The organism is Nodosilinea sp. P-1105 (genome assembly GCF_012911975.1).
Classification (GTDB): domain Bacteria; phylum Cyanobacteriota; class Cyanobacteriia; order Phormidesmidales; family Phormidesmidaceae; genus Nodosilinea.
The window spans coordinates 114,191-163,955 of the sequence record NZ_SMDQ01000004.1; the positions used below are offsets into that span (position 1 = coordinate 114,191).

Sequence of the window (49,765 nt, forward strand, 5' to 3'; positions counted from 1 at the left end):
ATCCCCTGCGCGGCTATGCTGTTCCCCTAGACAACGGCGAGGTAGGGGTGTTTCTCGAAAACCGTCAGGAGGAGGCACTATTGGTGCAACAGCGCGATCGCTGGACCTCTGATGTTGCCCACGAACTGAAAACTCCCCTCACCTCGATTCGACTGGTGGCTGAAACCCTACAGCCTCGCATTGATCCCAGTCTTCGTAGCTGGCTCGATCGCCTAGTCAACGAAACTATCCGGCTTAGCAATCTGGTGGAGGATCTGCTGAATCTCAGTCGCCTCCAAGGGGATCAAGCCCAAGGGCTGAACCGCCAGCCTGTGGATTTACCCCAACTGGTCTATCGGGCCTGGCAAAGTTTGGAACCCCTGGCCCAGGTGAAACACCTCACCCTCGACTATGACGGTCCTGACCGTTACCTCACCCAGTTGGATGAGACCCTCTTTCATCGAGTGCTGCTGAACTTGATCGATAATGCGATTAAACATAGTCCGTCTAAAGCAGCGATCTATGTGCGCTTACAACCCGGCACCGAAGGCTCAACGGCTCAGGCCTTGCCCTTGGCAGCAACCCAGGACCGCCTCTGCCTAGAGGTGATTGACTTAGGGCCAGGGTTCGATCCCAAAGACCTGCCGTATATTTTCGATCGCTTCTACCGGGCCGATCCATCCCGCCATCGAGAGGCCGCCCCATTTAACCCTGATACGGCACTCACCTCCCCTGGGGGAAGTCGGGGCAGTGGACTGGGTCTGGCCATTGTCAGCCAAATTGTTGAAGCCCATGGCGGCACCATTGAGGCCACCAATCATCCCGAGGTGGGGGGAGCCTGGCTACGGCTTTACCTACCTCAAGCAGAGCTATCTTAAGAACTTATACTTAGTGTTCTGCCATAACTTCAGCTCAGACCTGCCATAATGGAGTATTCAGAGGGTCCTTAGACCTTAAGGATTCAGCTAGATGGCTCACTAAGCCAGTACTGCTCACTAGGCCAGCATCGCTAACTATGACCGAGACCGAGCGACTCCAAAAAATCTTGTCCCAATATGGGATCGCCTCTCGCCGCAAGGCCGAGCAGTTGATTGAGGCTGGCCGGGTGGCGGTGAATGGTGAGGTGGCCCACCTGGGACAAAAGGCTAATCCTGACAGCGATCGCATTACCGTTGACAATCAACCCCTGCGGCCAGACCAGCGGCCCCAGGGCCACTACCTGCTGCTGCACAAGCCCCTGGGGATGGTCTCCACCTGTGCCGACCCCGACGGTAGGCCCACCGTCTTAGACATTTTGCCAACGGCTCTACAACCAGTAGGCATTCACCCGGTAGGGCGGCTCGACGCCTACTCCTCTGGGGCTCTACTGCTGACCAACGATGGAGACTTTACCTATCGGCTAACCCATCCCAAGCACGATGTCGCCAAAACCTACCAGGTGCGGATCGAAGGCCAAATCGCCAATCAGACCCTTGATCTATGGCGCCAGGGCATTGATTTAGATGGCTACCAAACCCGACCAGCCCAGGTGCGACGGCTAGGATCATCATCCCCAGAAAGCACCTTACTGGAGGTGGTGTTATGGGAAGGACGTAACCGCCAAATCCGGCGTGTGGCAGAGGCTCTGGGCCATCGGGTTATAAGTTTACATCGCACTGCGATCGGGCCTGTTTCTGTGGGAATTTTAAAAAGTGGGGCTTACCGCTCTTTATCATCGAGCGAAATTAAGGCATTATTAGCTGAGTCAGAGGCAAAGTCTGCCACTTTCCACAACCGGTTCCCAGCATCTACTGGCGTTTCTCAGTCTTGTTAATGCTCCCTGTATGAAAACAAAAGCATTGGTTGATCCAAATTCCGTTTACCGAGAGCAGCTGCTAGAGTTGGGCACGCTGCTACAAACCGCCCGCGAGCAGCAAGGTCATAATCTCGAGGCCATGGCCGGCCAAATCTTGATTCGCCCTAGTTTACTCGCCGCGATCGAGCAGGGAGACTTAGACAACCTGCCAGAACCGGTCTACATTCGCGGATTAATTCGTCGATACGGTGACGCCTTGGGGCTGGATGGCGAAACCTTAGCCAGTCAGTTCTTTACCCCACCGCGTATTCAGCGTTCTTCCTGGAAAGATTCTCCAGCGGCCCAGCTACGGCCTTTACACCTGTATGGGGCCTATTTTGTGGTGTTGATGATGGCCATTGGTGGCCTGTCTTACTTACTTCGGCAAACCGCTCCGGAAACCACTATTTTGCCTCCCCTTGAGCCGCTGAATCAGGTGGAAACGGAAACGGCTACCCCTCGGGATGACGATCCCCCAGAGGTGCCAGTGGCTGAAAACGACCTACCCGAGTCTGACGCTCCAATCAAGGTCACCACAACGTTGACAGCCCAGTCCTGGCTACGGATTACCGCCGACGGTAGCACTGAATTTGAAGGCATTCTACAGCCGGGGGATAGTCGTCTGTGGACGGCTGACCAAGCACTCACCATTCGAGCTGGCAATGCTGGCGGGGTGATTATCAGCGTCAATGACAGCCAGTCAGAAACCTTGGGCCAACCAGGCACTGTCAGAGAGGTCACCTACTCTCCCGATCGCATGGTCAGCCTGATTCAATAGGGGCAAGCTTTGGCCTCGGCAAAATATAACGTGAAGCCGAGTTTCTTGTGGCTATCGATCACCGTGTTCGGTGTATGCGACAGCAGCGAGGAAACCCGGCTTCTATCTACCCCCTAGCTGGCCTTAGATAGGGCCCCGTCTGCTGGGTCATCCTGCTCCACCTGGTCTAGGTTCAAGATAAACGGTAAACTCCCCTGACCCTGACCCATGACCAGTACCCTGGGCACCTGGGCACCGCCTTCTTTCCAGGCCTCGATCGCTTCTTTTTGCAGCACCAGCCTACCCCCCTGAGCCTTCAAGGTTTCGGCAATTAGGCGCTGGGACTCGGCTCGACCTTTGGCTCGGTTAATTTCGGCCTGGGCAGATTGTTCAGCTTCCTGAGCAACATAGACCGCTCGCCGGGCTCGCTGCTCGGCAATTTGCTTATCTTCTACTGCCTTGGCAAACTCGGGGGAGAAGTTCAAATCAACCACGCTGGTGTCTAGGACCAAAATGCCGTACTTGTCTAAACGAGAGGTGAGGGCATCGTCAAAGTCCTTTTTCAAATCAGCCCGCTGGGTAATCGCCTCTTCGACCGTGCGCAAGGCGGCAGCAATTTTGAATGACTCCTGGGTTTGGGGAGCCACAATTTTAGAAACCAGGTTTTCTAATGTGCCCTGGGTGCGGCGAATATTGACGACTTCAGTGGGATCGAGGCGAAAGTTAATGGCAAACCGACCGGACAAATCTTGCAGATCCTTGGTGGAACTTTGGGCGGGTACCTCAAACTTCTGCACTGTAACGTCGTAGACGTCTACATTGGACACTAACGGAGGCTTAAAGTGAATACCCTCTAACAAAGCACCATCTTGGGACTTGCCTAAAATACTGAGTACCCCAGCCTGGCCAGGGTTAACAATGACGAAACTACTGGTCAGCAGTGCCAAGCCGATGATGGCGAGAAAGCTTAGCACCACTGGCTGCCAGTTGAGAGACGAAGATTTCAAAAGAATTGCCTACACTATCTGCTCTTCTAAGGTATCGGTTTTAAAGGTTGTTTGGAAAGCCAAAGAGCGTCTCAGGCTATCCCTGTGGAGTAGGCCCATGTCCTCAAGCTTTAGCAGTTTTACGGCCTCTTGGCGGCAAACTATACCTAGCAATAGTCCGAATACTGTTCTGGGCAAGGGCTGAAACTACAGATTTCTCGTTGACCAAGTCATTGGGTAAGAGGTCTGAAACCCTAGTTCTACCGATGGTCATCCAAAACAGTCTAGAGTGTTGTCTGGGATGACCTTTTTCAAGCAACCTCCTGGGCCGAGGTCGGGGGAATTTTTATAGATTTTACAACCCTAAGATCTGGCCAGAGCCCTCGACCACCTCACCAATGGCATAGGCGGCTATCTGACGCTGTTGAAACCAACGTAAAGTCTGGTTGACCTGGTCTGCGGGCACCACTAGGGCAAAACCAATGCCCATATTAAAGGTGTTATACATATCGACCAGAGGTACTGCCCCAGCTTCGGCCAACCAGGCGAAGCTGGAGGGAACCGGCCAGGCTGCTGGATTTAACCGCAGACTTTGCCCCGCACCAAGACAACGGGGCAGGTTTTCGGGTAAACCACCGCCGGTAATATGGGCCATGCCGTGAAGGGCCAACCCTTCACGGCGGGCGCTGAGCACTGGATCAACGTAAATCCGAGTAGGCGTTAAAAATATCTCCCCTAGGCTGGCGGTGCCAACCGCTGCCACTGACTCCGACCAGGTGTAACCCACGCTGCCATCGGGACGCTGTGCCTGGTCCACAATTTTGCGCACCAGGCTAAGACCGTTGCTGTGAATGCCGCTGCTGGCTAGCCCAATGACGCGATCGCCCACCTGAACCTGGCTACCGTCTAAGATGTGCGCCTTTTCCACAACACCGACACAAAACCCCGCCAGGTCATACTCCCCAGGACCATAAAAACCAGGCATTTCAGCGGTTTCCCCTCCCAGTAGGGCGCAGCCAGCTTGCCGACAGCCCTGGGTAATCCCCTCTACCACCTGGGCCAGGGTGGTAGGTTCTAGCTTGCCAGTAGCCAGATAGTCAAGGAAAAACAGGGGCTCGGCCCCACTGGTAAGAATGTCGTTGACACACATGGCCACCAGGTCAATGCCAACGGTGCTATGGCGATTTGTGACCTGGGCAATCTTTAGCTTCGTCCCAACGCCATCAGTCCCTGAGACCAGCACTGGCTGTTGATAACCAGCGGGGATTTCACAGAGACCGCTAAAGCCGCCCAGAGCCCCCAAAACTTCAGGGCGACGGGTGCTGTCCACCATTGACCGAATCCGCTGCACAAAGTCACGTCCGGCCTCTACATCTACACCTGCATCCCGGTAGTCCATGGGGTCTGAATCCTGAATTAAATGGGCCAATCCTTTACCTTAAAATATTCCAGCTCCAAAATACCTTTGGGATTGTGGCTGGCTTCTAACGCCTGACGCCTGAATTCCTCCCACTCAATATCGTGGCCAATATTACTCCAGCTGACCTTGATGCTCAGCTCCAGGCCAGTTCGGATCCAAAATCACTCTTTTTACTGGTCAGGAGCGATCGCAGACTCGCCTCGCAGCGTGTAGTTTTTTTAAATTTTGAGATGCATTTTTCTGGGCGATCGCCCCTCAGTCTTTGACGAAAGTTCCCCCAAACCCGAGTCAGACTGATTATTTTTTTGCAGCATTGTTGGCTCGACTCATAAAGAAAGCTAAACATTTTATTGGGTTGGACGGTGGCAACAACCCTAGTTATGTCAGTTGGTTGCGCCATTGCTGGCAAGGGTGACCCAACTTTATTTTTTCCACAGATTTTAAGCCAAGGGAATTTCCCCGGATTCGCAACCCAGCCTCTTCGTGTTAGGTTACATTTCGACAAAAAACCGAGAGCAAATTTTTAATGGGTATGAGATTTAAGACCGCCAACTCGCAGTCTGTTCTGAACCAACTGATGGTTTCAGGATCGATCTCAGCCCCTCCTGTTGATTTCTTTTGGTGTACATGAAACATCGCGTAATAGGCGGGCTGACTGTTGCAGTCGCCATGTCCGTCTTAGGAGCACCGTTGCCCAGCCAAGCCCAGGATTCTGGCGAAAGCCGCCTGGATACTCAAACTCAACACAATCTCGATATTCTCTCCCTTTCTGATTCTGAAATTTCTGAAACAGGTTTGTCAGCTATCTCTGACGCCTCATCCATTGAGCCAGCCGACCCTGAATCAGCGACCCTAGCAACGTCGCCAGTCCAAGAATTTGAATCCGCCACTGTGTTTGCCCATGCCCTCGATGCCCGGCAGGCAGCCACCATCTATATCCGCTCTATTCCCGTCGTCACCTTGATTGGTGGGGAATTAGAGACCCTCAGCAGCACTAAGTCTGACGCCGATTTGCAGGCTACCACTGGCACCGATGTTGCAGATGCTGGTCCTGTGGCTCAAGCAAATCTGATTCTGGCCCGGCTGGAAGGCTTAGCGGCGGATAGCGAGGTGGAAGCGATTAAAGCTCGGTGGGACGATGATGACGAGGCTTTTGTCGTCAGCTGGCAAGACGAGGATCTGCTGACGGTCAATAGTCGAATCATTCTGCCCGATACTACGGAAGATCCGGCGGAAGATGCCCTACACATTGCCAATCGGTTGCGACGTCTACTGGGGGATGCCCCACCGCTGGAACAGGTGGAAGGCATGCCTGAACCGCCCCAACCTCAAGAGGTAGCTGTGGTCGCGTCCACCCTCACGGGTATGGCGTCCTGGTATGGTCCTGGTTTCCATGGTCGACGTAGCGCCAGTGGCGAGGTATTTGACCAAAACGCCCTAACGGCAGCCCATCGTACGCTACCATTTGGCACCCAGGTGCGCGTCACTAATCTCAATAATGGGCGTCAAGTGGTGGTCCGGATTAACGATCGCGGCCCCTTCAGTGGCGGTCGAGTGATTGACCTCTCGGCGGCGGCGGCCTCTAGCATTGGTCTGCGATCCAGTGGGGTTGGTCGGGTGCGGTTAGAGGTTCTGTCAGCTCCCTAGTACTGCCTGGCAAGGGTATTACCAGTGCTGTTGAAGGTGTCAGGTGCTAGGTGTCAGGTATTAGGCATGGTTGGCCGACTTATGCTGGACCATGCTAGGGCGCGCCATCACGGCCACCTGATTACGCCTGAATCATGAGGTCTAACCATAACTAAGCTGTGGCCTTTCCACTAATGCTCAGTCAAGCCAGAAGTGACAGGTCAACAGGGTCTGCAGTGCAAGGTTTTCAGCCTGTCATCTTTAACTTGATAGACCAACTAGCCTCTCAGCCAAAATTCGATTCTGGACTTGTACCTTCCCAATGGCTTCGTTGGGGAGGTATTTTTGTAAAAGGGGTTACATTCAGGTATCGGTAGCCGTCTTGGTGGGGCCACCACGGGCGTCAGGGATGACTCTCAAAATAAAGTACCTGTTAGAGCCGTTACCCCATAGTGGGCTCCCGCCTGCAAAAGAATGACGTTGGGACTTGATTAACTGGCAATTCCCTTAGTTGAATCTTGATGGTACCTCCAGAAAAACAAACCTCCTGTTAATGAGATTAGTTTAGGCCTCGACTAGCGTAGAAAAATAATCAGGCATTGAGCTGACTGTTCGTATCCATAAGGGCACTGGTAGGTAGGGTGCTGCCGCAGGAAGTAGCCTGCTAGTGATCGATTCACCACAACACGATTGAGTGCCAGTTTAATCTGGTAGGGTAGTAACTTTGGAAACCGAGGGCCGGAATTTCAGCTGTCACAAGCGGTCACGCAGCAAAGGTAGGGGATTGTGCGAGTACTTAAGACGGTTGAAGGATTAAAGCGTTATTTGGCGCAACAGCGGGGACAGGCGACTGACCAGGGGCAGCCGCCTCAGGTGGGGTTGGTGCCAACCATGGGGGGGCTACATCGGGGACATCTTAGTCTGATCCAGCGGGCTCGGCGGGAAAATGAGGTCGTGGTCGTCAGTATGTTTCTGAATTCCCTACAATTTGGTCCAGGGGAGGACTTGGCCACCTACCCCCAGACCCATAGCCAAGATCTGCAGCTGTGTGCCCAGGCGGCTGTGGATATCGTCTTTATGCCGACTCCCCAGACCCTATATGGCACGTCAAATCCCATTGCCGGGAATTTGACCCAGGTGATTCCGCCCAAGGATATGATGGCAGTTCTATGTGGCCCCTACCGGCCGGGTCACTTTGAGGGAGTCGCCACCGTGGTCACAAAGCTACTGAGCCTTGTGGCCCCCGATCGCGCCTACTTTGGCCGCAAAGATGCCCAGCAACTGGCGATTATTAAACGGCTAAGCCAGGATCTAAACTTGCCAGGGCAGCTGATTGGGTGCCCCACCGTCCGGGAGCCGAGTGGTTTGGCCCTCAGTTCTCGCAATACTTACCTCAGCCCAGTGGAGCGCCAGCAGGCGACTATTCTCCATGATGGATTGATGGCAGCTAAAACCTTGTTTCGATCTGGTGAGCGCTCTAGCTCGGCCCTGATTGAAGCGGTGCGGCAGCCTATTGCCCAGGTGACTGCGGTCGATTTGCAGTATGTGGAGCTAGTGCACCCAGACACGCTGGAGCCCCTGGAAACGTTGACATCTATAGGCCTGTTGGCCTTGGCGGCCCATCTGGGTACAACCCGCTTGATTGACAACCTACTGCTGCGCCACCGTCAACCGATTGTGGCCATTGATGGCCCAGCAGGGGCGGGTAAGTCGACGGTAGCTCGGCAGGTGGCTGAGCGGTTACATTTACTCTACCTGGATAGTGGGGCCATGTACCGGGCTGTTACCTGGTTGGCCCTAGAACAAGGGGTGGATCTCCAGGATGAGGTGGCCCTGGCAGAGTTATTACCCGACTGTGACCTGCAGCTAGCCCCGTCTGGGGATGACCCAAAGTTTGCCGCTTACCCCAGCCGCATTTGGTTGAGTGGGCGAGAGGTGACGGCCTTAATTCGCAGTCCAGAGGTAACGGCGCAAGTGTCAGTAGTGGCTGCCCAGCCTGCGGTGCGGGAAACCCTACTGCGCCAGCAGCAGCAGTACGGCATTAGCGGCGGCGTAGTGATGGAAGGTCGCGATATTGGCACCCAGGTGTTTCCCCAGGCGGAACTAAAAATTTTCTTGACTGCCTCTGTAGCTGAACGAGCCCGCCGCCGCCAGCGAGACCTGGCAGCGCAGCAGCAGCCCAATGCCAGCCTGGAAGACCTAGAGCGGGCAATTGACGATCGCGATCGCAAAGACAGTACACGCCGGGTGGCTCCGCTCAGGAAGGCCGATGATGCGATCGAGCTGAATACCGATGGCCTATCTATCGAAGATGTGGTGGAGAGGATTGTGGGGTTGTTTGAGCAACGGGTGAGGTAGGGGAATGAAGAGGTGGGGAAGATGAGGAAGGTGGGGGAGGTGGGGAGGTAGGGGCGGACCCATGGGTTCGTTCTGGGGGGAATATCAAACAAAATGATGGACAAGGCGATGGTGATTACGGGTAAAACTAAACTCCTAGGGGTCATCGGTGACCCGGTGGTGCATTCACTGTCGCCGGTGATGCACAATGCGGCTCTGGAGGCCCTGGGGGTTGACTATGTATATGTGGCACTGCCAGTAAAAACAGGGGATTTGGCCAGGGCGATCGCTGGCTTTACCGCCATTGGCTTGCAAGGGTTCAACCTCACTATTCCCCACAAGCAAGCCATCTTGCCGCTACTCACGGATATCACTGCCGAAGCCCAGGCGGTGGGGGCGGTGAATACCGTATGGCGCACTGATCAGGGCTGGAGCGGGACAAACACTGACGTGGCTGGGTTCATCGCTCCCCTTCAGGCATTACAGGATTGGCGTCAAAGGACTGTTGTGGTGCTGGGCAACGGCGGGGCCGCCCGAGCCGTAGTGGCAGGCTGCGGGCAGCTGGGGTTTGGGCAGATCTACGTGGTGGGCCGTAACTCGCAAAAGCTGGCCGCCTTTCAGACCAGCTGGGTAGACTCTCCCCTAAAGCCGCCGCTGATCGTGCAACCATGGGAAGCTTTGCCGACCCTATTACCGGAGGCCGACCTGATTGTGAATACGACCCCGGTGGGCATGCATACCACCGCTGACCAAACTCCCTTAGACGCGATCGCCCTGGCCCTGGCTCCCTCCAGCGCTGTGGTGTATGACCTGATTTACACGCCGCGGCCCACCCAATTACTCACCCTAGCGGCCCAGCGGGGGCTGGTCACCCTAGACGGCCTGGAGATGCTAGTGCAGCAGGGGGCGGCAGCCCTGGAACTTTGGCTGCAGCAGCCCGCCCCTGTGGACACCATGCGAGTTGCCCTAGACACCTGGCTAGCGCCAACTTCCTAGCCATGCCCCCGACTCACCCCATGGCCAAACCACGATAAACTGAGACAGACAACTATCAGCTGCCCCGAGGAGACCCATGATACGGCGTGGACTAATAACCGGCATCTTAGTGGCTATTTTGTGGTTGGTCAGTGGTCTACAGCTAACGGCTCAGGCACTGACGCCCATCGAGCTAACGGATCTGAGCTATCAGGCTTGCCCCGCCGAAATGGCCGATGGCATGGTAGTGTCTGGCTCCATCCAAGAGGCTAATTGCTATCTAATTACCGGCAAAGCCATCAACCGCTCGGGTAAACCGGTGGTCAATGCTGATATTTTTGGCCGCATCTACGATGCCAATGCCAACCCTGTGATGCAAAACCGGACTCGCTTGGGCTCCATTGATCAAGTACCCCCTGGGGAAAGCGATTTTCAGCTGCGGGTCTCCGTGGCCGCCAACCAGCCAGAACCCCTCAGGCTTGAGCAATTTAAGGCCTCTGGTTTTTCGGGCAAGGTGCGCCGATAGGTGTAGTCTCTGGCGATCATGCCGATGGTGGGCACCCCCCCTTTTCATAGACCCCATGGTTCAATGGATAGCTGAGATTAGCGAGGGGCATAGTAGGTGCCGCGAATGCCTGTGGGAGAGAGAAGAATCTGCCACAGTTGGTTTTTACGGGCTCTGAACCCACCGGCACAACTGAGTAGGTAATACTTCCATAACCGATAAAACGACTCATCGTAAATTTGCTTTAATTCAGGCCAGTGCCGATTGAAGTTATAGAACCAGGCCATTAAAGTTTTGTCGTAGTCGGGCCCGAAACTATGCCAGTCTTCAAGGATAAACAGGTCCTCAATTGCAGCTGTAATTTGTTTGGCCGACGGCAGCATGGAATTTGGGAAAATATAGGTTTCAATCCAGGGTTCTGTTCGCACCTGGCTCTGGTTAGAGCCGATAGTGTGTAACAGGAACCGACCTGTATCTTTTAGGCAACGGCGCACTGTTTCAAGGTAGGTGCGGTAATTTTTCTGGCCTACATGTTCAAACATACCGACCGAGAAAATTCGATCAAAGGATTCTCTGATGTCCCGATAATCTTGCAGGCGAATGTCCACTGGCAAAGCTCGACAGCGCTCACGAGCCAGTTCAGCTTGCTGCTTTGACACCGTGAGCCCAACGACTTCCACCCCATAATGTTCGGCAATATACTGGGCCATACCGCCCCAGCCGCAGCCAATATCTAAGATTCGCATACCTGGCTGAATATCAAGTTTGCGGCAAATGAGCTCAATTTTGGCCTGCTGGGCTGCGTCTAAATCGGGAGCATTTTTCCAGTAAGCACAACTATAAATCATCCGCTGGTCGAGCATCGCCTGATACAGTTGGTTGCCGCGATCGTAGTGAACCTGGCCCACTTCAAAACCATAGGTAACACTCCCTAATGTCGTGGAACCTGGACACTTATTTGTATTTGACGGGCTTGTTTAATTGATACCGCTACCTGTAAAAATCCTGAGGGACTTGTGAAACCCTATAGGGTGGGTGTGACGCCTGCACAGGTAAGATGTCCGCCTTAATGGCATGAGTCAATTTGGATTGCTATATATGCCATTACTAACTCAGTATGGGGCAGGGTGCCTCCGACCCGGGAGAACTGAATAAGGTTTGTATATTTTTGCAAATAAAACTGTATGGATAGGCTATCAACCACAAGGATCATGGCTTAGTAAAAAGCTGATGGGTGAGCAGGTCCACAGATGAGTAGCCCCTTCACTACCTCAGTAAGGGCGCTAAATCGAGGTGTTCCCCTACAGATTCAGCCAGGGAATTGAGTAAGGCTTCTCGCTGCTCCCGATAGTTGGGAATACCTGTTGGTAATGATCCCAAGCCTCGCTGTTGACGCAGGCGGTTCAGCCAAGCTCGCCGCCAGGGGCCATTATCAAAGATGCCGTGCAGGTAGGTGCCCCAGAGGGACTGGGTGCTGTCGACAACCCCAAGACTGCGATCTTCGAATAAGAATTCAAATTGGGTGCCGCGTTGGTCTTTCCCTTCTGAAAGAATAAGTTGGGCACGGCCCTGGTGCAGTTCGTAGCCAGAGACGGGTAGCCCTTCCTGGGGATAACGGGAGCTAACCGTGCGCTGGCGAGCAATTTTTTGCTGGGTAATCACTGTACGCAGGGGAAACAAATCCAGCCCTGGAAAGCGACCTTCATGGCCTTCGATGCCCTCTGGGTCGGCCAAAAACTGACCCATCATTTGAAAGCCACCGCAAATACCCATGACGGTGCCCCCAGCGGCCACATAGTTTTGAATCTCTTCTGCCATGCCGCTGCGCTGGAGCGTGAGCAGATCGGCGATAGTGGTTTTGGTGCCGGGAATAATTACGGCGTCGGGATAGCTGAGGCGTTCTTTAGGGCTGAGATAAATCACCCGCACGTTTGGTTCCGCCTCTAGGGGATCAAAATCGGTGAAGTTAGCAATGCGGGGCAGCCGCACGACGGCAATGGTAATGTCGGCCTGCTTTTTATGGCCAGGGGTGCGATCGAGTAAACTGAGGGAATCGTCGGCGGGGACAGCCTGATCTAGCCACGGTATGACCCCCAAGATGGGGATGCCGGTACGATCGCGCAGCCATTGCAGCCCCGGCTCTAGAATCTCTGGCTGACCGCGAAATTTATTAATAATGATGCCTTTGACCAACTCCCGCTCCTCGGGGGCCATGAGCTCTAGGGTGCCGATGATGTGGGCAAAGGTGCCGCCGCGATCGCTATCGGCCACCAATACCGTAGGCGCCTGCAAATGCTTGGCGATGCGCATGTTAGCCAGGTCGCGATCGCCCAAATTCACCTCGACGGGGCTACCTGAGCCTTCACACACGAGAAAGTCGTAATCTTGACTGAGACGCCCCAGACTCTCTTGGATGGCCTGCCAGCCTTGCTCAAGAAAGGTGTCGTAATACTGGGATAGGGTTGTGCGCCCCACAGGACGCCCCTTCAGCATGATCTTACAGGTTTGGTCCCCCTGGGGTTTAAGCAAAATCGGGTTCATATCAATTTGGGGGGGAACCCCAGCCGCCCAGGCCTGCACCGCCTGAGCATAGCCCATCTCTCCGCCAGTGGCCGTAACATAGGAGTTGAGCACCTGGTTTTGCCCTTTAAACGGAGCAACCCGCCATCCCCGCCGACTTAGAAGTCGACACAATGCCGTGGTAACCAGCGATTTACCTACGTGAGAGGCTGTTCCCACCACCATGATTGCCCGCATGGAGCATCTCCAAACTTGAATAGGTCTTAGGGCCTGGCTAGCGTCAGGAAAAATTCTTGTAAGTTAGCCATGGCCTGTGAAAATCTCTTCGGGACGATAAACGTACTTTCAGGAACAAACGTGTTTTCAGGAACAATCGAGGATATCAGGACAATTAAGCCAGTTTAGCCCTGCAACCAACTGGGCAAACGCAACCACCGGCACCATGCATTATATAGATGATCCCTTAATGTGGGGCGGTATTGGGCTGGGGATAACCGGCTGAGGGTAGCCCACACCTGGCGTCCAAGGGGGGTGAGGCGAAAGCTATCCGTTAATCCCTGACCATCCACTTCCCGCCGCAGTAAGCCCACAGCAATCAGCCACATCAGTTCATTTTCGGCCCTGAGTTCGGTCAAAGGGCGGCGGCTGTACTGGTTTTTGATCCCCTGCTGTTCGCTCACTTGGCGGATGGAAATACTTTGCGATCGCATATCCCCCAGCAGTTCTAACCGCAAGGGCGAACATCGGAATGCTCGCTCGGCCCGCTGCTGCGATCGTCGAGGGTAGCGAATTCTAATGTCTGGATCAGACTCCACAAGGGACATGGTATTTGGGATAACAACTGTTTCAATTGTAAATTTAATCTAGCCATAACCCAGCTAAAGATCAAAAAAACACCTCATTGGTAGCGGAGACTACTTTCTCAAGTGTTTGCCCTTGTTATTTCTACTAAAAGCTAACAAGCATCACGGCATTAACGTCGGTTAAACATGCCGGTTGAATATAACTAATGGTTTCTAGGGTTCCGGCCTGTTGCATTGGCAAAGGTGACTGGTCCAAGAGAAGCCGCCAGGGGTTGCGTTTGATTTCTGGTACACGGCGGGATAAAAGCCCGGGAGGATAGCGAAGGTAATCTTCGTGTTTCTTCCGGGCTTTTGCGTAGTGCTGCCGTACGTTGGCTGCTGACTATGACGCAACTTTTTTTCAGGAGACCAGGCCCTCTATGACTGATAATCCGATCTTTCAAAGCCCTAGCGGTGATAGCCGATCTGAGGCTGAACAAGCCTTAGAACGAGAGTCGCAGCTACCCCTAACGGGCTGGCAGCAAGAGGTGGACCAGGGGTTAACCTATGGTCTAGACGCCGCCGATAGCATTCGCGATCGCACCATTCCCACCTTTTCCCGGGGCGAACTGCCCCACTACGCGGGCATCAACACCTTCCTTAAGGCCCCCTACCTGGAAGATGTGCGCCAGGTGGGCAATTACGATGTGGCCATTGTTGGTATCCCCCACGACAGCGGCACCACCTACCGCCCTGGCACCCGGTTTGGCCCCCAGGGCATCCGCCGGATCTCGGCCCTATATACCCCCTACAACTTCGAGTTGGGGGTAGATCTACGGGAAAGCATTACCCTGTGCGACGTGGGGGATATTTTCACGATTCCGGCCAATAACGAAAAATCCTTTGACCAAATTTCCAAAGGGGTGGCCCATGTGTTTGCCTCTGGCGCTTTCCCCATCCTGCTGGGGGGCGACCATTCCATTGGCTTCCCTACGGTGCGGGGCATCTGTCGCCACCTGGGGGACAAAAAAGTGGGCATTATCCACTTCGATCGCCATGTGGATACCCAGGAAACCGACCTGGATGAGCGCATGCACACCTGTCCCTGGTTCCATGCCACTAACATGGCCAACGCCCCGGCTAAAAACCTGGTGCAGCTCGGCATTGGCGGTTGGCAGGTGCCCCGCCAGGGGGTCAAGGTTTGCCGGGAACGAGCCACCAACATCCTCACCGTGACTGACATTACCGAAATGGGCCTGGATGATGCCGCCGACTTTGCCATTCAGCGGGCCACCGACGGCACCGACTGTGTGTGGATTAGCTTTGACATCGACTGCATCGATGCCGGGTTTGTCCCCGGCACCGGCTGGCCCGAACCTGGTGGGCTGCTGCCCCGGGAAGCCCTGTATTTGCTTAAGCGCATCATCCAAGAAACCCCCGTCTGCGGCATCGAAGTGGTGGAGGTCTCCCCCCCCTACGACATCAGTGACATGACCTCCCTCATGGCCACCCGGGTGATTTGCGACACCATGGCCCACCTGGTGGTTTCCGGGCAGCTGCCCCGGCGGGAAAAACCGGCCTATATCCATGCCGAAGCCAATATGAACGTAGATGAGGTCTGGCGCTAACCATGCATGAAACCGACATGACCAAAGCGCTGATTATGACCGTGCGCGACTGGTGGGAGAGCCAGCCCGGACAACCTGCGATCGAAAAGGTGCACCTGACCGTGGGTCAGTTTACCTGCGTTGAACCAGTGAGCCTGCAATTCGCCTTCGACGTGCAGACCAAAGGCACCTTCCTAGACAAAGCCGAACTGGTGATTCGCGAAACCCCACTGATCGCCTTTTGTCACCCCTGCCAAACCGAGTACCGCCCAGAAATCGGTTGCCAATACGCCTGTCCCCATTGCCAAGCCCCCCTAGAAGATATCCGCTCTGGCCGAGAACTAAAAATCGATCGGGTGGAGTATGCCGAGGTGCCCCAACCCCTCGCCACGGCAGACCCATAACCCGGACAGACCCATAACCCGGACAGACACACAGCCTGGGCAGACACACAGGTCTGCCCCTACGTTTAACCCCATCCTCCCCACCTCCCCACCATCCCCATCTCCCCACCTCCCCATCCTCCCCACCTCTTCACCTCCACCATGCACCAAACCTTCGACGCCGCCCTCGGCATTAACCTACTCCACGCTAACCAGGATGAGGCCGACCACAACCGGACCCATCTAGACGCTTGGCGCATCACCTGCTTCAACCTAATGAGCAGCCCCGGAGCCGGTAAGACAGCCCTGCTGGAAAAAACCCTGGCCGCCCTCAGCCCTGACTTGCAGATCGCCGTGATTGAAGGGGACATGACCACCGAGCTCGATGCCGATCGCCTGCGTCAGTCCGGGGTACCCGTCATTGCAATTAACACGGGCCGGTCCTGCCATCTGGATGCCCGCATGGTGGCGGGGGGCTTGCACCAATTGGCCGAACACCACAATCCCCACGCCCTGGACCTGGTGCTGGTGGAAAACGTGGGTAACTTGGTTTGCCCTGCCGAATTTGAAGTGGGGGAGCACGCCAAGGTAGCGCTACTCAGCATTACCGAAGGGGAAGACAAGCCCCTAAAGTACCCGGTGATGTTCCGGGAGGCGGATGTATTACTGGTTACAAAACTCGATCTCGCCCCCTACTTAGATATAGATGTTGCCCAGATAGAGGCCAATATCCGCCAGATCAACCCAGATGTGACTGTCATTCCGGTATCTGCCAAAACCGGCGAGGGGTTAGAGCGCTGGTACGACTGGGTGCGCAATGCGGTCAGGGAGCATCAGAGCCATTTTGAATTGATAGCCCAGATCTAGTGTGATTTGGGATTAGGCCACGTCAGGTGGCTGCTTTCGGTTTGTAGTATTCCCAGTGAAGTCATGAAACGACGTACCTTTTTACCGACCGTCATTGCCTTTTTGTGTAGTGTGTTGCTGACCATTGCCTGTGCCCCCGATACCCCCCAGGCGGATGCCCCAGCCGATGACGTGGGTCAGCCCCCGGTGACTGAGGTTGATGGCCCCCCGGTGCGCATGGGCTATAGCAGTTGGGCTGGCTGGTGGCCCTGGGCGATCGCCGAAGAAGAGGGCCTATTTGCAGCCAACGGCGCCAATGTCGAGCTGATTTGGTTTGATGGCTACTTGGAATCGATGCAGGCCCTGGCGGGGGGACAGTTGGATGCCAACAGCCAAACCCTGAATGACACCATCTCCTTTGTGGACGATGCGGTCAACGGCATGGTGGTGGTGCTAGTCAACGATAACTCTGCCGGGAACGACAAGGTGATTGCTGCCGAGGACATCGATGCCGTTGCCGAGCTGCAAGGCCGGACCGTCGCCCTGGAGGAAGGGGTGGTGGGTGACTTTATGCTCACCCTGGCCCTGGAAGACGCCGGGCTCAGCCGCGAGGACGTTCAAATTCAGAACCTGGAAACCGGGGCCGCTGCCACCGCCTTTGCCGCTGGACAGGTGGATGGCTTTGCGGGTTGGGTACCCTATTGGGAAACCGCCCTCTCCCGGGAGGGCAGCAAAACCCTGATTACCTCGGAAGAATTTCCGGGTGCCATTCCCGACCTGCTGGTGGTGAGCCAGACCCTGATTGACGAACGCCCGGACCAGGTGCAGGCGCTCGTGGATACCTGGTTTGATGTGCTGGCCTTTATGGACGAGAACCCAGACCGCTCAGCGGAGATTATGGCCCGGCGGGCGGATGTCAGTAGTGAAGAATTTGAAATCTACACCGAAGGCACCCGCATTTTCACCCTGGATGACAATCTGGAGGCCTTTGAAGACGGTGGTGAGGACATGCGGTATATGCCCTACGCTGCCCAGGTGATGGCTGACTTTATGGTTGATGTGGGCTTTATCCCCGAGGTGCCTGACCTGGAATCGTTGTTTGATGACCAGTTTGTCCAGGCCTATGCCGACGGACAGTGACGTTTTGCCGCCCCCACGCCGATGCAGGATGCTGGGGGCGTTTGTTTAGGAACTAGTTTGTTTCGGGATTAGTTTGTTTCGGGATTAGTTGAATTTGGAACCGTCCTATGACTCCCGCGCCTTCCTCCGTATCCCCGACCTCCCCAAAGACCCTAAAGCCAACGGTGTTTTGGCGACTGGCGGAGGATATCCCCCGGCCCCTGAACCTGACGTTGATGGTGCTCTCGATCGCGGTTCCCTTTGCCCTATGGTGGCTGGTAGCCGGGTTAGATATTGTCAGCGATCGCTTTTTACCCTCCCCCTGGCAGGTAGCCCAAGCCCTGGGGCGGCTATGGACCAATGGATTTTTGCTCAGCGACACCGCCGCTAGTTTAGGCCGGGTGACCGTGGGCTTTTTGCTGGCGGTGGTGGTGTCGATTCCCCTAGGCATCAGCATGGGGGCCTTTGCCAGTATTCGCGCCCTGTTTGAGCCGATTATTGGCGTGGTGCGCTATATGCCCGCGCCCGCTTTTATTCCCCTGCTGATTATTTACTTGGGCCTAGGAGAAGCGCCGAAAATTACCCTGATATTCGTCGGTACGGTGTTCTTTAACGTGCTGATGATTATGGATGCCGTCAAGTTTGTGCCCAAGGACCTGCTAGAGACCACCTACACCCTAGGGGGCCAGCGCCGTCAAGCCCTGTTCCAGGTGATTACCCCCTACGTGGTGCCCAACATTATCGACACCTTTCGGATTAATATCGCTACTTCCTGGAACCTGGTGGTGGTCGCAGAACTGGTGGCGGCAGAGTCGGGTCTAGGACGGCGGATTGTGCAAGCCCAGCGATTTTTCCGCACCGACGAAATCTTTGCCTGCCTGATTATTCTCGGGGTGATTGGGTTTACCCTCGACCTGTCATTGCGCTATTTGATGAAGATTACCTGTAAATGGGCAGTGGATTGAGGGTGCCAGGGCGGACACACAGGTCCGCCCCTACGCCATCACCCCATCTCCCCACCGTCCCCATCTCCCCCACTCCCCCACTCCCCACTCACCCACAATCCTCCCAAAACCCATGCACTTAGAAATCAACCATCTCACTAAACAGTTTGCGACCCGCCAGGGACCGATCCTGGCGTTACGGGACATTAACCTCCATGTGGAAACGGGGGAATTTGTCTGCGCGGTGGGGGCCTCGGGCTCAGGTAAATCGACCCTGCTACGCCTGGTGGCGGGGCTGGAAACGCCTACTAGCGGGGAAATCATTGTCGATGGCCAGCGGGTGACGGGGCCGGGGGGCGATCGGGGGATGGTGTTTCAGCGCTATACCCTGTATCCCTGGATGACGGTGCAAAAGAATGTGGAATTTGGCCTAAAGCTACAAGGGATGGGGCGACGGGAGCGGCGGGAGCAGGCTTCTTATTATCTGGATGTGGTGGGGCTGACCCAGTTTGCCCAGGCTCTACCCAAGGCCCTGTCCGGCGGGATGAAGCAGCGGGTGGCGATCGCCCGTACCCTGGCTACCCAGCCCAAAATTATGCTGATGGATGAACCCTTTGGGGCCTTGGATGTACAAACCAAGGAAACTATGCAGCAGTTCATGTTGGATCTGTGGCAGCGCACAGGGGTAAGTATTTTGATGATTACCCATGATGTGGACGAGGCGGTGTTTCTGGCCCAGCGGGTCTATGTGTTGACCGCCCACCCCGGCACTGTTCAGCGGGAGATGCAGGTGGAGTTACCCCGCGATCGCGATTACACCATCCGCCGCGATCGCGCCTTCCAGGACTACCGTGACGACATCATGGACCTGCTGCGGGGCAAAGCACCAGCCCTGGCGAGGTGATGGGGTGTAGACGCGATAGCGGCTTTCCAAAGGGTTGGGGTGATGGGGTGATGGGGTGATGGGGTGATGGGGTGATGGGGTGATGGGGTGATGAGGTGTACACGCGAGCCAAGATGGGCATGTTTGAGGTAATGCAAGGGGTTGTGCCGGTAGAAACCCAGGGGTTGCCCGAGCGCTTTTTGCTACCCGCCAACTGGTACACTGATCCCCGATGGCTGGCGATCGAGCAACGGGCCATCTTCCGTCGCACCTGGCTGTATGCTGGCGACAGCGCCCAACTAGACCAACCGGGGATGGTGTGGGCTAAGACAGTGGCGGGGCAGCCGGTGCTGATTTGCCGCGATCGCGATGGCGAGCTACGGGCCTTCCACAACGTGTGTCCCCACCGGGCGGCGCTGTTGCAGCCTGAGGTCGGGGTGCAGTCCTGTCGCCAGCTGGTCTGCCCCTACCATGCCTGGGTGTACGACCTCAGGGGCCAGCTAGTGGGGGTGCCCTCCCAAGTCCAGTTTGCCCCTAGCTTTGATCGCCAAGCCCATGCCCTCCAGCCTATTCGCCTAGAAACCTGGTCTGGATTTATGTTTCTTTGCCTGGATGATCAAGCTCCCCCGCTGCGGGACCATTTGGGCAGCATTGACGCCAACTTGGGCCAGCATCGCACCCCAGCGACTCAGCCCTTGCTGGCCAAGCAGTACACCGTCGCCTGCAACTGGAAGAACTACCACGACAACACCCTGTGCGACTACCATGTGGCGATCGCCCATCGCACCACCCTAAACCAGGTACAAGGCCCCATTCGTCAGTACCAGCACCAGCTAGAGACCTTTGTTAATCTGCTCTATACCCCTACCACCGCCGCCTGGCAAGCAGAAAACCCGATCTTGCCTCAGCTGAAAGGGCACAGCCGCACCGGCTTTTTTACCTATGGCATCTACCCCAACCTGCATCTGCTAGGACTACCCAACGGCCTCTTGGCTTGGATTCAGATTCAGCCTCTCACCGTGGACACCTGCCAGGTCTGCCTAGAGGTCTATGGCACGCCAGAGTTTAGCCCCCCAGCGGAGGCTCTACTGGCGGAATTTGAGGCCTTTATGGCCGAAGACATGGCCCTGACCGAAAGTGTCCAGCGGGGCTATGCCAGCGGAGCCTATACCCCTGGCCCGGTGAATGGCCTGGAAACCCGGATTGTGCACCAGCAGCAGCTGATCTGGCAGGCGGTTACAGCTCAGGTAAAAGTTGACGCATTACCTGAACAAAGCCTTCAGCGTCTTGGATAAGTTTCTCAACCTGATCGGGATCGAAGACAGTGAAAACAAGATAATCGGCAGCTTGACGATTTTCAAAGCTGCGATCAAAGACCTTTCCCCACTTGGCATCTAAATCTCCTGGTTTTACTAAATCTCGGTGAATGGCCCCTCTTAAGCCAGAATGCTTGACAAATTGCTTTCCCCGATGAAGCATGACTGCGCTAGCAGCGTAAAAACAGGCGTAATAGGCTCGGTTAGCCGCAAACTCTAGCCTATCTGCTTGAAATTCTGACCAAGCTGACTCCAAAGCCTGAGATGCTTTGTGCAGTAATGACGTAATCATTTTTCCTGCTTGAGAGTCTTGATTCATCAAACAGGTACACCATAGCGACTAATTTCGCGGTGGATAGGCAGTAGATCGTAGTAGCCTGTAAGCCAATCGTCCTTTGGTACGACCAACGTGCTGATCACGACGTCGTAGGCCAATTCCAGGTCAAATAACGCATCGGTAATGGCATCACGAACCTGCCAGGAGAGAGGTTGTGTCGTGAGAACCAACAGGTCTATATCGGATTCATCAGTGTCCGCACCTGTAGCCTTGGACCCATAGAGAATCACCTGATCCACAGGAAACTCGGCCAGCAGAAGGCTGACAGCCGCCTCAAGGGCCAGACTATCGTTTTTCTTAAGGGGTAAATCAGCTATGGTGTGCACAACCATGGGTCAAGGTGGAGTAATGGCAGGATGAGCCTGATTGAGCAAAAGTATCCTTAATCTAGGGTATACCTAACCACAAGCCCCTCAGTAAGTTAATGGCCCAAAATCCCTTTTATGGCATCTGGCAACGGCAGTTTATTCAGTTTGATTCAGGGGTCAAAGAGACGGGCCAGGGGGTACTGTGGCTGCAGGCGGAAACGAGTTTTGCTGATGTGCGCCAGTGGCCCCCCAGGCTGCTTCAACCCCTGGGGACAGAGTTACTGACTCCAGAGCACTATCGTCGGCTTTCCTGGCGGCAGCGGTTTGACGTTGACCTGCTAGGTTTTGCCGGCACCTTTACCTGGTCAGCGCTGGACGATACCCAGGGCACCTGCACCTGGCATCACCGTCTGGCCATTACTCCCCGGCAGCGACCGGACACCAGCCACTACACCTGGCTAAGCCCCCATGAGTTTTTGGAGCAGGGGGTCTGTGAGGATGAGGTTGGAATGCCCCACAGCTTTGTGGAGCACTGGCAGCGAATCGGCACTGGTCCGTTGCAGGTCTGGCATCCCGCCGCCGGAACCGGGCAGGGGGTAGGTCTGGTGGCTGCCGATTGGGCTGTGGTGGTGGAAGACGGGCGATCGCCCCAGCCTGATCTAGCCACCTTCCATGGCTTTGCTGCCACCGCCTGGCAGCGACAGCAGGACCATTGGCAACCGCAGTTTGGCACCCCTCAACCCTCCCTGGAGCCTGACCAGGTGCTTAGCCAGTGGCAACGGGCAGAACCGTAATCCCTTGCGTTTGCTGCCCAGCGGCTTAGAATACGCTATAGCCGGTTGACCCACCCCGCCCTCCGGGCACCCCTCCAAGGAGGGGAAAGTAGCTCTGACCAGGAGTGAATCAGCGATTTAATTCTGCCTTCTGCCTTCCGCCTTCTGCCTTTAATGCCCCCCTCCCTAGCTTCAGAGTATCGTCGCGATCGCGCCTGGCCGTTTTGGCCGGTGGTTCCCCTCTATCCCTATGGTCAGCGACCTACCCTGCGCATCGAGGTGGTGCCAGATACGGTGTGGACCTTTGACCAATTCCAGGGGATTTTCTATGTGGTGGTGCCGATTCGCATGACGGTGGTGCGCTTAGAGCCCCAGGGGTTGCTGGTGTATGCTCCGGTGGCCCCCACCCCAGAGTGCATCGCCCTGGTGCAAGAGCTAGAGCAAAAGTATGGGCCAGTGACATACATCGTGCTGTCTACGGTGACCGGCATCGAGCATAAGGCCTTTGTTGGCCCCTTTGCCCGGCGGTTTCCCCAGGCCCAGGTGTATGTCACCCCCAACCAGTGGAGCTTTCCGCTGAATTTACCCTTGCCCTGGCTGGGTTTGCCCCGCGATCGCACCCACTTACTCCCCGCCATCAGCGCCCAGGCTCCCTTTGCCGACCAGGTAGACTATGCCACCCTGGCCCCTATTGATCTGGGGCTGGGTCCCTTTGGGGAAACCGCCTGTTTTCACCGAGCCAGCCGCACCCTTTTGGTGACCGACTCCCTGGTTTCCATTCCAGCAGCACCACCAGCGGTGTTGCAGCTCAACCCCTACCCGCTGCTATTCCATGCCAGGGACACCGCCGCCGATCCCATCGTTGACACCCCAGAAAACCGCCGCAAGGGCTGGCAGCGCATTGCCCTGTTTGCCTTTTACTTTCGCCCCAGCACCCTAGAGGTAGCCACCACCGGAGACATGCTGCAAGAGGCTAAAGCCTCCCCCGATCGCTCCCGCCGCAACTACTTTGGCCTGTATCCCTTTCGCTGGCAGCCCGGTTGGCAACAGTCCTTTCAGGCCCTATACAAGGATGGTCAGTTACAGGTTGCCCCCATCTTGCAAACTTTGATCTTTAACCGGGGGCCAGAGGAGGTGATGGCCTGGGCGAAGCACATTGCCACCTGGCAGTTTGAGCGGATTATCCCGGCCCATTTAGAGGCCCCGATTGCCGCTAGGCCCTCGGATTTGCTAGAAGCTTTCCAGGTGCTGCGCTCCCCAGAGGCTGAGGTAACCACAGGGTTTCCTGGGGCCGATTTTGAGCTGCTGCGTCAAATTGAAGCGGCCCTGCTAAAGGCGCGGATTTCCCGCCCCCGAACTAAAAATTAGGATAAGTGATTTGCAAAAGCCTTTGATCTTCAGGGAGGTTGCTTCAACACATCAGAACCTTTTATCCCCTCCCACGGAGGGGTGCCCGGAGGGCGGGGTGGGTTCCTTCGGGCTTGCTTGACCCACCCCTACCCACTTCGACACGCTCAGCGCAGGCCTCCAAAGGAGGGGATTTCGGACCTTGATGCCAACAAATCTCTACATCTGCTAACCCTAAATTCAAGACTTGACGCTGCACTAGAACCATTCCGCTACACTAAAGACAGCCCGTTGGCCTTTGCCTAAACGACTATGGTGACGCCGTTAGCCACAAACCCACCGCCGATTGCCCCTGGGGAAAACCGGGTAGCCCTGCGTGGCATGGACTGGATGGCGTACTGCAAAATGCGATCGCTACTTAACGAACGTACCTGCGCCCGCCTTACCTACGATCGCGGCACCCTTGAAATCACCATGCCCTCTGAAGCCCACGAGTTCTATGCCCGCCTGATCGAGCGGTTCATTATCATTTTGGTTGTTGAGCTAGGGATGCGGGTTAAAACCCTGGGCTCCACCACCCTAGAGCGGGAAGATCTGGACCGGGGGGCTGAACCCGACAATGGCTACTACATCCAAAACCAACCCCAGGTGGCGGGCCGCAGCATCGACCTGGCGGTGGACCCACCCCCAGACCTGGTGGTGGAGGTGGATATTAATCACACTGACATTGACAAAAATGCCCTGTATGCGGCGATGGGAGTGCCAGAGTTCTGGCGGTTTAACGGCAAGGTTTGGCGTATCTATCAGCTGCGGGATGGGCAATATCAAGAATGCGATCGCTCCCCCACGTTTCCCATCGTCTCAAAAGATGACCTCTACCAATTCTTAGGCACTTGCCAAACCGACGAAGTCGCCGCTGAACTCAATATTCGCACCTGGCTGAGAAACCAAATCAACTAGACGGCAGCAGGGGCAAACAGCGCAGCCCACAGCAACAGGGTCAGCAGTACCGCTAGCACCGCGATCAGTAGGTCTCGATATGGGTCAGAAAGTGTCGTGGAGTGTTTCATCAGGCTCACCTCCAGGGGTGTCGAGGCAATGGCCACCTCATCTTCATGGTGGCACTAAAGGCTGCAAGCAGGGCCAAGACGTAATGAAGTGTCATCCCCAGGCAGGGCTTTGCGGTGTTCTTCGCAACCCATGGCAAAACGCTATGCTGTTCCTGACCCCGGCTGATCTGCTGTAGGCTGAAGCAGTCAGTCAAAGTGGAGCTCGGTGACGAGTAAGGGGAGCTATGGCGGCTAACTCTAACGTGCGATCGCTGTTAACCAAAGCCAATCGCCTGCGTCAAACAGAAGAAATTTGGGAGTTCGCCAGCCCCCTGGCACGGGTTTGGATTACCCCAAAGCGGGATGCCGCCTATCGGCCCTATCTGTTCCTGGTGGTTAGTACAGAGGGGCGGGTGGTATTTAGTAAAAATCAACGGCAGCGTCCCGATGCCGATCAAATGTTGGAAGTCCTGCTGCGGACCATGATTCGGCCTGGGCTGATGGCCGGACGACCACGGCGGCCCAAGGCCGTACACCTGGATGATGCTGACGTTGTCTCAGCGTTGACCCCGACGCTGGCTCAGCTAGACATTCGCTGTGAACATCGGGCCAGCTTACCTACCCTAGAGCGGACTCGACAATTTTTAGAGCGGGGATTTACAGAGATAGAGCCTATCCCTGGTCTGCTCACGGTTTCAGGGGTGACACCGCCCCTGGTGCAGCACCTCTACGAACTAGCGGCAGAGTACTATAAAATGGCTCCCTGGCATTGGTTAGGGGATCACGATCCCATGGTGATCGCCTATCCGCCAAAGAGCGATCCCCGCTACGGCATTGTTATGGGTAGTGGCGGAGAAGTCTTTGGCCTATCGGTGTACGATCACGTCGAAGACCTGCGGCTGACATTCCGCCAGAGTTTACCCCAATGGGAACTCATGCAGCGAGCCTCCTGGCTGGTGCTGTTTTTTGAACAGCCCATGGCTATGAGCTTTGATGACCTGGATGCGATTTTGCAATATGACTGGCCGGTGGTCAATGAGCAGGCTTATCCGGTCTTTGGCCGCACAACTTCCGATGGACGGCTGATGCCACCATCCCTGAACGATTTGGTATGGCTGGAAGGTGTCTTGTCTGGGTTGCTAGGTTACCTGCCCCAGTTTTTGCAGGAGGGGTTTGGCGATGACGACCCTGACAATCTGACTTTGCCGGTTCAGACCATCAGCGGTAAGGCCAAGATGCAGTTGCAAATGCCCGAGTTAGACGACCTGCTTTTTCCTGACGATTAGCCCTGGCTGGATGTGTCAACCGGCTATTGGATAGCGCTGCCCTTGGACCAAAGCTCGTATTCACTGAGGTCGATGGTGTCGTTCCACACGAGGGCATAGCCGCCGGGCTCAATGGTGAAGCTTTTGAAGAAGGCTGGCTGGCGCAGGGGTGAAAAGACGGGGTTTTTCAGTAGGGGGGTGATGTCGTAGTCCTTGAGGTCGCCGTTAGTAAAGGAGATTCGCAGGATAGAGTTACCCACCGCCTCTGCTTTCAAAATCCTGGGACACTTAATGGCCATGGTTTTACCTCAGCAGGGAGAGTTTAGTGAGTCGAGGTAGATGCTGCGAATGGTGCAGTTGACGAAGCTGGGGTAGTCGTCGATTGCCAGACATTGAAGAAGTTTTCAATTCTTCGCCAAATAGCGAACATTCCGTAAGCCCTCAAAATCACTATCTTGGGTCCACACTGTGGCTTCAAATTTATACGCAGTAGCAAGAATTATGCTGTCTGCCATGGGCAATTTACCTTCAACAGAAATCTTTGCGGCATTGAGGGCAAGTTCTCTGTCTAAATCAATAACCTGGCCTTGCAGCATCACACCAATAGCCTGCATGGCTTCATCTTCGCTACGCCGAAGCAAAATATGTTTGAAAACTTCGTATAGGCTAATAGCGGGCACGATTAAGCTGCTGACCTCTTCAATGGCGGGTGCGAAGAAGTCTGCACTGGGTTCATCGGCGAAATAGGCAAGCCAACCAGAAGAATCAACCACATTGCTCATAGTCGATCGCCATCTCTGTCCAAATCTGTATCCATTCCCTTGAGAAAGCCCCGCAAGGCTTGTACAGGGCGAAGGGGGATCAGCTCTATGCGATCGTGGTACCGCACTACTTGGAAGCGCTGTCCTTCGGAGAGGCCCAGCGATCGCCCCACCGCAGATGGAATAGTGAGCTGCAAGTCAGCCGATACAATCACCGATGCCATAGCCGCAAAGTCCTGACTCATAATCCCATCCTAAACCTCTCACCCATCTACTCATCCACCTACCCACTCCTCACTCCTTCACCTCTACCCTCCGGGAAGCCACTCCACATCTACCACCCTTCGACAAGCTCAGGGCGGCGCCCATCCACCCCCTTCGACTTCGCTCAGGACAGGCATCCACCCATCTAGCGTAGCCGCAGCCCGTGGCGCACCAGAAAATCGGGGTCGGCGATGTGTTCTTGCAGCAGGCGGTGGATGAACACATAGCTGCCCCCCACCCGCTGCACCAGCAGCCGCTCGGTGGCAAAGTCGAGGAATGCTGCCAAGTTACGTGGCGCAACGCCATTTAGCCACAACACCGTTCGCAGGGCCACGTGCTGCGCTAGGGCCATCCCGCCGCCTAGGAATAAACATATTAACATCATCATGAATGTACTAAGAAGTATGATCCTTAAGATATTCACGGGGAAATAGATATCCAGAAAAGACAGAAGAATTGCGAAAAGTACAGTTAGAATGCATGTCGTCAACAAGAAAACTATCAAACCAAAAAGCAAAGTCGCTGTTTTCCAAACTCTATAGTTGGAGGGGCTGATGTAATTGGGGGAATTAATGCTTTTGCGCACAAAAATGTCGATTTTGCTGGATGAATGGGAAGTTTGAGAAAAGATTAAGATCAAGAAAGTGCTTTGCAGGAATGAAGAAATTAAAACTTCAGATAGACTCAGGCCAAACTGAATACCTGGATAAAGAATGAAGAACATGCATGGAAAGGAAATTAATGACCAACGAGCAGCGTCGCGAATTCTTTCAATTGATATAAGCTGAAGTCTTTCTATCAAGAAAATCTCTTTCCCCTCTAGAAACAGTCCCGCCAAGCCAATTAAAATTCCCGAAACAGTACCTGCCAAAAAACCTGCCAAAAATGCTTTAGCCTGAAAATAAGCTAAACCACTGAAAGCACCTATTACTGCACCAAATAAAAAGCTCAAAAGAAGAGTGTAAAAAACCCTTTCTTGGATTGATGAAAGCCATATTTTTGGTTGTATTTCGTCAATATTGAATACTGTTTCTGAGTCCAATTTCACGGCCAATTGGTACAGCCACTTGATCGTGTTTTTCTTGGTGAATTTGTACGTTTCAGGTCGTTGTTGGAACATGCGATCAGTGTAGGTGTCGAACAGGGCCATCCGCTGCCCCTGCTGGCCTAGGGCGGCAATATCCGTCGCCGTTTTGCCCCGGTAGGCCATGGAGATGATTTCCAAAAACAGGGGTGTTTTCACCAATTGGCGCAGTGAGTCTGGATCTGGGGCTTGCAGGTCGGCATTGGCAGCCAAGGCAGCGCGCACCCCTGCCAGGGGCTCCCCAGCTTTTAATAGGTATTGCTCAATCTGGGCCTCGCTCAGCAGGCGCAGATATATTGTGCCGTGGAACTTAGGGGTGGTCTCCAGCGCCTCAAAGTCGTTTACCCGGCAGCACACCACCAGGGGCGTGCGCCCGTGATCCTGGTAAAACTGCTGAATCGCCTCCAGGCAGCCCAGGCGGTGGCGTTCTTCCACCTCATCCAGACCATCTAGCAGCAGCACAAGTTGCTGTTGCGTCAGCCAATCAGCCCACTGGTCTCTGGGTAACTGGTACCACCTATGCAACTCCTTGACCAACCACTGGCCAAAGAGGTCGTCATTCTTGGATTTGGATTTAGCCCTAAACGTATTCCACGATGACAACTTCAGTACTACCGGAATTCGTGCATCAGGATCATTAGGGTCTGTTCGGTCAATCAGGTCGCTGGCGAGTTCTAACAGCAGGGTGGTTTTGCCGCCCCCCGGTTCCCCCAGCACCAGCAGGGTGCCCCCCGGCGGTAGCTTGTCCACCTGGTCAAGCAATCGGGTGCCCTGGGGCAGGGGCACCGGCTCCTGATCCGGCAGGGCCACCTCCACATGGGGGCGAATGCGGTGGGGCTGGCTCTCCATCTCCAGGGTCAGCCGGGCGTGGCTGTAAAGCGAGCTAGGACGTTTAAGATAGTTGTCAATCCAGTCAAATTTGACCTTTCCCAGCAGGGCTTTGCGGTTTTGGATGTCCTCGCGGCTGAGTTCGGGCCGTTCGGGGAAGTGGGCCGTGCCAAACACCTGGTAGGTGTCGCGCCCGCTGGCAGCCTGCATGGCGGTGCTATTGGCCAGGGTCGAGTCGCTGATGCCTTGGCTTTGGCTGGCAGTGGATGTCTGCTGAGAATGCAGCCACTGGCAACCGACGGAGGCCATTCCTAGCACCAAAACGGCAACCAGATGCCAGCGCCGCTCTGGGGCCAGCAGCATGGCGGGGTTGGGGCTGGGGTCGGTGGTGAGAAAATTGACGGCAATGGTCAGGGCGATCGCGATCGCCGCCGCCGCCAAGGCCAAAGCTATTCTCCGCAGCCATCTGCCCATGCTGGATTATTCTCTCGATGCTGCCACCCAGTTTACCTACAGTAGCGGCGGCGGGCATTCCATAACGGTGGTTTGTCCTCACCCTACAGTCCCGCGATCGTCGCCGCCGTTCCCAACCACCCCGCCAGGGGACGCAACAGGGGCACAATGGTTTGCCACAGGGTTTTGCCCGCCTCGGCACTGTCGCTGGCGGTTTGCAGGGTGTCGCCCATGCGCTTCAGGTTTTTGGCGATCAGGTCCTTGTCGGGTTCGGCTTCTTGGGTTTCTTGCTGGGCCGCACTGAGGTAGGCCAGGGCCTTGGTTTTATCAGCCTCGGGCAAAGGAGCCTGGGCAATGGCCTCGATGACCTGTGCCAGCAGAGCCGCCACCTGGTCGGCGGACAGCCCATCGGTGTGGACAGTGCCCTGGTTATCAGCCTGGGTTTGGCGCAGGTCGTTGCCTGCCTGGCCCATCTGCACCTGGGCATTGGTGAGGTTGACCCCGCTGATGGACTGGGACTGGTCGGGCTTGCGTTTGAACAGCATGGCGTGGCCTCAGCTCGATTGGGTTTGTATCAATTCTGCTCGATTTTCCTTGGGCCGTAGATTCTGAACTTTGTTACATTTTTGACTTGATTCTCAGTGACTCATAGGGTACAGTCTTGCGTTAGAGCTGTGAGCGTGCAGCTTGTTGTCCCAAAAATTTGGCCGGACGCCACTGGCAGGTGTTGCAGCACCCACCAGCGGCTAACCCCCAAGACAGAACAGGGCTGTCTCGGAGGTTAAGCTATTTTAGCCGCCCCGAACTGCACGACGTCTAGGAGCGGCGAATTTTTTGGGATTCCTACCCATCCTTTCATCGGAGGAATCCCGATTATGTTGTGATTTAACCATCCAGATCCCAGGGTTCTTGAAAAACCCTGGGATCTAAGTTCCCGCAAAGACCTCCGAGTTTTTCAAGAACTCGGAGGTCTGAATCCGCTGCCGCTAGCCCTGGGGACCTACTAGAGGCCTTTCAAGTGCTGCGCTCCCCAGAGGCTGAGCCAACCATGGAATTACCGGGGGCCGATTTTGAGCTGCTGCGTCAAATTGAAGCGGCCCTGCTAAAGGCGGGGATTTCCCGCCCCCGGCGGTAATCTGAAAACTAAAACCATTCCGCTACACTAAAAACAGCCCGTTGGCCTTTGCCTAAACGACTATGGTGCCGCCTTTAGCCCCAAACCCACCGCCGATCGCCCCTGGGGAAAACCGGGTAGCCCTACATGGCATGGACTGGGTGGCGTACTGCCAAATGCGATCGCTGCTGAACGAACGTACCCGCGCCCGCCTTACCTACGATCGCGGCACCCTCGAAATTACCACGCCCTCTGAAGCCCACGAGTTCTATGCCCGCCTGATCGAGCGTTTCATTATCATCTTGGTCGTTGAACTGGGGATGCGGGTTAAAACCCTGGGCTCCACCCCCCTCGATCGCGAAGACCTTGACCGAGGGGCTGAGCCCGACAACGGCTGAAGCCGTCAGCCAAAACATGAGTTCTATAGCGAATCAGGGGGGCCAGGGCAGCTAAATTTCAAGTACAGTCGCTTGGGGGGGGAATCCCCCTAAAAAACCCATAAATGTCTTCTTTGAGTGCTTTTAGGAAATATCTCTGCTGTAGGCTCATAATGACTTGGCATGTGCCTCTTAACAGCAGCCTGGATGAAAGATAACCCTCAAAACCAGATGAAACTATCGCAGCTACGAATTTTGGTAGCTGTGGCTGACCAAGACACCTTTAGTGAAGCAGCCCTGCATTTAGAGATGTCTCAGTCGGCAGTGAGCCATAGTATTTCGGCCCTAGAGGAGCATTTGGGCGTAGTGCTATTTTGGCGGGGACGCCATGGGGCCAAGTTAACGCCAGTGGGGGAGCGGATTGTCGATCACGCCCGCATGATGTTGCAGCATGCAGAGGCGATCGCCCAGGAGGCGGACCTGACTCGGGGGCTGAAGGGGGGCCAGGTGCGAGTGGCCTCATTTCGCAGTATTGCGATTCATTTGCTGCCAGATGCGATCGCTCAATTTTCCCAGCGCTATCCAGAAATTGTGGTTAACCTCAGTGAGCACGATAATTATCGTCAGGTCGAAAAGGCGCTACGGGAGGGTCGAGCAGACATTGGCTTCACCATTTTGCCCACTGACAATGACCTGCAAACCTGGCAGATTTTAGACAATGAATATGTGGCTCTGTTTCCCCCCAGCTTTAAGCTACCGGGGCAGCAGCTAACTTGGGCCGATTTGGCTAACCACAGCATGATCATGCCCCCAGCCGATCGAATTATGATGCGAGATGTATACGACCACATCCAATCCTTGGGCCACAAGCTGAATGTGATTTCCGAGGTAGAAACCGATACCACCATCGTGAACCTGGTGGCCCAAGGACTAGGGGCAACGGTCTTACCCCGCCTCGCCGCAGAGCCGATTCCGCCCCAGGTGCAGGTGTTTTCGCTGCCGGTCCCTCTAACACGGGTGATTGGGGTGGCCGTGTTAGCCGACGCCTTACATACCCCCGCCATTTATGCCTTTTTAGATGTGCTGAAGCCTTGAGGCCAGGGTAATTGTTGGTGGGGTATGGCTTCCCGTAGGGAATGGGGGAGAGTTTTACATTCTGCTACGCACGGGCTCTGCCCTACGTTCTGCTGCTTCCTGCCTGTCGCGATCTCCCAATGATCGCCGGATGCTCACAGAGAATCAAAGTCGGGGGGAGGGGTAACCACTGAAAAATAGCCAATTCTGCGCGCGTTCATCACCAAGGCAAGATTGACATGTTCGAAAAATTGCACCACCCAGGCTACCGTATGAATCCGGCTGGTTTCAAAATAGCGGTACAGGTAGCCTAGCTTTTTCTCCAAGTCGAACCGCACCATCGGACAGGCCAGCAAGAGGTTCAACAGCACCTTGGTGATGGCCATGGCCCCTGATTTATCGATGTACTGCTGAAACCGCAGCACATTGGAGGTATTAAAATCTGGCAGAAAAACCGCATCAAGCAGGCGGGTAAATAGGTTGATCACCGTGCTAACCGCCATCACAGCTTGTTCGTCGATAGTGCCCACGGCCCGAAACAAGTCCCGGTGCAGCTTGTCTCTGGTTTGCTGGGGCAGAGGATCAATCAGTGCCCTGAGAAATGTCTGAAGCAAGGGACGACAATGGCTGTATCGGGTCGATGGTTGAATTCGATCGTCTAGGGCTAAGGATTGGCGCCGTTGACGGGGATGGTACTCAATCAGCCCCTGCTCGAACTCGGCTTTGGGCAATCGGGTAGGGTTGACCAGGTTGGTAGCACCCTGTAACCGCAGGCGACGGTACTCCCCCACCGCTCGAAACATATCCTCTAACTTGGTGGCCTGTTTGTACCCCAGACCACTCTGCCGGGGATCGTCATAGGCTCCTTGCTCCAGTTCTTCAATGTCTGGGGTGCGGGTCGTCGAGCAATAAAGGTAGAAATAGTCGGCCAGATAATCGGCCAAGATGTCGCGATCGCCCTGGGGTTGAGCCCGCCGCTGACCGTAGACCCCCAGCCGCATCTGCCGATGCAGACAGTCGCTGTAATCTCCCTGGCTAAACGCTTGCAACTGCCGACGCAGTAAGCGGGTTAATGGATCCTGAGCGGCCGGATCAGGTAAGGTGGTAAGCCGGGCAATTAGTTGCTCCAGGTAAGGCATCATTTCGCTATCTAGATGCCAGGGGTTACAAATGGTATAGAACGAGCGATTCAGGAAGCGTAGTCCCTCGTCCTGCTTAAACCCATCGGAGCGAATAATGTCGTCTAGGCAGGCTATGACATCGGGTCGCCCTACTGCAATCCGCTGACACAGCAAGTCATAAAAGGCATCAAGGGCTTGCTGGGGAGGAACATGACGGGCCAACCCACCGATGTAGTCATAAACGGTGTCTTTGGACTGGTCGAGGTGTTTAATTGTCATACCCAACCCCCTATAGGTGGGATAGAGCTGAATCAATACTCAGACGATCAAGCTTGAATGCAGTTCTATCGACTAGAATAGCAGACTCCATCGAAGTAGTACAAAATTATGTGCTGAGGGTGACTATATCTACTCATGAAGTCGCCTATCTTGCATGCCTTCTCTGATAGCGGCCCCGATTGCCGCATTAAACGGGGTGCTTTTACCCTGACAAACGGCTTAAACGGCCGCGCCATAGTTGCGCCAGTAGGCTTGCTCAGGGGCTGTTAGGCCCTGGCATCCCCCAAGATTAATTGGCTCAGCAGGGTCGGCCCTGGGGGGATGGGCTGTCAGTTCCCAACAAATTTGCTGGGCGTTTACATCCCAAATTCTGGCCGTGTGGGGCTGGTTTGGTCGTTTGGTTCCCAGGGTGAGTAGCCACTGGCCATCATTACTGAGGGCGATGGCGTGAATTAAATCCCTGTCGTTGATCGCCGTACTTTGGTTGAGGGTAGCCATTGCCCTGATTTCGATCGCCTCGGGATTTCGAGTGGCCAGGTAGTCCCCATTAGGGCTGAACTGCAATAGGGTAATCTGCTGCTGGCTGGGGAGGGGTTGGGTCGTACCATCTGCCCAGCGCAGTAGCCATTCACTGCCGACATAGGCAGCGGCTACGGGCTGGCTATATTGCCAGGTGAGGCCAAAGAAAATATAGCGCTCGGGCCGAATTTCCCAAGGTTCTGAGTCAGGGTCACACAGGTTCCATACTAAAATGCGATCGCCATAGCCACGGCTGACCAATTGATCGCTATAGGGCTCTGGGTTGGCCACCACCTCTTGCACCCGACCGGCATGGCGGCGCAGCTCACGGGTTTGATCCGTCAGCTCAGACCACAGGACAATCCCGCCATCTTGTAGCCCCACCGCCACATAGTCATCCCGACAACAAGTGAGGCTAGTCACTGGGGCAGTTACCGTCATCACTGGGACCGGTTGACTCTGGACATCCCCCAGCCACCAGCGGTAGACCTGGTGCCCCACCACAATTGCCACCATGTCGGCTCCCCCAAAGGCCAACTTGGCCACCCTGGGGGCATGGTCTCCCCTGGGCAGTTGAGCAAATCGGTAAAGCTCAAAGCCATGGCCACGGCGCTGCCAGCAGAGTAGCCGCCCGTCTTGATCACCAATGGCCACGGTTTGTCCATCGGGGGCGATCGCCGCCGCCAAAGCCCCATGGAGAGGCAGGGGTAACACGGTATGCTCAAGCTCGCAGTCGGTCAGGTTCATCCCCTGGGGGTTAGCCATTCCCAGATCGGCATGGCTAATGGTTAGCCCCTGTAAGTTAAGGTCAGCTAAGGGCACTTGCAGGGCCGCTGCCATGTTGAGCAACGTGCCGACAGTATAGGGGTGGCCCAGGTGGGGTTGAGCACGAGACTTGGCCAGCATAGCGTTGAGCTTGTCTTTGCGGTATTGGATGGTCCAAGATTGACGATGGATCTCTGCTAGGTGGTCGGCCAAGGGGTAAAGCACATACTGCCATTGTCGTCGCCGTCGCCAAAACGGGGCTTGGGGCAGGACCAAGGGGTGGTTCCCTAAAAGCTGAATGTCTTCGTTATGGAGGGCAATGGCTAGGCGCTTAGAGAGATAGTGCTGTGTCACATGGCACAACCACTCAATGTGAATGAAATAGGCTCCGGCCGCATCCACATCAATGAAGCCCCGGGTCCGCAAGGACTGAATGACCGACCGCCACGATCTCGTCTCTGGACCTGGGGGGCCGGGGGCATGAGACTGCCGACTAATGACTACGTCAGGATAGAGTAGTAGCCACCCCATCAACTGACGTTCAGTCTCGGTAAGGTCCTTCCAAGCATCCATCCAGAGCTGATCATCGGCATCAGCCGTTGCCAGGGGATAGCGCAGAAACTCGGTTAGGCTGCGATCGCCCAAGGTCAAAATTTTGTGGGCGGCCGCCACCAATACCCCAGGGCTATAGCCACAGAACTGGGCCAGTTGGCTCAATTGCGATGGGGGATAATCCCTGAGTCCCCGCTGCTCTAACAAGGCGATCGCAGCCCGAGCTGCTATCCCCTGCAAGGGATAGTGGAATAGCATATCGTGGCTGGTGCGCAAGCATTGGGGGGGGACCCGACAGACTAACAGCACACAACTGCGCCAGCTGTGCCGGTCTAACAAAATGCGCAACCACTGCTCATAGCCCGTGGACTCCGGTTTAAAGCGCCCCCCTAGGGCCTCCGGTTGGTGGAGTACCTCTGTTTTTTCAATCACCAGTAGCAGTTTGCGGGTTTCCAGCAGGTGCATTAAACCAGCGGTGGCCGTGAGGCTGGTTGACGAATGGGCTATTCCCAGATAGTTGATTACCTGCTGGTATAGATCATCAAGGGTGGGCAGGGTGCTGGCATGGCACCAGATCAGGGCTTCAAAGGTTTCCACCGTTTGCAATTGCTGACAAAGGCGACTGACTAGGTAGGTTTTACCAATCCGGGGGGGACCTGACAGACACAGCAGACGACGGCCTTCCACATTGAACGCGTCGAGCAACCGTTGCAGGTCTGATTCACGACCGAATAGCGGATCCTGCTTAAGGGCAATTTCCCGTTCATACCAGTCCCGCACCACCTGTCCACAGGTGGCTTTTTTAACCCGGCGACCCAGGACAGCCTGAACCAGGCCAAACAGTTTAGAACCTGCATCTCGTAAAGAGTTGGCTGTATACCCGTTCTGCGCTGCCATGTCTTTGTATTTGCAACGGGGGTTAAGCAAACAGGCGATCAACACGGCTCTCTGGGAATCGGTTAGTCCCGTCTGACCCTGATTGAGTAAATGTTGGCTAAATCGATTAATAATGTCTTCAATGTCTGGCTCCATAAGGCTCGGGTAGATGCATCTGCCCTAATTTAAAGCCAAGCTGCCTTAAATTTCCTTTCAGGAAACTGACATTGAACTGGCATTGAACAGATACTTATTAGCCAAAAACTGATTTTTGAGACCCTAAACTTGCAAAAACTGACAACCTACGCCAGAAAGTGTATCGCAGACTACACAAAAGTCTATGGAAGATGGCTGATAAATCGGCTACAAGGTACCGGCTAATTCGTGACCATAGGTTCAAAGCTCATCTGATGAGGACGAGCAGATTTTTCTGAAAACGTCTGGAGCGATGCCATGACCCTGTTCACTTCTACCACGAACTCTGGGATCCCGACTAATCATTCAGCCCAGTCTTTAGCTGACGGTTGGCCTTCGTCTACCATGGTCAGCCACGCTGCTTACATTACATGCGATGTGCTACCGGGTAAAGGGGGGCGGTTGCACTACCTTTCCACCGAGTGGGGAGCCTATGCCGTAGACAACAGCTTTATTGCAGCGGGTACTCTGGTCAAGCCAATTTTGCGGCAGGGCAACACCTGGTTAGTGGCCGCCCTCAATCAAACCCCGCCCCAACAAGTCGCTTGAGGGGGAGGTGTAACCGATGAGACGACCCATTTCCCGCTATGACATAGTACTACGACTGTTGGGGGCGATCGCTAAAGGCCTGTTTATCGCCATGTTTAGCTGTACCGTGCTGGTCATCGTCGCAGCTCTTTTGGGGGCTGCGGCCCCAGCTTGGGAGGTATACACCTGGGTTTGGTCAGTCTGCTGGCGCACGGGCCTGATGATTTTGGCGCTGATTGCAGTAGTCACCATGCTGGACAGCTGGCAATGACTGGGGGAGCGTTTACCGCTCGGTGGCTTGATCGCCCTGCTGGGGATGCGATCGCGTCAGCAAATACACCAAGCTATCCACCAGTCGCTCTGGGGCCATTGGCATAATCGCCTGACCATGCATAATGCTCTGGGTCATGATAAAGAAGACGGTTGAGCCCAGCAGTACCCGAGCCGCAGCTTCTGGGTCAGGCAACCCCAGCTCTGAGTGGGCGTTCAGGTAGGCTGTGAGCTGTTCGATCGCCGGTTTGGTTAAATTTTCTACAAACGCCTGGGCCAACTGCGGAAACCGTCCTGACTCTCCAGCCATCAGGCGCAGAAAGTTTTGGTAGTCCATATCTTGGAGTTCAGTTTCAATCGCATTGGTGGCCAGTCGCCGAATCACCTCGGCGGGTTCCCCTTGCCAATTGTGCTGACCCATCACCTGTTGGCACCGGGTTTGGGCCACGTATTTAACCAGGGCCTGAAACAGGCCTTCTTTATCTTGAAAGTAGCTATATACCGTAGGTTTCGAGACCCCCGCCGTAGCCGCCACCCTATCCATGCTGGTACCGGCATACCCATGTTGCAGGAACTCTTGCATCGCCCCTTGCAAAATTTGTGCGGCCTTGTCGTTAATTACCGGTGAACTGTGGGGCACGCGCTGGGGTCTCCTGACAATGGTATTAAATATACTCGCACTCTGCCGCCACGTAGGACTAGGCGAGCTTGGGGGTGGACAGCGGACAGTAATGGGGGCACTGGCAATACCTTACCAAACCGTTTAGTGTAGGTTTGCCCTGTACTAGTGGTTGTCCATCCCATGGCCACCGCTAAATCAGATCCTTCCCAGGGTAAAGTGGATTCTGGAAAATGTCCCCCCCAGGGGTAGACCATGCTTAGCGCCCTAAATCGTGGAGTTGATGAATGGCAGCGGCACATTGGGCCGTCACTCCTTCTAGATCCTGGCGATCGGTCGCCGGGGGCGGTGGAATCGGGGCTCCAATCCGAATTGTCAGGGGCACCGGCCGAGGGATCCACGAACCTGGCTTGAAAATTTGGTGGCTGCCCCAGAGGCTGACAGGCAACAGCGGTACCTGGGCCTTGGCGGCAATCAAGGCGGCCCCAATTTTGGGATCGGGGATGCGCCCATCGGCCGTGCGGGTGCCCTGCAAAAAAATCCCAACGGCCCAGCCTGCATCCAACTGCTTGAGGGCGGCCCGAATAGCGCTGCGATCGGCACTGCCCCGCTTGACCGGATAGGCTCCATAAAGTTGAATTGCCTGGCGCAGCACCGGCACCCCGAACAACTCTTCCTTGGCCATATAGGAAACCGGGCGTCGCACCGCCGCCGACAGCAAGGGGGGATCAAAATCGCTGGCATGGTTGGCCACCACCACCAGTCCTCCCGTTTTGGGCACCTGGTCGGCACCATACACTCGTCCCCGAAAATAGAGCCCCAGCATCGGGCTGACCACCGTCCATTTGAACAGGTGGTACCACAGTAGGTTAATGGGAGGTTCGCGATCGCGGCTCATCTTGGCAATACTATCAAAGGGATATCGATTTAAGGGATATCAACATCCACCTCCCCAGGGCAGGGACAGGGGAGGTGGGCTTAATCGACCAACTGCTGCACCTGGTCCAAGCTGCTCACATTCACCAGGGCCAGATCGCGACAGGTGCGCTTGGCTAATCCCGTCAGCACATTCCCTGGCCCCACTTCCATCAGGGTGTCAATCCCTAGCCCGGGCAGGGCCAGGGTAATTTCGCGCCAGCGCACCGAACCGGTCATTTGCTGGACTAGACGCTGTTTGAGTGTGGCCCCATCGGTGGCTGGGGTGGGGTCAACGTTTGACAACACCGGGACCTGGGCGGTCCCAAAAGTGACCGGCTCTAGCACGGTCTTAAAGGTATTAGCGGCCTTGGCCATTAATGGCGAGTGGAAGGCCCCACTGACATTCAGCTTCACAGCCCGCTTGGCCTTAACCGCGCCGAGCACGGCCTCCACGGCCTCTGGAGTCCCGGAAATGACCACTTGCCCGGGGTTGTTATCGTTGGCCAACACCACCCCCGGCGTGGCCTCAAGCTGAGCTGCCAAATCGTCGGCATCAAACCCCAGCAGGGCGGCCATCATGCCATCCGAGGCCTGGGCCATTAACTCCGCCCGTTGTTTCACCAGGGCCAGTCCGGTAGTAAAGTCAAATACCCCCGCCGCATAAAGCGCCACATACTCGCCTAAACTGTGACCAGCGACCGCCTGGGGCACTAGCCCCTGCTGCTTTAACAGGTCCACCAAAATGCTTTCAATCACGTAGAGACAGGGCTGGGTGTAGCGCGTGTTAGAAACCTGGTCATTGGGGTCCTTCACCACTTCTAACACGGACCAACCCAGTTCTGCCTCAGCCAGGGCAAAGCGCTCTTGGGCCTGGGGCAGGGACGCTAAGTCAGCCCCCATACCGATGGCTTGTGAACCCTGTCCGGGAAACACCCACGCTGTGTTTGTCATACGTCTACCCAACCTCATTGTCTCCCCAGAGGGAAATGCATCAAAATCCTACTGTCTCACAAAATGTTCGCCGCTAACTTACCATGCCAGATCCCTGCCCCAGCAAAAAAGGCGCACTTCACGTGCGCCCTGGGTGTGGTGAGAAAATGTCAATTCCCTGAGCCAGGGGTAGCAGACCAACAGCTGACCACGTCCCCTGGCTCAGGGAGGTGTGGCCCTTAAGGGAGCTGCTTAGCGTCTCCCTTGCCGAACCAGCCCTACTTGTTGGGCTGGGGGGTCATCCGCAGGTAGGGCTTGATTTCCGTAACCCCTTTGGGAAACTTCTTCTTAGCTTCCTCGGTGGGAATGGTCGGTGCCACCACTACATCTTCGCCATCTTTCCAGTCAACCGGGGTGGCTACGCTGTAGTTATCCGTTAACTGTAGAGAATCCAGCACCCGCAGAATTTCTGCAAAGTTGCGCCCAGTGCTGGGGGGATAGGTGATGGTCAGCCGCAGTTGCTTCTTGGGGTCAATGATAAAGACACTGCGCACTGTCACTTTGGCATTGGCCTTGGGGTGAATCATGCCATAGAGGTCAGACACCTTTTTGTCGGCATCGGCGATGATCGGGTAGTTGACCGTAGTGCTCTGGGTTTCGTTAATATCGCTAATCCACCCCTGGTGCGACTCAGCGCTGTCAACGCTGAGGGCAATCACCTTAGCGTTACGCTTTTCAAATTCGCCCTTGAGCTTAGCCACGCTGCCCAATTCGGTGGTGCAAACGGGGGTGTAGTCAGCCGGGTGGGAAAACAGAACTACCCAGCTGTCGCCAGCCCAATCGAAAAAATCAATCTCACCCTCGCTGGTTTGCTGGGTAAAGTTAGGAACCTGATCGCCCAGTTGAAGCGCCATATACATCTCCTTGTAGTCTCAACAAAAGCACCTCAGCAGAATGGGGCAACACATATCGCCCAGCATTAGCTGACGCTAATTGTTATTTTCCCACAAACTCCGGTATTCCGGTCGGAGTTTAGAGGATTCTTTTAAGCATTGTATCGAAGAATCTGCTCTCGGACCTGGTCGAGCAGGGCGTTGTCGGCGATCAGTTGTTCATCGTAGCTGGATTGCCAGACTGGTTGGCCCAACTGGTTGCGCCTGAGGTTAATCCGTTTGGCGGCGGCCGCCTTAAAACTAGCAATAAAGGATGAGAGCAACCAGGGCTTTTGATGGGCTAACCCCTCTGGCTGACGGGTTAAAGCTGGTTGCAAAAAAACAACCCCCCGCAGACCATTGGGGGCTAATGTCCACAGGTCCAGGTCAATGCCCTTGCGGTTTTGGGCTGAGCGCACCCACTCATCTGCCACAATTTGGCCATAGTCGTTGGGGTAAAAGCAGCCTTGACGATAATCACCGAGCAGGGGCTGCTGCTGCTGCATCGAAAGCCGAATCAGATAGGCTTTGGCTTCGGGCCTAATAGTCATGGCAGTTAACCCTGAAGCAACGGTAGTCCTGTAGAAGCTGCACACACCCATTAGCGCTCAATTTGAACATTGCAAGCTAGCTTAGGATGCCCAGCCCTAGAGAAAACCGATCACAACCACCAGGGGGTTATCGCGCTTTTTGCCATAGTTTGATGGTCTTGTCGGCACTGGCGCTAGCCAAGAGTTTGCCGCTGCCATGGATGGCAACGCTGTGCACCGGGTTGATGTGGGCAGACAGGGTCTGCTGTAGGCTACCCTGCTGCAGTTGCCAAATTCGGAGGGTGCCATCGCTGCTACCGCTGAGCAGGGTTTGACCGTCGGGGAAGAAACTAACCGCATTCACCTCTTGGGTGTGGCCCCGAAAAACATGCACCAAATCCCCATTGGTCATATTCCAAAGGCGGACGGTGCGATCTTTGCTAGCGCTAGCCAACCAGCGACCATCGGGGCTGATGGCGACCCGGTTAACCGTGTTGGTATGGCCAGCCAGGACTTTAACAATGGCAGCGGTGTTGATATTCCAAAAATAGATTTTATTATCAAGGCCACCGCTCACTAGCAGTTGATCTTGCTGGGCTAGGGCCACCGTTTTCACCATGCCCGATGTGCCACCCAGGGTTTTAATTAAATTACCTTTGTCCAGACTCCAGAGTTTCAGGGTGCCGTCTTCGCTACCACTGGCCAAGATATAACCCTGCCTACCAATGGCCACAGCCGTTACATCGCGCAAATGCCCTGTTAGGGTGTGCAGGGGCGACCCTTCTAGCATATTCCATACGCGGACCACCGCATCATCGCCACAGCTGGCAAGCACCTGTCCACCGCTGCTAATGGCCACGTCGTTGACCCCGCGCGCATGGCCATGGAGGGAGTAAAGGGTTTGCCCCGTCTGCCAGTTCCATACCCGCACGGTGTCGTCTAGGCTGCCGCTGGCTAATGTCGGCAGGCGGGGATTAAAGGCTACGGCCATCACCCAAGACTGGTGGCCCGTCAGCTCTTTGACCGACTGCCACCCTGTTGATAGCCCTGGTGACTGGGAGCGTGCCCCCCCCGTAGAGGACCGTGCTTTACCCTGGGGGTTGCCCGTAGACCGACGCCCTGACGACCGGCTCCCCTGGGAAGGGGTTGGTGGTGAGGCCGGGGGAGCCCCCTGGGGTGGTTTAGAGGGAGGCGTGCGCGGTGGGGCCGTAGGGGGCAGACTATCCCTGGGGCCACTGATGGGGGGCTGTAAATTGGTAAACAGGCTATCTTGTTTGAGGCTGGAGGACCAGCCCGGCACTGCCCCTTCCAATTTGGGCAGGCGTTGAAGATCACGGATCACATCCTGGGCGGTTTGGTAGCGATCGCTCACCAGATCCTGGGTCATGCGGTTCAGCACCTCAGCTAAACCTTCATTGATTGTGCGCCCGGCCTCCTGCAAGTGCTCTTGCCACATCCAGCGACCCTCCAGGGGGCTATAGAGGTCTTCGGGCTTACAGCCAGTGAGTAAGTGTAGACAGGTGGCCCCCAGACTATACAAATCACTGGAAGGGTAAGCCTGCCCACTGCGCAATTGCTCAATCGGCGAATAGCCTTCGGTGCCAATGCGAGTGCCGGCTTCGTAGGCGATCGCCTCGCCAAATTGCTTGGCAACTCCGAAGTCAATCAGCACCGGCTTTTGGTCCACCTTCTGGCGAATGATATTGGTGGGGGTGATATCCCGATGGATTACCCCTCGGTTGTGGATAAACTGCAGCACCGGCAGCAAGTCCTCCAACAACAGCCGCACGGCATTTTCACTGTAGGGGGACTGGCTGTAGAGCTCCTGGTACAGGGTTTGCCCCTGGATCATTTGCTGCACCAGGTAAAGGTATTTTCCCTGCTCGAAGTAGGCCAAAAGGGTGGGAATTTGCGGGTGTTCTCCCAGTTCGTTTAACCGCAGGGCTTCCTGTTCAAACAGTTGCACCGCCTTGAGGAACGACTTGGTCCCCTGGGCTTGGGGGGCAAACTGCTTGATCACACAGCGATTATTGAGGCGGTCGGTGTCGAGGGCGAAATAGGTACGGCCAAATCCGCCGCGGCCAATCAACTTCACAGGCCGGTAGCGACCCCGTAGCCGTGGCTGTAATGGCTGGCCACAACTGGGACAAGCCGGTGCCTGGGTAGCATGGTTTGGCTGGGGGCAATGGGGATTAAGGCAGCAAATCATCACGGCGGTAGACCGAATGCAGGGAACCACGCGGACTGACCGGAGGGCAATCACACCGGGGCAGCGATCGAAGCAGACACGAACCAGGACCAGGGGCTGAGTCACCTCCTCGGCCTCAGGCCGGTTGTGCTACAAGACAAGGATGCGATCGCCAGTTACCCTTGCCTGAACACACAGGTGCTGCCATCGCCTCAGCCCATGCCTTCAGTTTAGGGGACAGGTAGGCAAAAAACTGATTTTGCCACGGGGGCTTTGGTCTGGGTTAGTAGCATTTCGTAACAATCATGCCCGCAGCCACTCAGGGAAAAAACCTTCTGCGGTATGGTGAGAAACAGTCCTGCTACTACTAGCCTGCCTGCCATGACCCTGGCTCAGCCACCCCATAAAAAAGCCAAGGCTCTGCGTCCTGGAGCCCCCCGCCCCGCCAAAGAACTCTGTAGCGAGTGCGGGTTTTGCGACACCTATTACATCCACTATGTGAAAGAAGCCTGCGCCTTTCTGAATCAGCAGTTTCCCACCCTAGAGCAGCAAACCCACGGCCGCAGCCGCGACCTGGAGCATGATGACGACCTGTACTTTGGGGTGCACCAGGATATGGTAGCGGCCCGCAAGCAGCAGCCCATTGACGGGGCTCAGTGGACGGGTATCGTCAGCACCATCGCCATTGCCATGCTCACCCAGGGCAAAGTCGAAGGGGTGGTCTGTGTGCAAAATTCAGACCAGGATCGATTTCAGCCCCAGCCGATTCTGGCCACTACCCCCGAAGAAATTCTCGCAGCCCGGGTGAATAAGCCCACCCTCTCCCCCAACCTGTCGGTGCTAGAGCAGGTGGAACAATCCGGCATGAAGCGGCTGCTGGTGATTGGGGTGGGTTGCCAAATTCAGGCCCTACGGGCGGTGGAGGATAAATTAGGCCTGGATCAACTCTATGTGTTAGGCACCCCCTGCGTGGACAATGTCACCCGGGCTGGGCTCCAGAAATTTTTGGAGACCACCAGCCGTTCCCCCGACACCGTCGTGCACTATGAATTCATGCAAGACTTTCGGGTGCACTTTAAGCATGAAGACGGCTCCACCGAAACGGTGCCCTTCTTTGGGCTCAAAACTAACCAGCTGAAAGACGTCTTTGCCCCCTCCTGTATGAGCTGCTTTGACTATGTCAATGGCCTGGCCGATCTGGTCGTGGGCTATATGGGAGCCCCCTTCGGTTGGCAGTGGATTGTCGTCCGTAACGATCGCGGTCAGGAGATGCTCGACCTGGTGATGGACCAACTGGATACCCAACCGGTGATGTCCCAGGGCGATCGCCACCAGGCGGTACAGCAGAGCATTCCTGCCTACGATAAAGCGGTCACCCTACCCATGTGGGCCGCCAAACTGATGGGGGTGGTGATCGAACGGATTGGCCCCAAAGGGCTGGAGTATGCCCGGTTTTCCATTGATTCTCACTTCACCCGCAACTATCTCTACGTCAGGCGCAACTTTCCGGAAAAGCTGGCCGCCCATGTGCCAGAGTTTGCGAAGCGAATTGTGGGGCAGTACAAGCTGCCAGACCGCTAGAGCCTTGGTACCGCAGGCCGGGCCTAACCTATCCGCTGCACATAGAAGAACGCCGCCTGAAACAGACCAATCGTAAATCCCAGAATTCCCCCCAGGTTAACGATCGCCTGTAGTTCGTTGCGGACAATGCCCTGAATCGCCATTTCCAGTTCTCGGGGAGAGGTGCTCCGCACCCGGTCAATAATCACCTGATCGATGTCCAAAATCGGAATAATCTGAGCTACTAGAGATTCCAGATCCCGCTCTAGATAGCGCTCTAGAATCAGCGCCAGTTCTTCACTTACAGGATCCAGAGATTGGGTGATTACTGCTGAATTTTGCAATCGGTTGAGCAGTTGGGTGGCCAGCAGTTCCCAGTTCACGGAGTTCCCCAGCCCCCGCACAAACTCAGGGCCTAGGGTCTGAATGTAGCCCTGCACCGACTCCCGCAGGTTTTGCCGAATTTGGCGCACTGTCGCCACCGGCAAATTTTGCAGTGACACCTGCTGCAGCCAGGTTTTTAAGCGCAGCTTGATCTGCAGGGCGGTGATTAACTCGGCAATGCGGGCATTGCTCACCTCTCGTTCATCCAGGCAAAAGGTGCGCAGGCGGCTCAGGGCGTTGCGCACCCCAAACAGGTTGGCCACCACCCAGTAGGTGCCGCTGGTGCGCTCCCGGAAAATGGTGTCGATCACTTGAATGTTGCGATCGCTCAAAAACTCAATCACCAGCTGCCGTACCTTATCTGGGGGAAACACGCCAGTCAACATCCAGGTGGCAATTTGGTCCGCCTGGGCCGGGGTAAAGGTAAAGTCCACCAGCACTTGGTCAAACAGTTGATTCAGCTGAGGCTCTAAAAAGTCATCCCGCCGGGCCCAGACCCGAATCAGCCGGGGCAAGGATTTACCAAACAAATCTTGCAAGATCGCCCCGGCAATATTGGCCGTGCGCTGTTGGGCCCGATGTTGCACCTGCTCTAGAGCCAACTGCAACAACCACTTGATGGCGGCCTGGGTGCGTTCCGTTTGTAGCAGCCGCCGAGCCAGGTTTTGCAGCTCCTCAGGGGTGAGCAACGAGCCCATAATCGTGTCGGAAATTCGCTGGGCTAGCCGTTCCTGGTTGCTGGGAATCAACCCTGGGGTAAACGGCACTCGCTGTTTGCCCAGGTAAATAGGGCGATAGGGACGAAACAGCATCTTGATAGCGATGTCATTGGTGCAGTAGCCAATCACACCACCAATCACAGGCGGAGCCGCCAGTAGGGCCAGGTCAGACCAGTTCATGGCCATGGCTAACCACCAACACCCCCATGAGACCACCGGTAATGGGATAATGCACCGCCTGGGTAAAGCCCGCCTGCCGAGCCAGGGCCACCTGCTCTGGCCCCACCGGGAAGCGATCTAGACTGGGGGCAATGTAGGCATATTCATCGGTCAGGCCCATTTGGCGCGCCATGGGAACCACCACCGTGTCTAAATACCACTGCTGAAACTGCGCTATCCAGCCCTCCTGCGGTCGATGAAAGTCAAGGATAGCCGCTTTGGCCCCAGGCTTGAGCACCCGCCGCAGTTCCGCTAGTCCCTGAGGAATGTCGGTTAGGTTACGTAGGCCATAGCCCATGGTGGCAGCGTCAAAGGTGTGATCGGCAAAGGGCAAGTCCAGGGCGTCCCCTAAGGTCCAGTGGATGGGACAGACGGGTGGCTGCCGTTGACTGCGATCGCGGGCTGCGGCCAGTAACTCTGCCGAAAAATCGACCCCATATACGCGGCCGGTTGGTCCCACCTGCCGGGCCAGCATGATCGCCAAATCACCACTGCCACAGCACAGGTCTAAGCCCGTATCCCCGGCTTTGGCCCCACTCCAGCGCACCGCCATGCGCTTCCACACCTGATGTAGCCCCAGACTCAACTGCTGGTTCAGGTCGTCATAGACCGGCGCAATCCGGTTAAAGATGGCTTGGACCTCAGTCGCCGTTGGGGTAACGGTTGGCGGTGATGGTTGCACAAATCCCACGGTCAGGCATCATAGACAAGTCAGTCTTTACTGTAGCGCCGTCGGGGGACGTCAACCAGGGCAAAGTGTCATGTTCGTTACACAGCACTTTCGTTACACAGCACTGAGCTCGATGATGTTGCCATCGGGGTCTTGGGTGAACAGGGCCGCCCGCCCGGACGCACTGGCCTGCACCGGACACCCGGCTTCTACCAGGGCCGCTTTCGCCATCTCCAGGTCAGCAACCGCCAGGGCGAGGTGACCATTGCGCCCCCATTTGTCCGGATTGTGCATCTGGTACTGGTGGCCCTGGGCCACAATCAGGTGAATTTGAAAATGGCCCAGCTGGTACCAGACCCCCGGAAACCCTAGCGATCGCTCCGCCTGCGGTAACCCCAGCACATCGCCATAGAACCACTGGGCCTGGTCGAGGTCGCTGACGTTGATCGCCACATGTAAAGGTGTTGTTACAATCATGGTCTTAACCCACAACTCACCTTTAAACCATAACGGGGTCGATGACTCGACACTATTAAACCGCTAAAGAGTCCGCCGCTAAGGAGGTTTCCCAGACAGAACCTTCCCGCCTTAAGCTACTGATCATCGCTCCCGTAGATTGGGCATGACTCACCACTGGGGAGAACGTTGCCCAGAAGTTCTCTAAAGCAGCGTATTCCGATAATCCTCAAGCAAAGTCAACACCTGTACCAGCCGACGCTGGTTTTCGGCAGAGGTATCTGCCAGGTAGCTCAGGAGTGCAAGATCTGGTTCAACTTCGATTCGAGCTCGGCGAGCTGCTTGTTCTTGTTCCTCAGCTCTTCGATTTGCTGCTGCTCGCTCTTGAGCCATGCTTCGTTGTTCTTCTTCCTCTCTTCGTTGCTCTTCCTCAGCTCTTCGTTGTACTTCCTCAGTTTGGCGTTGTGATGCTTCAGCCAGGCGGTTTGTTTCTCGATTTCGACGGTCCCACGCTGCGCACGGGCTTCGCCCTACAATGCCGAAATTAGCCATCGCAGCCAGGAGGGCCGCCACAGTGAGTCGGCTACTCCAGACTCGGGGGTTGGCGATGAGGCCGAGGACAGTGAAGTCTTGTGCATCGCCCCTAAACCGTCATAATATCTTTCTCTTTAGCGGCCAGGGCATCGTCTACCTTAGCCGTGTACTGATCCGTCAGCCTTTGAATTTCATCCTGGGCATCCCGGGACTCGTCTTCAGAGATATCGCTGGCTTTCTCTAGCTTTTTCACCGCATCAATGGCGCTGCGGCGATGGTTACGGATGGATACTCGCCCCTCTTCGGCAATTTTGCCAGCGGTTTTGACAAACTCTTTGCGGCGCTCGCTGGTCAGGGGAGGAATGTTCAGGCGCACCACTTTGCCGTCGTTGTTGGGGGTGAGCCCCACGTCAGACATGGAAATCGCCTTTTCGATGTTGGTCAGGCTGCTAGCGTCAAAGGGCTGAATCATCAGCGTGCTGGCATCGGGGGTAGAAATGTTGGCGATGGTTTTCAGCGGAGTGGCGGCCCCATAGTAGTCCACTTCGATGCGATCCAGCAGGGAAGCATTGGCCCGGCCAGTGCGAATCGTATTAAAGTTGCGCTGGGTCGCCTCAATGGACTTCTGCATCTGGTCTTCGGTTTCGAGCAAAATTTCGTCAACTGACATTACAAGCCTCTCCTACAAGGGTGCCGATGGACTCTCCCGTCAGTGCCCGCTTAATGTTTCCGGGCACAGACAGGTCAAATACCATGATAGGGATGTTGTTATCTTTGCACAGGGCGATCGCAGTACTGTCCATTACCTTCAGATCATGCTGGAGCACATGGCCATAGGTAAGGGTGCGATAGCGCTTGGCATCCGGGTTAATTTTAGGATCAGAATCGTAGACGCCGTCAACCTTAGTGGCTTTAAATACCACTTCGGCATTAATTTCGGCGGCCCGCAGGGCAGCGGTGGTATCAGTGGTGAAGAAGGGATTGCCAGAGCCGGCCCCAAAAATAACCACCCGGTTTTTTTCCAGGTGGCGAATGGCGCGGCGGCGAATGTAAGGTTCGGCCACTTCCTGCATGGCGATCGCCGTTTGGACCCGAGTCGGCACCCCTGTACGTTCCAGGCAATCTTGCAGGGTCATGGCGTTCATGACGGTGGCAATCATGCCGATGTAGTCGGCGGTGGCCCGGTCCATACCGCTGGCCGAGCCCTTAATGCCACGAAAAATGTTGCCAGCTCCCACCACAATGGCAATCTCAATACCCGATTGCACTACCTCGGCAATTTCGGTGGCAATGGTTTCCACTACGTTAGGATCAATACCATAGGCCAGGTCGCCCATGAGGGCTTCACCACTTAGCTTAAGAAGTACGCGTTTATAGACGGTATCCATAGGAAACTGGTGTAGTAAGGTCTAAAAGTTCCATCCCACTATACCGAGTTCCCTAGCCATGGTGGCGACTACGCTAACGCAAATTGGATTGGTAATCGCCTGGCTTGGCCTGGTGGGCGGAATCGCAGAAGGGCTCCGGCGTACCACTGCCCTGGGGACTGAAATTACCCGCAAGATTGTTCATATTGGCGCAGGCCAGGTGATTCTTCTGGCCTGGTGGCTTCATACCCCCACCTGGATGGGCATCACCGCCTCAGTAATTTTTAGTGGCGTGGCCTTGCTGTCCTACCGGTTGCCCATTTTGCCAGGAATTAACGGCGTCGGGCGGCACAGCTTAGGAACGTTTTTCTATGCCATCAGTATCGGGGTATTGACGGCTGCTTTTTGGCCTTTAGACCTGCCCCAATACGCCGCCCTAGGCATTCTGGTGATGACCTGGGGGGATGGCCTGGCGGCCCTGGTGGGGCAAAACGTTGGCCGCCATCCCTACAAAATTTTGGGCAGTCAAAAAAGCGTAGAGGGCAGTCTCACCATGGCCCTGGCCAGTTTTATCGTCAGTGCGCTGGTATTGGGATTTGCGGCGGGCTGGACCCCATCGGTAGGGATGACGGCTGTGGTCGTGGCGATCGCGGCTACGCTCCTGGAAACCCTCTCGTTTTATGGCCTGGACAACCTGACGGTGCCTCTGGGCAGTGCGGTGTTGGCCTATGGGTTGATGGGGTGATGGGGTGTAGACGCGGAGCGGCTTCCCGCAGGGTAG

General features: G+C 55.6%; 50 protein-coding genes and 1 riboswitch (1 of these 51 only partly in view). Of the genes, 24 read left to right on the forward strand and 26 right to left on the reverse strand.

Annotated features, from left to right (window positions below):
• The 3 genes from E1H13_RS03280 to E1H13_RS03290 all read left to right on the forward strand — a co-directional run.
• Positions 1 to 857: the 3' portion of a HAMP domain-containing sensor histidine kinase gene (locus E1H13_RS03280; protein WP_169611974.1), read on the forward strand. Its footprint begins 487 nt before the window's first position; only the last 857 of its 1,344 coding nucleotides appear in the window; its start codon lies beyond the left edge, outside the window; it ends in the stop codon at positions 855 to 857.
• Between the two features lie 137 nt (positions 858 to 994).
• A complete protein-coding gene (locus tag E1H13_RS03285; RefSeq protein ID WP_169611975.1) occupies positions 995 to 1,792 on the forward strand; it encodes a pseudouridine synthase in 798 nt (265 codons plus the stop codon).
• 10 nt (positions 1,793 to 1,802) lie between these two features.
• Positions 1,803 to 2,591: a RodZ domain-containing protein gene (locus tag E1H13_RS03290; protein ID WP_169611976.1), complete on the forward strand. Its 789-nt coding sequence runs from the start codon at positions 1,803 to 1,805 to the stop codon at positions 2,589 to 2,591.
• A gap of 113 nt (positions 2,592 to 2,704) precedes the next feature.
• Here E1H13_RS03290 and E1H13_RS03295 read toward each other — a convergent pair whose 3' ends face one another.
• Together E1H13_RS03295 and purM are read right to left on the reverse strand one after the other, a co-directional pair.
• Complete coding sequence (locus tag E1H13_RS03295) at positions 2,705 to 3,544, reverse strand: prohibitin family protein (RefSeq protein WP_347404115.1); 840 nt, start codon at positions 3,542 to 3,544, stop codon at positions 2,705 to 2,707.
• Between the two features lie 367 nt (positions 3,545 to 3,911).
• Positions 3,912 to 4,955 carry a phosphoribosylformylglycinamidine cyclo-ligase gene (purM, locus tag E1H13_RS03300; protein WP_169612019.1) on the reverse strand — a complete coding sequence of 348 codons (1,044 nt, stop codon included), beginning with the start codon at positions 4,953 to 4,955 and terminating at the stop codon, positions 3,912 to 3,914.
• A 648-nt stretch (positions 4,956 to 5,603) separates the two neighbouring features.
• Here purM and E1H13_RS27160 point away from each other — a divergent pair.
• The 4 genes from E1H13_RS27160 (at position 5,604) to E1H13_RS03320 (ending at position 10,440) form a co-directional block, all read left to right on the forward strand.
• A complete protein-coding gene (locus E1H13_RS27160) occupies positions 5,604 to 6,623 on the forward strand; it encodes a septal ring lytic transglycosylase RlpA family protein (protein WP_169611977.1) in 1,020 nt (339 codons plus the stop codon).
• A 765-nt stretch (positions 6,624 to 7,388) separates the two neighbouring features.
• Positions 7,389 to 8,960: a bifunctional pantoate--beta-alanine ligase/(d)CMP kinase gene (locus E1H13_RS03310; protein ID WP_169611978.1), complete on the forward strand. Its 1,572-nt coding sequence runs from the start codon at positions 7,389 to 7,391 to the stop codon at positions 8,958 to 8,960.
• Between the two features lie 96 nt (positions 8,961 to 9,056).
• Entirely contained in the window at positions 9,057 to 9,935 is an 879-nt protein-coding gene (locus tag E1H13_RS03315) for a shikimate dehydrogenase (protein WP_169612020.1), read from the forward strand.
• A gap of 76 nt (positions 9,936 to 10,011) precedes the next feature.
• Complete coding sequence (locus E1H13_RS03320; protein WP_169611979.1) at positions 10,012 to 10,440, forward strand: hypothetical protein; 429 nt, start codon at positions 10,012 to 10,014, stop codon at positions 10,438 to 10,440.
• A gap of 77 nt (positions 10,441 to 10,517) precedes the next feature.
• Here E1H13_RS03320 and cfa read toward each other — a convergent pair whose 3' ends face one another.
• The 3 genes from cfa to E1H13_RS03335 form a co-directional block, all read right to left on the reverse strand.
• On the reverse strand, positions 10,518 to 11,327 hold the full coding sequence (gene cfa / locus E1H13_RS03325) for a cyclopropane fatty acyl phospholipid synthase (RefSeq protein WP_169611980.1): 810 nt from the start codon (positions 11,325 to 11,327) through the stop codon (positions 10,518 to 10,520).
• A gap of 358 nt (positions 11,328 to 11,685) precedes the next feature.
• On the reverse strand, positions 11,686 to 13,176 hold the full coding sequence (gene cobQ / locus E1H13_RS03330) for a cobyric acid synthase CobQ (RefSeq protein WP_169611981.1): 1,491 nt from the start codon (positions 13,174 to 13,176) through the stop codon (positions 11,686 to 11,688).
• 164 nt (positions 13,177 to 13,340) lie between these two features.
• The gene (locus tag E1H13_RS03335) at positions 13,341 to 13,763 is read right to left on the reverse strand and encodes an Npun_F0494 family protein (protein WP_169611982.1); all 423 of its coding nucleotides are present in this window, start codon (positions 13,761 to 13,763) and stop codon (positions 13,341 to 13,343) included.
• A gap of 181 nt (positions 13,764 to 13,944) precedes the next feature.
• A riboswitch (guanidine-I (ykkC/yxkD leader) is annotated at positions 13,945 to 14,059 on the forward strand.
• Positions 14,060 to 14,161: 102 nt separating this feature from the next.
• Between E1H13_RS03335 and E1H13_RS03340 the strand changes: the two genes are divergently transcribed.
• The 7 genes from E1H13_RS03340 to E1H13_RS03370 all read left to right on the forward strand — a co-directional run bounded on the left by E1H13_RS03340 (position 14,162) and on the right by E1H13_RS03370 (position 20,798).
• Positions 14,162 to 15,349, forward strand: a complete 1,188-nt coding sequence (locus E1H13_RS03340) for an agmatinase family protein (protein ID WP_169611983.1) — start codon at positions 14,162 to 14,164, stop codon at positions 15,347 to 15,349.
• 2 nt (positions 15,350 to 15,351) lie between these two features.
• On the forward strand, positions 15,352 to 15,732 hold the full coding sequence (gene hypA, locus E1H13_RS03345) for a hydrogenase maturation nickel metallochaperone HypA (protein ID WP_169611984.1): 381 nt from the start codon (positions 15,352 to 15,354) through the stop codon (positions 15,730 to 15,732).
• A gap of 141 nt (positions 15,733 to 15,873) precedes the next feature.
• Positions 15,874 to 16,578: a hydrogenase nickel incorporation protein HypB gene (gene hypB, locus E1H13_RS03350; RefSeq protein ID WP_169611985.1), complete on the forward strand. Its 705-nt coding sequence runs from the start codon at positions 15,874 to 15,876 to the stop codon at positions 16,576 to 16,578.
• Positions 16,579 to 16,641: 63 nt separating this feature from the next.
• A complete protein-coding gene (locus E1H13_RS03355; RefSeq protein ID WP_169611986.1) occupies positions 16,642 to 17,697 on the forward strand; it encodes an ABC transporter substrate-binding protein in 1,056 nt (351 codons plus the stop codon).
• 107 nt (positions 17,698 to 17,804) lie between these two features.
• On the forward strand, positions 17,805 to 18,641 hold the full coding sequence (locus E1H13_RS03360; RefSeq protein WP_169611987.1) for an ABC transporter permease: 837 nt from the start codon (positions 17,805 to 17,807) through the stop codon (positions 18,639 to 18,641).
• A gap of 112 nt (positions 18,642 to 18,753) precedes the next feature.
• Positions 18,754 to 19,524 (forward strand): ABC transporter ATP-binding protein, encoded by a 771-nt coding sequence (locus E1H13_RS03365; protein ID WP_169611988.1) that lies wholly within the window; start codon positions 18,754 to 18,756, stop codon positions 19,522 to 19,524.
• Positions 19,525 to 19,619: 95 nt separating this feature from the next.
• Positions 19,620 to 20,798, forward strand: coding sequence for an aromatic ring-hydroxylating dioxygenase subunit alpha (locus tag E1H13_RS03370; protein WP_347404110.1), 1,179 nt, complete (start codon positions 19,620 to 19,622; stop codon positions 20,796 to 20,798).
• Here the strand turns inward: E1H13_RS03370 and E1H13_RS03375 are convergent.
• Both E1H13_RS03375 and E1H13_RS03380 read right to left on the reverse strand, forming a co-directional pair.
• A complete protein-coding gene (locus tag E1H13_RS03375) occupies positions 20,740 to 21,138 on the reverse strand; it encodes a HEPN domain-containing protein (RefSeq protein ID WP_169611989.1) in 399 nt (132 codons plus the stop codon). The two genes, E1H13_RS03370 and E1H13_RS03375, sit on opposite strands and share 59 nt — an antisense overlap.
• Positions 21,138 to 21,488 (reverse strand): nucleotidyltransferase domain-containing protein, encoded by a 351-nt coding sequence (locus E1H13_RS03380; RefSeq protein WP_169611990.1) that lies wholly within the window; start codon positions 21,486 to 21,488, stop codon positions 21,138 to 21,140. Before E1H13_RS03380 ends, E1H13_RS03375 begins: the two co-directional genes overlap by 1 nt.
• Before the next feature lie 92 nt (positions 21,489 to 21,580).
• Between E1H13_RS03380 and E1H13_RS03385 the strand changes: the two genes are divergently transcribed.
• The 4 genes from E1H13_RS03385 (at position 21,581) to E1H13_RS03400 (ending at position 25,919) form a co-directional block, all read left to right on the forward strand.
• Positions 21,581 to 22,258, forward strand: coding sequence for a hypothetical protein (locus E1H13_RS03385; protein ID WP_169611991.1), 678 nt, complete (start codon positions 21,581 to 21,583; stop codon positions 22,256 to 22,258).
• 153 nt (positions 22,259 to 22,411) lie between these two features.
• Positions 22,412 to 23,605, forward strand: coding sequence for a DUF4336 domain-containing protein (locus E1H13_RS03390; RefSeq protein ID WP_169611992.1), 1,194 nt, complete (start codon positions 22,412 to 22,414; stop codon positions 23,603 to 23,605).
• A gap of 291 nt (positions 23,606 to 23,896) precedes the next feature.
• A complete protein-coding gene (locus tag E1H13_RS03395) occupies positions 23,897 to 24,544 on the forward strand; it encodes a Uma2 family endonuclease (RefSeq protein WP_169611993.1) in 648 nt (215 codons plus the stop codon).
• Between the two features lie 334 nt (positions 24,545 to 24,878).
• Complete coding sequence (locus E1H13_RS03400) at positions 24,879 to 25,919, forward strand: hypothetical protein (RefSeq protein ID WP_169611994.1); 1,041 nt, start codon at positions 24,879 to 24,881, stop codon at positions 25,917 to 25,919.
• Positions 25,920 to 25,942: 23 nt separating this feature from the next.
• Here E1H13_RS03400 and E1H13_RS03405 read toward each other — a convergent pair whose 3' ends face one another.
• The 5 genes from E1H13_RS03405 to E1H13_RS03425 all read right to left on the reverse strand — a co-directional run bounded on the left by E1H13_RS03405 (position 25,943) and on the right by E1H13_RS03425 (position 29,833).
• Positions 25,943 to 26,197, reverse strand: coding sequence for a DUF2442 domain-containing protein (locus E1H13_RS03405; protein ID WP_169611995.1), 255 nt, complete (start codon positions 26,195 to 26,197; stop codon positions 25,943 to 25,945).
• A gap of 105 nt (positions 26,198 to 26,302) precedes the next feature.
• Positions 26,303 to 26,680 carry a type II toxin-antitoxin system VapC family toxin gene (locus tag E1H13_RS03410; protein ID WP_169611996.1) on the reverse strand — a complete coding sequence of 126 codons (378 nt, stop codon included), beginning with the start codon at positions 26,678 to 26,680 and terminating at the stop codon, positions 26,303 to 26,305.
• Positions 26,677 to 26,904 (reverse strand): AbrB/MazE/SpoVT family DNA-binding domain-containing protein, encoded by a 228-nt coding sequence (locus E1H13_RS03415; protein WP_206069961.1) that lies wholly within the window; start codon positions 26,902 to 26,904, stop codon positions 26,677 to 26,679. Before E1H13_RS03415 ends, E1H13_RS03410 begins: the two co-directional genes overlap by 4 nt.
• A gap of 164 nt (positions 26,905 to 27,068) precedes the next feature.
• Positions 27,069 to 29,309: an NACHT domain-containing protein gene (locus tag E1H13_RS03420; protein ID WP_169611997.1), complete on the reverse strand. Its 2,241-nt coding sequence runs from the start codon at positions 29,307 to 29,309 to the stop codon at positions 27,069 to 27,071.
• Between the two features lie 83 nt (positions 29,310 to 29,392).
• Complete coding sequence (locus E1H13_RS03425) at positions 29,393 to 29,833, reverse strand: hypothetical protein (RefSeq protein ID WP_169611998.1); 441 nt, start codon at positions 29,831 to 29,833, stop codon at positions 29,393 to 29,395.
• Between the two features lie 652 nt (positions 29,834 to 30,485).
• On the opposite strand from E1H13_RS03425, the gene E1H13_RS26810 reads away from it, so the two are divergent.
• The gene (locus E1H13_RS26810) at positions 30,486 to 30,800 is read left to right on the forward strand and encodes a hypothetical protein (RefSeq protein ID WP_206069963.1); all 315 of its coding nucleotides are present in this window, start codon (positions 30,486 to 30,488) and stop codon (positions 30,798 to 30,800) included.
• Between the two features lie 186 nt (positions 30,801 to 30,986).
• The gene (locus tag E1H13_RS03435) at positions 30,987 to 31,874 is read left to right on the forward strand and encodes a LysR family transcriptional regulator (protein ID WP_240966379.1); all 888 of its coding nucleotides are present in this window, start codon (positions 30,987 to 30,989) and stop codon (positions 31,872 to 31,874) included.
• Positions 31,875 to 32,008: 134 nt separating this feature from the next.
• Here E1H13_RS03435 and E1H13_RS03440 read toward each other — a convergent pair whose 3' ends face one another.
• Positions 32,009 to 33,253, reverse strand: a complete 1,245-nt coding sequence (locus E1H13_RS03440) for a hypothetical protein (RefSeq protein ID WP_169611999.1) — start codon at positions 33,251 to 33,253, stop codon at positions 32,009 to 32,011.
• 219 nt (positions 33,254 to 33,472) lie between these two features.
• On the reverse strand, positions 33,473 to 36,121 hold the full coding sequence (locus E1H13_RS03445; protein WP_169612000.1) for an AAA family ATPase: 2,649 nt from the start codon (positions 36,119 to 36,121) through the stop codon (positions 33,473 to 33,475).
• A gap of 297 nt (positions 36,122 to 36,418) precedes the next feature.
• Between E1H13_RS03445 and E1H13_RS03450 the strand changes: the two genes are divergently transcribed.
• Together E1H13_RS03450 and E1H13_RS03455 are read left to right on the forward strand one after the other, a co-directional pair.
• Positions 36,419 to 36,709 carry a hypothetical protein gene (locus E1H13_RS03450; protein ID WP_169612001.1) on the forward strand — a complete coding sequence of 97 codons (291 nt, stop codon included), beginning with the start codon at positions 36,419 to 36,421 and terminating at the stop codon, positions 36,707 to 36,709.
• 16 nt (positions 36,710 to 36,725) lie between these two features.
• The gene (locus E1H13_RS03455) at positions 36,726 to 36,959 is read left to right on the forward strand and encodes a hypothetical protein (protein ID WP_169612002.1); all 234 of its coding nucleotides are present in this window, start codon (positions 36,726 to 36,728) and stop codon (positions 36,957 to 36,959) included.
• A 12-nt stretch (positions 36,960 to 36,971) separates the two neighbouring features.
• On the opposite strand, the gene E1H13_RS03460 is transcribed toward E1H13_RS03455, so the two are convergent.
• The 6 genes from E1H13_RS03460 to E1H13_RS03485 all read right to left on the reverse strand — a co-directional run bounded on the left by E1H13_RS03460 (position 36,972) and on the right by E1H13_RS03485 (position 43,201).
• A complete protein-coding gene (locus E1H13_RS03460; protein ID WP_347404111.1) occupies positions 36,972 to 37,598 on the reverse strand; it encodes a TetR/AcrR family transcriptional regulator in 627 nt (208 codons plus the stop codon).
• A gap of 238 nt (positions 37,599 to 37,836) precedes the next feature.
• Positions 37,837 to 38,475, reverse strand: coding sequence for a lysophospholipid acyltransferase family protein (locus E1H13_RS03465; protein WP_169612003.1), 639 nt, complete (start codon positions 38,473 to 38,475; stop codon positions 37,837 to 37,839).
• 80 nt (positions 38,476 to 38,555) lie between these two features.
• On the reverse strand, positions 38,556 to 39,446 hold the full coding sequence (fabD, locus tag E1H13_RS03470; protein WP_169612004.1) for an ACP S-malonyltransferase: 891 nt from the start codon (positions 39,444 to 39,446) through the stop codon (positions 38,556 to 38,558).
• 257 nt (positions 39,447 to 39,703) lie between these two features.
• Entirely contained in the window at positions 39,704 to 40,339 is a 636-nt protein-coding gene (locus tag E1H13_RS03475; RefSeq protein WP_169612005.1) for a peroxiredoxin, read from the reverse strand.
• Positions 40,340 to 40,470: 131 nt separating this feature from the next.
• Positions 40,471 to 40,908 carry a hypothetical protein gene (locus E1H13_RS03480; protein ID WP_169612006.1) on the reverse strand — a complete coding sequence of 146 codons (438 nt, stop codon included), beginning with the start codon at positions 40,906 to 40,908 and terminating at the stop codon, positions 40,471 to 40,473.
• Between the two features lie 127 nt (positions 40,909 to 41,035).
• A complete protein-coding gene (locus tag E1H13_RS03485) occupies positions 41,036 to 43,201 on the reverse strand; it encodes a serine/threonine-protein kinase (RefSeq protein WP_347404112.1) in 2,166 nt (721 codons plus the stop codon).
• A gap of 255 nt (positions 43,202 to 43,456) precedes the next feature.
• On the opposite strand from E1H13_RS03485, the gene E1H13_RS03490 reads away from it, so the two are divergent.
• Complete coding sequence (locus E1H13_RS03490) at positions 43,457 to 44,656, forward strand: Coenzyme F420 hydrogenase/dehydrogenase, beta subunit C-terminal domain (RefSeq protein WP_169612007.1); 1,200 nt, start codon at positions 43,457 to 43,459, stop codon at positions 44,654 to 44,656.
• Between the two features lie 23 nt (positions 44,657 to 44,679).
• On the opposite strand, the gene E1H13_RS03495 is transcribed toward E1H13_RS03490, so the two are convergent.
• From E1H13_RS03495 to pyrH, 6 genes are all read right to left on the reverse strand, one after another.
• Positions 44,680 to 45,918: a DUF445 family protein gene (locus E1H13_RS03495; protein WP_206069965.1), complete on the reverse strand. Its 1,239-nt coding sequence runs from the start codon at positions 45,916 to 45,918 to the stop codon at positions 44,680 to 44,682.
• Positions 45,905 to 46,648: a bifunctional demethylmenaquinone methyltransferase/2-methoxy-6-polyprenyl-1,4-benzoquinol methylase UbiE gene (gene ubiE, locus E1H13_RS03500; RefSeq protein ID WP_347404113.1), complete on the reverse strand. Its 744-nt coding sequence runs from the start codon at positions 46,646 to 46,648 to the stop codon at positions 45,905 to 45,907. Before ubiE ends, E1H13_RS03495 begins: the two co-directional genes overlap by 14 nt.
• A 93-nt stretch (positions 46,649 to 46,741) precedes the next feature.
• Entirely contained in the window at positions 46,742 to 47,104 is a 363-nt protein-coding gene (locus E1H13_RS03505) for a VOC family protein (protein WP_169612009.1), read from the reverse strand.
• Positions 47,105 to 47,287: 183 nt separating this feature from the next.
• Entirely contained in the window at positions 47,288 to 47,656 is a 369-nt protein-coding gene (locus E1H13_RS03510) for a hypothetical protein (RefSeq protein WP_240966381.1), read from the reverse strand.
• Between the two features lie 70 nt (positions 47,657 to 47,726).
• On the reverse strand, positions 47,727 to 48,287 hold the full coding sequence (gene frr, locus E1H13_RS03515) for a ribosome recycling factor (RefSeq protein ID WP_169612010.1): 561 nt from the start codon (positions 48,285 to 48,287) through the stop codon (positions 47,727 to 47,729).
• Positions 48,277 to 49,005: a UMP kinase gene (pyrH, locus tag E1H13_RS03520; RefSeq protein WP_169612011.1), complete on the reverse strand. Its 729-nt coding sequence runs from the start codon at positions 49,003 to 49,005 to the stop codon at positions 48,277 to 48,279. The genes frr and pyrH overlap by 11 nt, the downstream gene beginning before the upstream one ends.
• A gap of 58 nt (positions 49,006 to 49,063) precedes the next feature.
• On the opposite strand from pyrH, the gene E1H13_RS03525 reads away from it, so the two are divergent.
• Positions 49,064 to 49,729, forward strand: a complete 666-nt coding sequence (locus E1H13_RS03525) for a diacylglycerol/polyprenol kinase family protein (RefSeq protein ID WP_169612012.1) — start codon at positions 49,064 to 49,066, stop codon at positions 49,727 to 49,729.
• Positions 49,730 to 49,765 lie beyond the last annotated feature (36 nt).

Excerpts from the sequence above, each read along its gene's own strand:
- E1H13_RS03285 (WP_169611975.1), top strand. The coding sequence starts at position 995 with ATGACCGAGACCGAGCGACTCCAAAAAATCTTGTCCCAATATGGGATC.
- E1H13_RS03290 (WP_169611976.1), top strand. The coding sequence starts at position 1,803 with ATGAAAACAAAAGCATTGGTTGATCCAAATTCCGTTTACCGAGAGCAG.
- purM (WP_169612019.1), bottom strand. The coding sequence starts at position 4,955 with ATGGACTACCGGGATGCAGGTGTAGATGTAGAGGCCGGACGTGACTTT.
- E1H13_RS27160 (WP_169611977.1), top strand. The coding sequence starts at position 5,604 with ATGAAACATCGCGTAATAGGCGGGCTGACTGTTGCAGTCGCCATGTCC.
- E1H13_RS03315 (WP_169612020.1), top strand. The coding sequence starts at position 9,057 with ATGGACAAGGCGATGGTGATTACGGGTAAAACTAAACTCCTAGGGGTC.
- E1H13_RS03320 (WP_169611979.1), top strand. The coding sequence starts at position 10,012 with ATGATACGGCGTGGACTAATAACCGGCATCTTAGTGGCTATTTTGTGG.
- cobQ (WP_169611981.1), bottom strand. The coding sequence starts at position 13,176 with ATGCGGGCAATCATGGTGGTGGGAACAGCCTCTCACGTAGGTAAATCG.
- E1H13_RS03335 (WP_169611982.1), bottom strand. The coding sequence starts at position 13,763 with ATGTCCCTTGTGGAGTCTGATCCAGACATTAGAATTCGCTACCCTCGA.
- E1H13_RS03340 (WP_169611983.1), top strand. The coding sequence starts at position 14,162 with ATGACTGATAATCCGATCTTTCAAAGCCCTAGCGGTGATAGCCGATCT.
- hypA (WP_169611984.1), top strand. The coding sequence starts at position 15,352 with ATGCATGAAACCGACATGACCAAAGCGCTGATTATGACCGTGCGCGAC.
- hypB (WP_169611985.1), top strand. The coding sequence starts at position 15,874 with ATGCACCAAACCTTCGACGCCGCCCTCGGCATTAACCTACTCCACGCT.
- E1H13_RS03355 (WP_169611986.1), top strand. The coding sequence starts at position 16,642 with ATGAAACGACGTACCTTTTTACCGACCGTCATTGCCTTTTTGTGTAGT.
- E1H13_RS03360 (WP_169611987.1), top strand. The coding sequence starts at position 17,805 with ATGACTCCCGCGCCTTCCTCCGTATCCCCGACCTCCCCAAAGACCCTA.
- E1H13_RS03365 (WP_169611988.1), top strand. The coding sequence starts at position 18,754 with ATGCACTTAGAAATCAACCATCTCACTAAACAGTTTGCGACCCGCCAG.
- E1H13_RS03375 (WP_169611989.1), bottom strand. The coding sequence starts at position 21,138 with ATGAATCAAGACTCTCAAGCAGGAAAAATGATTACGTCATTACTGCAC.
- E1H13_RS03380 (WP_169611990.1), bottom strand. The coding sequence starts at position 21,488 with ATGGTTGTGCACACCATAGCTGATTTACCCCTTAAGAAAAACGATAGT.
- E1H13_RS03385 (WP_169611991.1), top strand. The coding sequence starts at position 21,581 with ATGGCCCAAAATCCCTTTTATGGCATCTGGCAACGGCAGTTTATTCAG.
- E1H13_RS03390 (WP_169611992.1), top strand. The coding sequence starts at position 22,412 with ATGCCCCCCTCCCTAGCTTCAGAGTATCGTCGCGATCGCGCCTGGCCG.
- E1H13_RS03395 (WP_169611993.1), top strand. The coding sequence starts at position 23,897 with ATGGTGACGCCGTTAGCCACAAACCCACCGCCGATTGCCCCTGGGGAA.
- E1H13_RS03400 (WP_169611994.1), top strand. The coding sequence starts at position 24,879 with ATGGCGGCTAACTCTAACGTGCGATCGCTGTTAACCAAAGCCAATCGC.
- E1H13_RS03405 (WP_169611995.1), bottom strand. The coding sequence starts at position 26,197 with ATGGCCATTAAGTGTCCCAGGATTTTGAAAGCAGAGGCGGTGGGTAAC.
- E1H13_RS03410 (WP_169611996.1), bottom strand. The coding sequence starts at position 26,680 with ATGAGCAATGTGGTTGATTCTTCTGGTTGGCTTGCCTATTTCGCCGAT.
- E1H13_RS03415 (WP_206069961.1), bottom strand. The coding sequence starts at position 26,904 with ATGAGTCAGGACTTTGCGGCTATGGCATCGGTGATTGTATCGGCTGAC.
- E1H13_RS03420 (WP_169611997.1), bottom strand. The coding sequence starts at position 29,309 with ATGGGCAGATGGCTGCGGAGAATAGCTTTGGCCTTGGCGGCGGCGGCG.
- E1H13_RS03425 (WP_169611998.1), bottom strand. The coding sequence starts at position 29,833 with ATGCTGTTCAAACGCAAGCCCGACCAGTCCCAGTCCATCAGCGGGGTC.
- E1H13_RS26810 (WP_206069963.1), top strand. The coding sequence starts at position 30,486 with ATGGTGCCGCCTTTAGCCCCAAACCCACCGCCGATCGCCCCTGGGGAA.
- E1H13_RS03435 (WP_240966379.1), top strand. The coding sequence starts at position 30,987 with ATGAAAGATAACCCTCAAAACCAGATGAAACTATCGCAGCTACGAATT.
- E1H13_RS03440 (WP_169611999.1), bottom strand. The coding sequence starts at position 33,253 with ATGACAATTAAACACCTCGACCAGTCCAAAGACACCGTTTATGACTAC.
- E1H13_RS03445 (WP_169612000.1), bottom strand. The coding sequence starts at position 36,121 with ATGGAGCCAGACATTGAAGACATTATTAATCGATTTAGCCAACATTTA.
- E1H13_RS03450 (WP_169612001.1), top strand. The coding sequence starts at position 36,419 with ATGACCCTGTTCACTTCTACCACGAACTCTGGGATCCCGACTAATCAT.
- E1H13_RS03455 (WP_169612002.1), top strand. The coding sequence starts at position 36,726 with ATGAGACGACCCATTTCCCGCTATGACATAGTACTACGACTGTTGGGG.
- E1H13_RS03465 (WP_169612003.1), bottom strand. The coding sequence starts at position 38,475 with ATGAGCCGCGATCGCGAACCTCCCATTAACCTACTGTGGTACCACCTG.
- fabD (WP_169612004.1), bottom strand. The coding sequence starts at position 39,446 with ATGACAAACACAGCGTGGGTGTTTCCCGGACAGGGTTCACAAGCCATC.
- E1H13_RS03475 (WP_169612005.1), bottom strand. The coding sequence starts at position 40,339 with ATGGCGCTTCAACTGGGCGATCAGGTTCCTAACTTTACCCAGCAAACC.
- E1H13_RS03480 (WP_169612006.1), bottom strand. The coding sequence starts at position 40,908 with ATGACTATTAGGCCCGAAGCCAAAGCCTATCTGATTCGGCTTTCGATG.
- E1H13_RS03490 (WP_169612007.1), top strand. The coding sequence starts at position 43,457 with ATGACCCTGGCTCAGCCACCCCATAAAAAAGCCAAGGCTCTGCGTCCT.
- E1H13_RS03495 (WP_206069965.1), bottom strand. The coding sequence starts at position 45,918 with ATGAACTGGTCTGACCTGGCCCTACTGGCGGCTCCGCCTGTGATTGGT.
- E1H13_RS03505 (WP_169612009.1), bottom strand. The coding sequence starts at position 47,104 with ATGATTGTAACAACACCTTTACATGTGGCGATCAACGTCAGCGACCTC.
- frr (WP_169612010.1), bottom strand. The coding sequence starts at position 48,287 with ATGTCAGTTGACGAAATTTTGCTCGAAACCGAAGACCAGATGCAGAAG.
- pyrH (WP_169612011.1), bottom strand. The coding sequence starts at position 49,005 with ATGGATACCGTCTATAAACGCGTACTTCTTAAGCTAAGTGGTGAAGCC.
- E1H13_RS03525 (WP_169612012.1), top strand. The coding sequence starts at position 49,064 with ATGGTGGCGACTACGCTAACGCAAATTGGATTGGTAATCGCCTGGCTT.